Source organism: Streptomyces sp. NPDC013187 (genome assembly GCF_042899705.1).
Classification (GTDB): domain Bacteria; phylum Actinomycetota; class Actinomycetes; order Streptomycetales; family Streptomycetaceae; genus Streptomyces; species Streptomyces hawaiiensis_A.
Window position 1 is genome coordinate 411495 of sequence record NZ_JBIBAF010000007.1, and the last position, 54958, is coordinate 466452.

56 protein-coding genes (1 of these 56 running past the window's edge) are annotated in these 54958 nt (G+C 71.3%); 31 read left to right on the forward strand and 25 right to left on the reverse strand.

Annotation, left to right across the window (positions count from 1 at the left end):
- Both ACFY5B_RS17485 and ACFY5B_RS17490 read left to right on the forward strand, forming a co-directional pair.
- Nucleotides 1-866, forward strand: partial view of an alpha/beta hydrolase family protein gene (locus ACFY5B_RS17485; RefSeq protein WP_389969833.1) — the 3' portion only. Its footprint begins 262 nt before the window's first position; only the last 866 of its 1128 coding nucleotides appear in the window; its start codon lies off the left edge, out of view; it ends in the stop codon at nucleotides 864-866.
- 256 nt (nucleotides 867-1122) lie between these two features.
- Complete coding sequence (locus ACFY5B_RS17490) at nucleotides 1123-2523, forward strand: hypothetical protein (protein WP_170320865.1); 1401 nt, start codon at nucleotides 1123-1125, stop codon at nucleotides 2521-2523.
- A gap of 110 nt (nucleotides 2524-2633) precedes the next feature.
- Here the strand turns inward: ACFY5B_RS17490 and ACFY5B_RS17495 are convergent, their stop codons facing one another.
- The gene (locus ACFY5B_RS17495; protein WP_389969835.1) at nucleotides 2634-3050 is read right to left on the reverse strand and encodes a VOC family protein; all 417 of its coding nucleotides are present in this window, start codon (nucleotides 3048-3050) and stop codon (nucleotides 2634-2636) included.
- 274 nt (nucleotides 3051-3324) lie between these two features.
- Between ACFY5B_RS17495 and ACFY5B_RS17500 the strand changes: the two genes are divergently transcribed.
- The 3 genes from ACFY5B_RS17500 to ACFY5B_RS17510 all read left to right on the forward strand — a co-directional run bounded on the left by ACFY5B_RS17500 (nucleotide 3325) and on the right by ACFY5B_RS17510 (nucleotide 6449).
- The gene (locus tag ACFY5B_RS17500) at nucleotides 3325-4923 is read left to right on the forward strand and encodes an ABC-F family ATP-binding cassette domain-containing protein (RefSeq protein WP_389969837.1); all 1599 of its coding nucleotides are present in this window, start codon (nucleotides 3325-3327) and stop codon (nucleotides 4921-4923) included.
- 356 nt (nucleotides 4924-5279) lie between these two features.
- A complete protein-coding gene (locus tag ACFY5B_RS17505) occupies nucleotides 5280-5498 on the forward strand; it encodes a helix-turn-helix domain-containing protein (protein WP_010037790.1) in 219 nt (72 codons plus the stop codon).
- A 147-nt stretch (nucleotides 5499-5645) separates the two neighbouring features.
- Complete coding sequence (locus ACFY5B_RS17510) at nucleotides 5646-6449, forward strand: enoyl-CoA hydratase/isomerase family protein (protein ID WP_344459430.1); 804 nt, start codon at nucleotides 5646-5648, stop codon at nucleotides 6447-6449.
- A gap of 124 nt (nucleotides 6450-6573) precedes the next feature.
- Here ACFY5B_RS17510 and ACFY5B_RS17515 read toward each other — a convergent pair whose 3' ends face one another.
- Entirely contained in the window at nucleotides 6574-7296 is a 723-nt protein-coding gene (locus ACFY5B_RS17515) for a nucleopolyhedrovirus P10 family protein (RefSeq protein WP_389969840.1), read from the reverse strand.
- A gap of 83 nt (nucleotides 7297-7379) precedes the next feature.
- On the opposite strand from ACFY5B_RS17515, the gene ACFY5B_RS17520 reads away from it, so the two are divergent.
- The 5 genes from ACFY5B_RS17520 to amaP are packed head-to-tail and all read left to right on the forward strand — an operon-like array spanning nucleotide 7380 to nucleotide 9747.
- Nucleotides 7380-7853: an Asp23/Gls24 family envelope stress response protein gene (locus ACFY5B_RS17520; RefSeq protein WP_389969842.1), complete on the forward strand. Its 474-nt coding sequence runs from the start codon at nucleotides 7380-7382 to the stop codon at nucleotides 7851-7853.
- A 49-nt stretch (nucleotides 7854-7902) separates the two neighbouring features.
- Nucleotides 7903-8091, forward strand: coding sequence for a hypothetical protein (locus tag ACFY5B_RS17525; RefSeq protein WP_362242930.1), 189 nt, complete (start codon nucleotides 7903-7905; stop codon nucleotides 8089-8091).
- Nucleotides 8088-8471 carry a hypothetical protein gene (locus ACFY5B_RS17530; protein WP_389969844.1) on the forward strand — a complete coding sequence of 128 codons (384 nt, stop codon included), beginning with the start codon at nucleotides 8088-8090 and terminating at the stop codon, nucleotides 8469-8471. Before ACFY5B_RS17525 ends, ACFY5B_RS17530 begins: the two co-directional genes overlap by 4 nt.
- Entirely contained in the window at nucleotides 8468-9163 is a 696-nt protein-coding gene (locus ACFY5B_RS17535; protein ID WP_389969846.1) for a DUF6286 domain-containing protein, read from the forward strand. Before ACFY5B_RS17530 ends, ACFY5B_RS17535 begins: the two co-directional genes overlap by 4 nt.
- Entirely contained in the window at nucleotides 9160-9747 is a 588-nt protein-coding gene (gene amaP, locus ACFY5B_RS17540) for an alkaline shock response membrane anchor protein AmaP (protein WP_389969848.1), read from the forward strand. Before ACFY5B_RS17535 ends, amaP begins: the two co-directional genes overlap by 4 nt.
- Before the next feature lie 25 nt (nucleotides 9748-9772).
- On the opposite strand, the gene ACFY5B_RS17545 is transcribed toward amaP, so the two are convergent.
- The 5 genes from ACFY5B_RS17545 to ACFY5B_RS17565 all read right to left on the reverse strand — a co-directional run bounded on the left by ACFY5B_RS17545 (nucleotide 9773) and on the right by ACFY5B_RS17565 (nucleotide 14724).
- Nucleotides 9773-10528: an SDR family oxidoreductase gene (locus ACFY5B_RS17545; RefSeq protein WP_389969850.1), complete on the reverse strand. Its 756-nt coding sequence runs from the start codon at nucleotides 10526-10528 to the stop codon at nucleotides 9773-9775.
- A gap of 5 nt (nucleotides 10529-10533) precedes the next feature.
- A complete protein-coding gene (locus ACFY5B_RS17550; RefSeq protein ID WP_389969852.1) occupies nucleotides 10534-12315 on the reverse strand; it encodes a glycoside hydrolase family 15 protein in 1782 nt (593 codons plus the stop codon).
- Nucleotides 12316-12488: 173 nt separating this feature from the next.
- Nucleotides 12489-13286: an SURF1 family protein gene (locus ACFY5B_RS17555; protein ID WP_389969854.1), complete on the reverse strand. Its 798-nt coding sequence runs from the start codon at nucleotides 13284-13286 to the stop codon at nucleotides 12489-12491.
- Between the two features lie 49 nt (nucleotides 13287-13335).
- Nucleotides 13336-13569, reverse strand: a complete 234-nt coding sequence (locus ACFY5B_RS17560) for a hypothetical protein (RefSeq protein ID WP_078615365.1) — start codon at nucleotides 13567-13569, stop codon at nucleotides 13336-13338.
- A 153-nt stretch (nucleotides 13570-13722) separates the two neighbouring features.
- The gene (locus ACFY5B_RS17565; protein ID WP_362038796.1) at nucleotides 13723-14724 is read right to left on the reverse strand and encodes a DEDDh family exonuclease; all 1002 of its coding nucleotides are present in this window, start codon (nucleotides 14722-14724) and stop codon (nucleotides 13723-13725) included.
- Nucleotides 14725-15002: 278 nt separating this feature from the next.
- Here ACFY5B_RS17565 and ACFY5B_RS17570 point away from each other — a divergent pair, with 278 nt between their 5' ends.
- The gene (locus ACFY5B_RS17570) at nucleotides 15003-16010 is read left to right on the forward strand and encodes a sterol desaturase family protein (protein WP_389969857.1); all 1008 of its coding nucleotides are present in this window, start codon (nucleotides 15003-15005) and stop codon (nucleotides 16008-16010) included.
- The gene (locus ACFY5B_RS17575; RefSeq protein ID WP_389969859.1) at nucleotides 16007-16687 is read left to right on the forward strand and encodes a lysoplasmalogenase; all 681 of its coding nucleotides are present in this window, start codon (nucleotides 16007-16009) and stop codon (nucleotides 16685-16687) included. Before ACFY5B_RS17570 ends, ACFY5B_RS17575 begins: the two co-directional genes overlap by 4 nt.
- A gap of 150 nt (nucleotides 16688-16837) precedes the next feature.
- Here ACFY5B_RS17575 and ACFY5B_RS17580 read toward each other — a convergent pair whose 3' ends face one another.
- The 3 genes from ACFY5B_RS17580 to ACFY5B_RS17590 all read right to left on the reverse strand — a co-directional run bounded on the left by ACFY5B_RS17580 (nucleotide 16838) and on the right by ACFY5B_RS17590 (nucleotide 21438).
- Nucleotides 16838-17863, reverse strand: coding sequence for a CopD family protein (locus tag ACFY5B_RS17580; protein WP_389969861.1), 1026 nt, complete (start codon nucleotides 17861-17863; stop codon nucleotides 16838-16840).
- A gap of 466 nt (nucleotides 17864-18329) precedes the next feature.
- Nucleotides 18330-19850: a S8 family serine peptidase gene (locus ACFY5B_RS17585; RefSeq protein WP_389969863.1), complete on the reverse strand. Its 1521-nt coding sequence runs from the start codon at nucleotides 19848-19850 to the stop codon at nucleotides 18330-18332.
- 58 nt (nucleotides 19851-19908) lie between these two features.
- Entirely contained in the window at nucleotides 19909-21438 is a 1530-nt protein-coding gene (locus ACFY5B_RS17590; protein WP_389969865.1) for a S8 family serine peptidase, read from the reverse strand.
- Between the two features lie 252 nt (nucleotides 21439-21690).
- On the opposite strand from ACFY5B_RS17590, the gene ACFY5B_RS17595 reads away from it, so the two are divergent.
- From ACFY5B_RS17595 to moaA, 3 genes are all read left to right on the forward strand, one after another.
- Nucleotides 21691-22047, forward strand: coding sequence for a DUF485 domain-containing protein (locus tag ACFY5B_RS17595; protein WP_344459400.1), 357 nt, complete (start codon nucleotides 21691-21693; stop codon nucleotides 22045-22047).
- The gene (locus ACFY5B_RS17600; protein ID WP_389969868.1) at nucleotides 22044-23669 is read left to right on the forward strand and encodes a cation acetate symporter; all 1626 of its coding nucleotides are present in this window, start codon (nucleotides 22044-22046) and stop codon (nucleotides 23667-23669) included. Before ACFY5B_RS17595 ends, ACFY5B_RS17600 begins: the two co-directional genes overlap by 4 nt.
- Nucleotides 23670-23840: 171 nt before the next feature.
- Nucleotides 23841-24830, forward strand: coding sequence for a GTP 3',8-cyclase MoaA (moaA, locus tag ACFY5B_RS17605; RefSeq protein ID WP_389969870.1), 990 nt, complete (start codon nucleotides 23841-23843; stop codon nucleotides 24828-24830).
- Between the two features lie 86 nt (nucleotides 24831-24916).
- On the opposite strand, the gene ACFY5B_RS17610 is transcribed toward moaA, so the two are convergent.
- Nucleotides 24917-25132, reverse strand: coding sequence for a hypothetical protein (locus ACFY5B_RS17610; RefSeq protein WP_389969872.1), 216 nt, complete (start codon nucleotides 25130-25132; stop codon nucleotides 24917-24919).
- A 229-nt stretch (nucleotides 25133-25361) separates the two neighbouring features.
- Nucleotides 25362-25757, reverse strand: a complete 396-nt coding sequence (locus tag ACFY5B_RS17615; protein ID WP_389969874.1) for a DUF3099 domain-containing protein — start codon at nucleotides 25755-25757, stop codon at nucleotides 25362-25364.
- Between the two features lie 243 nt (nucleotides 25758-26000).
- On the opposite strand from ACFY5B_RS17615, the gene ACFY5B_RS17620 reads away from it, so the two are divergent.
- Complete coding sequence (locus tag ACFY5B_RS17620; protein ID WP_355832078.1) at nucleotides 26001-26276, forward strand: GlsB/YeaQ/YmgE family stress response membrane protein; 276 nt, start codon at nucleotides 26001-26003, stop codon at nucleotides 26274-26276.
- A gap of 60 nt (nucleotides 26277-26336) precedes the next feature.
- Here the strand turns inward: ACFY5B_RS17620 and tyrS are convergent, their stop codons facing one another.
- The 3 genes from tyrS to ACFY5B_RS17635 are packed head-to-tail and all read right to left on the reverse strand — an operon-like array spanning nucleotide 26337 to nucleotide 30609.
- A complete protein-coding gene (gene tyrS, locus ACFY5B_RS17625; protein ID WP_389969876.1) occupies nucleotides 26337-27605 on the reverse strand; it encodes a tyrosine--tRNA ligase in 1269 nt (422 codons plus the stop codon).
- A 56-nt stretch (nucleotides 27606-27661) separates the two neighbouring features.
- Nucleotides 27662-29056, reverse strand: coding sequence for a metallopeptidase TldD-related protein (locus ACFY5B_RS17630; protein ID WP_389969878.1), 1395 nt, complete (start codon nucleotides 29054-29056; stop codon nucleotides 27662-27664).
- A complete protein-coding gene (locus ACFY5B_RS17635; protein WP_389969880.1) occupies nucleotides 29053-30609 on the reverse strand; it encodes a TldD/PmbA family protein in 1557 nt (518 codons plus the stop codon). Before ACFY5B_RS17635 ends, ACFY5B_RS17630 begins: the two co-directional genes overlap by 4 nt.
- Nucleotides 30610-30881: 272 nt before the next feature.
- Between ACFY5B_RS17635 and fabG the strand changes: the two genes are divergently transcribed.
- The 3 genes from fabG (at nucleotide 30882) to ACFY5B_RS17650 (ending at nucleotide 32884) form a co-directional block, all read left to right on the forward strand.
- Nucleotides 30882-31601 (forward strand): 3-oxoacyl-[acyl-carrier-protein] reductase, encoded by a 720-nt coding sequence (gene fabG / locus ACFY5B_RS17640; RefSeq protein ID WP_097215826.1) that lies wholly within the window; start codon nucleotides 30882-30884, stop codon nucleotides 31599-31601.
- Nucleotides 31602-31606: 5 nt separating this feature from the next.
- Nucleotides 31607-32374, forward strand: a complete 768-nt coding sequence (gene fabI / locus ACFY5B_RS17645) for an enoyl-ACP reductase FabI (protein ID WP_389969882.1) — start codon at nucleotides 31607-31609, stop codon at nucleotides 32372-32374.
- Between the two features lie 162 nt (nucleotides 32375-32536).
- Nucleotides 32537-32884 (forward strand): hypothetical protein, encoded by a 348-nt coding sequence (locus ACFY5B_RS17650; protein ID WP_389969884.1) that lies wholly within the window; start codon nucleotides 32537-32539, stop codon nucleotides 32882-32884.
- A gap of 154 nt (nucleotides 32885-33038) precedes the next feature.
- Here ACFY5B_RS17650 and ACFY5B_RS17655 read toward each other — a convergent pair whose 3' ends face one another.
- Nucleotides 33039-33731, reverse strand: coding sequence for a FadR/GntR family transcriptional regulator (locus ACFY5B_RS17655; RefSeq protein WP_389969886.1), 693 nt, complete (start codon nucleotides 33729-33731; stop codon nucleotides 33039-33041).
- Between the two features lie 70 nt (nucleotides 33732-33801).
- On the opposite strand from ACFY5B_RS17655, the gene ACFY5B_RS17660 reads away from it, so the two are divergent.
- The 4 genes from ACFY5B_RS17660 to ACFY5B_RS17675 all read left to right on the forward strand — a co-directional run bounded on the left by ACFY5B_RS17660 (nucleotide 33802) and on the right by ACFY5B_RS17675 (nucleotide 36289).
- Nucleotides 33802-35148, forward strand: coding sequence for a CynX/NimT family MFS transporter (locus tag ACFY5B_RS17660; RefSeq protein ID WP_389969887.1), 1347 nt, complete (start codon nucleotides 33802-33804; stop codon nucleotides 35146-35148).
- A gap of 67 nt (nucleotides 35149-35215) precedes the next feature.
- Nucleotides 35216-35332, forward strand: a complete 117-nt coding sequence (locus ACFY5B_RS17665) for an SGM_5486 family transporter-associated protein (protein WP_104779641.1) — start codon at nucleotides 35216-35218, stop codon at nucleotides 35330-35332.
- A 166-nt stretch (nucleotides 35333-35498) separates the two neighbouring features.
- Nucleotides 35499-35705 carry a hypothetical protein gene (locus ACFY5B_RS17670; RefSeq protein WP_389969889.1) on the forward strand — a complete coding sequence of 69 codons (207 nt, stop codon included), beginning with the start codon at nucleotides 35499-35501 and terminating at the stop codon, nucleotides 35703-35705.
- Between the two features lie 65 nt (nucleotides 35706-35770).
- On the forward strand, nucleotides 35771-36289 hold the full coding sequence (locus tag ACFY5B_RS17675) for a SixA phosphatase family protein (protein WP_389969891.1): 519 nt from the start codon (nucleotides 35771-35773) through the stop codon (nucleotides 36287-36289).
- A 97-nt stretch (nucleotides 36290-36386) separates the two neighbouring features.
- On the opposite strand, the gene serB is transcribed toward ACFY5B_RS17675, so the two are convergent.
- Together serB and ACFY5B_RS17685 are read right to left on the reverse strand one after the other, a co-directional pair.
- Nucleotides 36387-37613: a phosphoserine phosphatase SerB gene (gene serB, locus ACFY5B_RS17680; protein WP_344459364.1), complete on the reverse strand. Its 1227-nt coding sequence runs from the start codon at nucleotides 37611-37613 to the stop codon at nucleotides 36387-36389.
- A 129-nt stretch (nucleotides 37614-37742) separates the two neighbouring features.
- Entirely contained in the window at nucleotides 37743-39773 is a 2031-nt protein-coding gene (locus ACFY5B_RS17685) for a streptophobe family protein (protein ID WP_389969893.1), read from the reverse strand.
- A gap of 241 nt (nucleotides 39774-40014) precedes the next feature.
- Here ACFY5B_RS17685 and ACFY5B_RS17690 point away from each other — a divergent pair, with 241 nt between their 5' ends.
- On the forward strand, nucleotides 40015-42537 hold the full coding sequence (locus tag ACFY5B_RS17690; RefSeq protein ID WP_389969895.1) for an FHA domain-containing protein: 2523 nt from the start codon (nucleotides 40015-40017) through the stop codon (nucleotides 42535-42537).
- A 94-nt stretch (nucleotides 42538-42631) separates the two neighbouring features.
- Here the strand turns inward: ACFY5B_RS17690 and ACFY5B_RS17695 are convergent, their stop codons facing one another.
- The 3 genes from ACFY5B_RS17695 to ACFY5B_RS17705 all read right to left on the reverse strand — a co-directional run bounded on the left by ACFY5B_RS17695 (nucleotide 42632) and on the right by ACFY5B_RS17705 (nucleotide 45456).
- Nucleotides 42632-43360 (reverse strand): transglycosylase SLT domain-containing protein, encoded by a 729-nt coding sequence (locus tag ACFY5B_RS17695; RefSeq protein WP_389969897.1) that lies wholly within the window; start codon nucleotides 43358-43360, stop codon nucleotides 42632-42634.
- A 342-nt stretch (nucleotides 43361-43702) separates the two neighbouring features.
- A complete protein-coding gene (locus ACFY5B_RS17700; protein ID WP_389969899.1) occupies nucleotides 43703-44761 on the reverse strand; it encodes an S-adenosylmethionine:tRNA ribosyltransferase-isomerase in 1059 nt (352 codons plus the stop codon).
- Entirely contained in the window at nucleotides 44758-45456 is a 699-nt protein-coding gene (locus tag ACFY5B_RS17705; RefSeq protein WP_389969901.1) for an SDR family NAD(P)-dependent oxidoreductase, read from the reverse strand. Before ACFY5B_RS17705 ends, ACFY5B_RS17700 begins: the two co-directional genes overlap by 4 nt.
- 235 nt (nucleotides 45457-45691) lie before the next feature.
- Here ACFY5B_RS17705 and ACFY5B_RS17710 point away from each other — a divergent pair, with 235 nt between their 5' ends.
- The 3 genes from ACFY5B_RS17710 to ACFY5B_RS17720 all read left to right on the forward strand — a co-directional run bounded on the left by ACFY5B_RS17710 (nucleotide 45692) and on the right by ACFY5B_RS17720 (nucleotide 47869).
- Nucleotides 45692-46837 carry a GAF domain-containing sensor histidine kinase gene (locus ACFY5B_RS17710; protein ID WP_389969903.1) on the forward strand — a complete coding sequence of 382 codons (1146 nt, stop codon included), beginning with the start codon at nucleotides 45692-45694 and terminating at the stop codon, nucleotides 46835-46837.
- A complete protein-coding gene (locus ACFY5B_RS17715) occupies nucleotides 46830-47471 on the forward strand; it encodes a response regulator (protein WP_389969905.1) in 642 nt (213 codons plus the stop codon). Before ACFY5B_RS17710 ends, ACFY5B_RS17715 begins: the two co-directional genes overlap by 8 nt.
- A gap of 155 nt (nucleotides 47472-47626) precedes the next feature.
- Nucleotides 47627-47869, forward strand: a complete 243-nt coding sequence (locus tag ACFY5B_RS17720; protein WP_030852293.1) for a chaplin — start codon at nucleotides 47627-47629, stop codon at nucleotides 47867-47869.
- 352 nt (nucleotides 47870-48221) lie between these two features.
- On the opposite strand, the gene ACFY5B_RS17725 is transcribed toward ACFY5B_RS17720, so the two are convergent.
- The gene (locus ACFY5B_RS17725) at nucleotides 48222-49007 is read right to left on the reverse strand and encodes a hypothetical protein (protein ID WP_389969907.1); all 786 of its coding nucleotides are present in this window, start codon (nucleotides 49005-49007) and stop codon (nucleotides 48222-48224) included.
- Nucleotides 49008-49168: 161 nt separating this feature from the next.
- On the opposite strand from ACFY5B_RS17725, the gene ACFY5B_RS17730 reads away from it, so the two are divergent.
- The 3 genes from ACFY5B_RS17730 (at nucleotide 49169) to ACFY5B_RS17740 (ending at nucleotide 51577) form a co-directional block, all read left to right on the forward strand.
- Nucleotides 49169-49966: an ABC transporter ATP-binding protein gene (locus tag ACFY5B_RS17730; RefSeq protein WP_389969909.1), complete on the forward strand. Its 798-nt coding sequence runs from the start codon at nucleotides 49169-49171 to the stop codon at nucleotides 49964-49966.
- 95 nt (nucleotides 49967-50061) lie between these two features.
- Nucleotides 50062-50493, forward strand: a complete 432-nt coding sequence (locus ACFY5B_RS17735; RefSeq protein ID WP_389969911.1) for an NfeD family protein — start codon at nucleotides 50062-50064, stop codon at nucleotides 50491-50493.
- A 133-nt stretch (nucleotides 50494-50626) separates the two neighbouring features.
- Entirely contained in the window at nucleotides 50627-51577 is a 951-nt protein-coding gene (locus tag ACFY5B_RS17740; protein WP_389969913.1) for an SPFH domain-containing protein, read from the forward strand.
- Between the two features lie 116 nt (nucleotides 51578-51693).
- Here ACFY5B_RS17740 and ACFY5B_RS17745 read toward each other — a convergent pair whose 3' ends face one another.
- The 3 genes from ACFY5B_RS17745 to ACFY5B_RS17755 form a co-directional block, all read right to left on the reverse strand.
- Complete coding sequence (locus ACFY5B_RS17745; RefSeq protein ID WP_351626267.1) at nucleotides 51694-52200, reverse strand: HNH endonuclease; 507 nt, start codon at nucleotides 52198-52200, stop codon at nucleotides 51694-51696.
- Nucleotides 52201-52407: 207 nt separating this feature from the next.
- Nucleotides 52408-52947 (reverse strand): YbhB/YbcL family Raf kinase inhibitor-like protein, encoded by a 540-nt coding sequence (locus ACFY5B_RS17750; RefSeq protein WP_389969915.1) that lies wholly within the window; start codon nucleotides 52945-52947, stop codon nucleotides 52408-52410.
- Nucleotides 52948-52987: 40 nt separating this feature from the next.
- Nucleotides 52988-53770: a sporulation protein gene (locus tag ACFY5B_RS17755; protein ID WP_389969917.1), complete on the reverse strand. Its 783-nt coding sequence runs from the start codon at nucleotides 53768-53770 to the stop codon at nucleotides 52988-52990.
- A 144-nt stretch (nucleotides 53771-53914) separates the two neighbouring features.
- On the opposite strand from ACFY5B_RS17755, the gene ACFY5B_RS17760 reads away from it, so the two are divergent.
- On the forward strand, nucleotides 53915-54556 hold the full coding sequence (locus ACFY5B_RS17760; protein WP_389969919.1) for a DNA-3-methyladenine glycosylase: 642 nt from the start codon (nucleotides 53915-53917) through the stop codon (nucleotides 54554-54556).
- Nucleotides 54557-54958: the final 402 nt, after the last annotated feature.

Sequence of the window (54958 nt, forward strand, 5' to 3'; positions counted from 1 at the left end):
GTGCCCAGCACCCCGCCGACGCCGTCGTGCGCCGCTTGGAGAGTGTCACGCACGGCACGCTGAGGTCCGGGGACAAGGTCTGGCTCACGCCGAACGTGTACGTCGGCAACCCCGGCTCGGCCCTCGGACTCGAACACGCCGACGTCGACGTCCCCGGCGAACTCGGTCCCCTGCCCGCGTGGTTCGTGCCGGGCAAGCGGGCCACCTGGGTGATCGCCGTGCACGGCCTGGGCACCACCCGGGAACTCGCCATGAACGTCATGGGGTTCCTGCACCGCGGCCACTTCCCGGTGCTCGCCCTCGCCTACCGCGGCGACCTGGGCGCACCGCGTCCCCCCGACGGCCTGAACCACCTCGGCGAGACCGAGTGGCGCGACCTCGACGCGGCCATCCGCTACGCCGTGCGCCACGGGGCCCGGCAGGTCGTCCTGCACGGCTGGTCCACCGGCGCCACCATGGCCCTGCACGCCGCCGCGCGCTCGGGGCTGCGCGACCGCGTCTCCGGGCTCGTCCTGGACTCCCCGGTGCTCAGCTGGGAGACCACCCTGCGCGCCCTCGCCTCGGCCCGCCGCACCCCCGGCGCGCTGCTGCCCCTCGCGGTCCGCGCCGCCCAGGGCCGCACCGGTCTGACCGGCGACCGCGTCGCGGGCACGGTCGCGTCCGACGGGCTGCGCGTCCCGGCGCTCGTGCTCCACGGACCGGACGACACCGTCGCCCCCTGGGGGCTGTCGCGCCGGCTCGCAGACGCCCGCCCCGACCTGGTCGCCCTCCGCACCGTCGCCGACGCCCCCCACGGCGCCATGTGGAACGCCGACCCGGAAGGCTACGAGGAGGCGCTCCGGCGCTTTCTGACGCCCCTCGGCTGACTCCTGTCCGGGCCACCTGCCGCCGCGCCTCTCCCGGCGGTCTCTCTCACACCCCCCGTTCACGCCTCCTTCGCCCTGCCGCAACCACGTCTCCTTCCGCTCCCCGAGGACCGGTCGCCGCGATTCCGTTTAGCGTCGTACCACTGGCCGGTTCCCGGCCCTCGAGCACTCCCGTGAGCCGGTGCGTTGGCCATCCCCGTCGCCCGCCGTGACATTCCGTTTGGGTTTTCGGACCGTCAACCGGAAGACTGCCCCCGTGACGTCCCGTATCCCGCGCGACTCCAGGCTTCGACTCGTCCGCCCGCGACCCCTGGCCGCCGCCCCCCCAGCGATGAACCAGCGGCGCTCGCGCCGCCCCGCGCCGCGCCCCCCGGAGGGCACCCCGGCACCGGCGGAGCTGGCGAGAATGGCTCGCTCAGGTCTTGCCGACGCGGCCCGCGTCGCCCGCTGGGCGGACGCCGCGCTCGGCCCCGGCCGGGACAGCGCCACCGACGACGGCAAGGCCACCCTCTCCGACGCGACCGCCGAACGGGCCGCCCGCGATCTGGGCCTGACCCCGGCTCAGGTCAGAGCCGACTGGGACACCGCCCGACTCGCCGGCCTCGTCGAGGTGCACGGCGACAGCGCCCGGCCCGGGTGGCGGCTGCGCGCCTGGGACCGCGACGACAGTGCCGTGCTGCGCGGCTGGGTGGCGCTCTTCGACGCCTGGTCCCTCGCCCACCCGGAGCCCGCGGAGCACGAGCCGGCCGCCGTCGCCGAGGTCGTCTCGGCCATGCCGCAGGCGCTCTCCTTCCTCCAGCTGTCCGCCGGGCCCGTCCCCGTGGAGCAGCTCCTCGACCTCCTGGAGCAGCGGGTCACCGAGCTGCGGACCGCCCGCTGCGAAATCCCCTACGGCCCCCAGCCCGAGCCGTCGGCCGAACCGGAGCCCACCGACGCCCCGCTCGCTCCGCTGCTCGACTGGGCCCTGCGCGCCCTCGCCTCCGTCGGCGCCCTCACCTACGGAGACGGCCAGGCCACCCTCACCCCCCTCGGCAGCTGGGCCGTCTGGGTCAAGCTGGAGCAGATCTGCGTCGCCGCGCAGAGCCCCGCCGGGAACATCGAGCAGGCCGCCGACGACATGCTCCGCGGCTGCGCCCAGCTGCGCCCGAACGCGGCCCGCGCCGAGTACCGCGCCTGGCTCGCGGCCCGCCCGGTCGGGAGCGCCGTGACCGAACTCCTCGGCGCCGCCCGCGGCGAGGACGCCCTGCTGCGCGGCCTCGCCTTCGAGGCGCTGCGCGTGGTCGGAGCCCCCGCCGAGCCGGACGTCCGCGGCGTGCTGGACGAGCCCACGCTGAGGCCGTACGCGCTGCTGTGGCTGGCCGAGCACGACGGCGCCGACCCCGAGGACGCCCACGAGGTCCTCACCCGCGAGGAGGCGACCTGGCTGTGGGTGGACACCGCCGCCGCCGTCGCCGACCACGGTGAGGCGCCGCTGCTGGTGCGCCACCTGGAGTCGGCGGTGCAGCCGACCATCCCGAGGCTGCTGGACGAGGTACGCGCGGTGGGGCACCCGCGCACCGTGCAGGTGCTGGTCGCCCTCGCCGCCGCACACCCCGACCCGGCGCTGGCCAAGGCGGTCCGCAGGGCCGCCTTCCAGGTGCACACCGGCGGAAGCTAGGGCCTGTCGTTCGGATCGGGTCGCAGGGAACCGGCGGTGCCTCTCGACGCCGCTGACCCCGCGTCTGCGACCTGATCCGAACGGCAGGCCCCAGGGCCAGGGGGCGTCAGTCAGCCCGTCGTGATCTCCGGCGCGTACGTCCCGAAGCTCCACACATTGCCCTCGAGGTCCCGGGCCATGTAGTCCCGCGAGCCGTAGTCCTGGTCCGTCGGGGGCATCAGCACCTCCACTCCGTGCTCCACGGCGTGACGGTGGTGCCCGTCCACGTCGTCCACCACCACGTACACCCCCGTGGTGCCCGCGTTCTTCATGGCCGTGTCGAACAGGCCGCCCCGGCCCCTGCTGCCGACCATCACGGCGCCGTTGCCCTGCGCCAGCTCGGCGTGCAGCACCGAGCCGTCCTCGCCCTCGTACACCGACAGCTCCGTGAAGCCGAAGGCCTCCGTGAGCTGCCGGATCGCCGCCTTGGCGTCCGCGTACAACAGCGTCGGGTAGATGCTCGGACGCCCGCCGGACGTGCCTGCCATGGCGATCACTTCCTCGTGTCTCGCGGGGCTGTCCCCCTCAGTGTTCCATCGGCCACCGACAACGGCCCCGCGTCCGGCCACCGGTGATCGAACTCCCGCACACAGAAAAAGTGGTTGCACGTCCCCGTTAGACTGTCCCCCATGGCCATTCTCCTCGCGCATTAGACGGCGGGAACGCCCGCCCGTCGCCCGCCACCGCCCTTCTGACGGCGCGCTACGCGCGGCACCCTCTGATTCGTCCATCCCGCCCCCGTATCCGCCCTGGAGTCTGTCCGTGATCTCCGCCTCCGGTATCGAGCTGCGCGCCGGTGCCCGCGTCCTCATCGAAAACGCCTCGTTCCGCATCGCCAAGGGCGACCGCATCGGCCTGGTCGGCCGCAACGGCGCGGGGAAGACCACCCTCACCAAGTGCCTGGCGGGCGAGGGCATGCCCGCCGGCGGCACCATCACCCGCTCCGGCGAGGTCGGCTACCTCCCGCAGGACCCCCGCACCGGCGACCTCGACATCCTCGCCCGCGACCGCATCCTGTCCGCGCGCGGCCTGGACGTGCTGCTCCGCAAGATGCGCGACAACGAACAGCGCATCGCCAACGGCCAGGGCGCAACCCGCGAGAAGGCGCTCAAGCAGTACGAGCGCCAGGAGACCGAGTTCCTCACCAAGGGCGGGTACGCCGCCGAGGCCGAGGCCGCCACCATCGCCGCCGCCCTCAACCTGCCCGACCGCGTGCTCGGCCAGCCCCTGCACACCCTCTCCGGCGGTCAGCGCCGCCGTATCGAACTGGCGCGCATCCTCTTCTCCGACGCGGACACCCTGCTGCTCGACGAGCCCACGAACCACCTCGACGCCGACTCGATCGTCTGGCTGCGGGACTACCTGAAGACCTACCGCGGCGGCTTCATCGTGATCTCCCACGACGTCGACCTTGTCGAGACGGTCGTGAACAAGGTGTTCTACCTGGACGCCAACCGCGCCCAGATCGACATCTACAACATGGGCTGGAAGCTCTACCAGCAGCAGCGCGAGGCCGACGAGAAGCGCCGCAAGCGCGAGCGGCAGAACGCCGAGAAGAAGGCCTCCGCGCTGCACTCGCAGGCCGACAAGATGCGGGCCAAGGCCACCAAGACCGTCGCCGCGCAGAACATGGCCCGCCGGGCGGACAAGCTGCTGGCCGGCCTGGAGGCCGAGCGGAAGTCCGACAAGGTCGCCAAGCTGCGCTTCCCCGAGCCCTCCCCGTGCGGCAAGACCCCCCTCATGGCCGAGGGCCTGTCGAAGTCCTACGGATCGCTGGAGATCTTCACCGACGTCGACCTGGCCATCGACAAGGGCTCGCGCGTCGTCATCCTCGGCCTCAACGGCGCCGGCAAGACGACCCTGCTCCGCCTCCTCGGCGGGGCGGAACAGCCCGACACCGGCAAGGTCATCGAGGGCCACGGCCTCAAGCTCGGCTACTACGCCCAGGAGCACGAGACCCTCGACCCGGAGCGCACGGTCCTGGAGAACATGCGCTCCGCCGCACCCGACCTGGACCTGGTGGAGGTCCGCAAGACGCTCGGCTCGTTCCTGTTCTCCGGCGACGACGTCGACAAGCCGGCCGGGGTCCTCTCCGGCGGCGAGAAGACCCGCCTCGCCCTCGCCACCCTCGTGGTGTCCTCGGCCAACGTGCTGCTCCTCGACGAGCCGACCAACAACCTCGACCCCGCCAGCCGCGAGGAGATCCTCGGCGCCCTGCGCACCTACAAGGGCGCGGTCGTCCTCGTCACGCACGACGAGGGCGCGGTCGAGGCGCTCCAGCCGGAGCGGATCATCCTCCTGCCGGACGGCGTCGAGGACCTGTGGGGCGCCGACTACGCGGATCTCGTCGCCCTCGCCTGATCGCCTGTCGCCCTCGCTTGATCGAATGCGTGATCAACGGCGTATGGATCATTCGGCCCAGCGGTGATCCATCATCTGTGTGAGATCTCCTCGTACCGAGGTGTGTCCTACATCGATTTCGCGGCCGAGCCCCCGATTCTTCCGGGCTCGGCCGCGCCGCCTTTCTGACCTGGCGTTTTCCTCCACCATCCGTTCGGCCGTACGGACACCGCTCTTCGGAATTCCACATTCCGCATGTGGGGATGTGCTCCCGTCGTCACAACCTTGTCTCACGGACCTTGCCGAATGGGTGGCCAGGAACGCCCGGAGGGGTGATCATGAGGAGACCAGAGCGCACTTCCCATGAGGAGGCACGGGTGGCCGAGACTCTGAAGAAGGGCAGCCGGGTGACCGGCGCCGCGCGCGACAAGCTCGCGGCAGACCTGAAGAAGAAGTACGACGCCGGTGCGAGCATCCGGGCGTTGGCCGAGGAGACCGGCCGCTCGTATGGCTTTGTGCACCGCATGCTCAGTGAGTCGGGCGTCACGCTGCGAGGGCGTGGCGGGGCTACCCGGGGCAAAAAGGCCACGGCCTGACCCCGGGTGGCCCCTCGGCTCCGATGGTGGCCACCCGGTCGGTCGACTGATCGGCCGGGTGGTTACTGTGCAGTCACTTAAGCGTGGCCTGCTGCGGCGGTGAAGCCGTCGCGGGGCACGTAAGACCGCACACATCGGAGGCGTCCCATGGCTTCGCCCGACAAGGACCTCGTTCCCGTACTCGACAAGGACGGCGTACGGCTCACCGTCGACGACGCGATCGCCACGGTGACGCTGACCAACCCGGACAAGCGCAACGCGCAGAGCCCCGCTCTGTGGCGGGCGCTGACCGAGGCCGGGCGGCAGCTGCCGGGCTCCGTCCGCGTCGTGGTGCTGCGGGCCGAGGGCAAGTCCTTCTCGGCCGGGCTCGACCGACAGGCGTTCACGCCGGAGGGCTTCGACGGCGAACCGTCGTTCATCGACCTCGCGCGCGGCGCCGACGCCGAGTTGGACGCGACCATCGCCGAATACCAGGAGGCGTTCACCTGGTGGCGGCGCAGCGACATCGTCTCCGTCGCCGCTGTCCAGGGGCATGCCATCGGGGCGGGCTTCCAGCTCGCCCTCGCCTGCGACCTGCGCGTCGTCGCCGACGACGTGCAGTTCGCCATGCGTGAGACCAGCCTCGGACTCGTGCCCGACCTGACGGGCACACACCCGCTGGTGGGACTCGTCGGCTACGCCCGCGCGCTGGAGATCTGCGTGACCGGGCGCTTCGTCACGGCCGAGGAGGCCGTGAACACCGGTCTCGCGAACCTCGCCGTGCCCGCCGGCCAGCTCGACGACACCGTGCGCGACCTCGCCTCGGCCGTGCTCGCCGCGCCCCGCGACGCGGTCATCGAGACCAAGGCCCTGCTGCGCGGCGCCCAGGACCGCACGTACGAGGAGCAGCGCGCGGCCGAGCGCCAGTCCCAGGCCCGCAGGCTGCGGGACCTCGCGGGCATCGAGGACTGAGCCGCGCCGGGGCGGGAGCCGCGCCGGGCACGTTCCGGCCGCCGCCTCGGGCCGAGCGGTACCGCCGGGCCGGGGCCAGTCGGCCCGAGGGCGGCGGCCGCACCGAGCGACCCGGACCGCGCGGTCAGCCGATCGCGCTCACCACGACCGCCACCGTCGGGTGATCCGGCAGGGTCCGCCTGACCGCCGTCCGGACCTCGCGGGCCACGTCCCGGGCCCGCCGGTCCGAGCCCACCGCCAGCTCCAGCCGGACATGGCGGTGGGGCAGCGCGGCGCCCTCGGGGAACAGCAGCTCGATGTGCACGGGGTGACCCAGCGTGCCGGTCAGATGGAGGGCACCCGGGACGCCGAGCGCGGCGGCGGCCACCCGGGCCTCGTCGGAGCCCTCGGCCCGCGCGGCACCCGGCGGCTCGGGAAGGCCCGCGGCCGTGCGTTCCGCACGCCCTTCCTCCTCGTCCAGCAGCCCCGTCACCCGCAGGTCCACCTCCGTCACTGTCAGGCCCAGCCGCTGTTCCGCCGCGGTCGCCAGCGTCTCCCGCAGCAGGGTCGCCGTCGCCGGCAGGGGCTGCGAGGCCGTCGCGGCGAACTCCGCCGTCACCCGCAGCGGCCCGGGCGGCAGCGCACTCGGAGGAGCCGGTACGGCCGGCTCGGCGGTGTCCGCGGTGTCGGCGACCGCGACCCGGAGCGCGCCGAGGCGCACACCCGGCGCGTCCCACGCCGCACTTCGCAGCACCTCCTCCGCGGCCCGCTCCGCGATCCACGCGCCGTCCCGCGCGTCACCCAGCGGCAGAAGCCTGCCGATTCCCAGCTGATGTCTCACTGCCTGCGTCCATCGATCGGCCGTCATTCCTCCAGCCTGCCGCATCAGAGGCGCGCTTCCACGCAACCGTGCTTACGGTGGTCCAAGGACGACGAAAAGGACGTACGGCGATGACTGACATGACCGAGAAGCGGGGCGGGGAGAGCGAGACCGCGGCGGTACGCAGGAGCCCGTTGGCCAAGCACAGCGGCGGAGACGCCGGTTCGCGCGGGCGGACGACCATCGCGGACGGCGTCGTGGAGAAGATCGCCGGCCTCGCCGCGCGCGACGTCGACGGCGTGCACGCCATGGGCAGCGGCGTGTCCCGCACGTTCGGAGCAGTGCGCGACCGCGTGCCCGGCAGCACCAAGTCGGTGTCGCGCGGCGTGAAGGCCGAGGTCGGCGAAGTGCAGGCGGCCCTCGACCTGGAAATCGTGGTCGAGTACGGCGTGTCGATCGCCGATGTGGCCCGTGACGTGCGGGAGAACGTCATCACCGCCGTGGAGCGGATGACCGGCCTGGAGGTCGTCGAGGTCAACATCGCGGTGAGCGACGTGAAGCTGCCGGACGAGGAGGAAGAGGAACCGGAGCGCCGGATCCAGTGAGGCACGGACCATCGGACAACGACACAGCGGCTGAGGAGCTGAGGAGCGCATGAGCATGGCCGTGGTCGGCATGATCGCCGGCATGGCGCTGGCCTTCGCCGGATATTTCGGCGGATTCGGTGCCTTCGTGCTGGTGGCGGCGCTGGGCGCCGTCGGCTTCGTCGTCGGCCGGTTCCTGGACGGGGACCTGGAGTTCGGCGACTTCTTCCGCCCTCGCGAACGTGAACGGCGGCGGTGACGCCCGTGAGCACGGGGGCCGGTGAACTCGACAGACCCCTGGCGGTCGTTCCGCCCGGCGAGCGCGGCGCGACCCGGATCGCCGACCGGGTCGTCGCGAAGATCGCCTCGCAGGCGGCCCGCGAGGCCGTCGGCACACTGCCGCCCGGCGCCGACCGGCCCTCCGCGTCCGTCGTCGTCCACCACGAGGTCGCCCGTGTCCGGGTCCAGCTCGAACTGGGCTACCCCTGCGACATCGGCGACCGCTGCCGCACGGTGCGCCACCAAGTCGTCGAGCGGGTGAGCACCTTGGCGGGCATGCAGGTTCCGGAGGTCGTCGTCCAGGTGGAGCGGCTGCACCTGGACGCGGCACTCGGCGCGGCACAGGGGAGGACGCGATGAGCGAACCCCAGGGCGCTCAGCCCCCCGAGGACAGCACGCAGCGCCTGCCCGTCCTCGACAAGGGGGAGACGGAGAACGGCGACGGACCGGACCGGTCCGAGTCGTCGGCCGCCTCCGGGCCACCGCCCGAACCCGAGGGCAAGGGCGGCCGCGAGGGCCGCTTCTGGTCGGCGCGCCGCGTCCCCGCCGGGGGCGTCGCCCTCCTGCTCCTGGGCCTCACCGGGCTGTTCCTCTACGACATCGTCTCCGTGCGCGCCGGCCGGCCCGGCATGTACTGGCGGCGGGAACTGGCCCGGCAACTCTCCGAACGGCCCCTCGACGACACCTGGGTGCTCGTCGGCGCCGGGGTCGCCGCCGTCCTCGGCCTCTGGCTGCTGATCCTGGCCGCCACACCCGGCCTTCGGGCCGTGCTCCCCATGCGGCGCACCCACACCGAGGTCCGAGCCGGGCTGCACCGGGACGCCGCCGCCACCGCGCTGCGGGACCGGGCCATGGAGGTGGCCGGCGTGCAGGCGGCACGGGTGCGGGTGCGCCGGAGGCGGGCGAACGTCCGTGCCGTGTCGCACTTCCGTGAACTGAACGACGTACGTACCGAGCTGGACGACGTGCTCGCCGACGCGGTCCGCGGGCTGGGGCTGTCCCGACCGCCCTCGCTGTCGGTGCGGGTCCGGCGGCCCGGCCGGAAGGGGTGAGAGCGATGCTCAGGACCGTCAACCGCGTGTTCCTCGGCCTGGTGGGCCTGATCCTGCTGGTGCTGGGCGGCTCCGTCCTCGCCGTCGGCCTCAGCGTCTCGGCGCCCTCGTGGTGGATTCACGACAGCAAGCACGACGTGCTGCTGAGCTACGCCGAGCGCACCCGCTGGCGCGACGCCGGCTGGTGGTGGCCGGTCGTCATCGCCGTCCTCGCGGTCCTGCTGCTGCTCGCCCTGTGGTGGCTCGTCGCGGTGCTGCGCAGGCGGCGCCTGGCCGAGGTCCTCGTCGACACCGGCGACGGCGAGGGCGCGCTCCTGCGAGGCCGGGCCCTGGAGAACGTCCTCACCCAGGAGGCGGCCCACATCGACGGCGTGGGCGGAGCACACGCGCAGCTGAAGGGCCGCCGCGGCGCCCCCGAGGCCCACGTACGCCTCGCGCTGGAGCCACACGTGGACCCGGGGACGGCACTGACCGACTTCACGACGGGCGCCCTCACTCACGCCAAGACGTCGGCGGGCCTCGCCTCACTTCCGGCGGAGGTGAGGCTCAAGGGCGTCAAGCACGGTGCCGAACGGGTGAGTTGAGGGCGCGCGGGCCGGTTGCGGCCCGTCAGAACCCGTGCCGCGCCCCACCGTCGACCGGGACCATGACCCCGGTCAGATAGGAAGCCGCCGGCGACATCAGGAATGCCGCCACCCGCCCGAACTCCTCCGGAGCCCCGTACCGTCGCAGCGGAATCCGTGACTCCGACGCGGCCCGGGTCGCCTCGGGATCAGCCGACAGCGCGTCCAGCTGCCGCACCCGGTCGGTGTCGATCCGCCCGGGCAGGACGCCGACCACCCGGATGCCCCGTGGCCCCAGCTCGTCGGAGAGCGACTTGGCGAATCCCGCGAGCCCCGGCCGCAGCCCGTTCGAGATGGTCAGCCCCGGGATCGGCTCGTACACCGACCCGGACAGCACGAACCCGATGACGCCCCCGGCCTCCATCTCGGCGGCCGCGGCGCGGGCCAGCCGCACCGCACCGAGGAACACCGACTCGAACGCCGTCTGCCACTGCTCGTCCGTGTTGTCCGCGACGAACCCGGCCGGCGGCCCGCCCACGCTGACGAGCACTCCGTTGAAACGGCCGAAGTGCTCCCGGGCGGCCCCGATCAGCCGGGCCGCCGCCTCCGGGTCGGCGTTGTCGACGGCCACCCCGACCGCGTTCGGTCCCAGCTCGGCGGCCGCCTCGGCGACACTCTTCTCGTCACGCCCCGAGACGACCACCTTCGCCCCGTCCGCGACGAGCTCACGCGCGGTGGCGTTGCCGAGGCCGCGCGTGGCCCCGGTGACGACGTACACCCGGTCCTTCAGTCCAAGATCCATGGTCCCTATCCTGCCCCGTCCCCACCGAACAGGGCGAGGGCGGTGTTCACCAGCCCGATGTGGCTGAACGCCTGCGGGAAGTTGCCGAGATGCCGTCCGGTCACCGGGTCGAACTCCTCGGACAGCAGCCCGACGTCGTTGGCGAGTCCCGCCAGCCGCTCGAACAGCTCCCGGGCCTCCTTCGTGCGGCCGGTCATGTACAGGGCGTCCGCGAGCCAGAACGAGCACACCAGGAAGGCGCCCTCGCCGCCGGGCAGCCCGTCGACCTCCGCGTGGTCCGTGCTGTAGCGGCGCAGGAAGCCGTTGTGGGCGAGCTCCTCGCGGACCGCGTCGATCGTGCCGATCACCCGCGCATCGTCCGGCGGCAGGAACCCGACGCGCGGGATGAGCAGCAGGGCCGCGTCCAGTTCGCGTGAACCGTAGGACTGAGTGAAGGTGTTGCGCTCGGCGTCGTAGCCCTTCTCGCACACCTCCTCGTGCACCTCGTCGCGCAGCGCCCGCCAGCCGTCCAGATCGCCGTCCAGCTCCGGATGGTGCTCCAGGGTGCGTACGGCACGGTCGGCGGCCACCCACACCATCACCTTCGAGTGCACGAACTGGCGCCGGCCGCCGCGCACCTCCCACAGCCCCTCGTCGGGCTGCTGCCAGTGGGTGCGCAGGAAGTCCAGCAGGGCCGTCTGCAGCGCCCACACGTCCGGCTGCGGGGACAGGCCCGACTCGCGGGCGAGCGACAGGGAGTCCATGACCTCGCCGTAGACGTCCAGCTGGAGCTGGTTCACGGCGTCGTTGCCGACGCGTACCGGGGCGGACTCGGCGAAGCCGGAGAGCCACGGCAGCTCGAACTCGGGCAGCCGCCGCTCGCCCGCCACGCCGTACATGATCTGCAGGTCGGCCGGGTCGCCCGCGACCGCGCGCAGCAGCCAGTTCCGCCAGGCTTCCGCCTCCTCCTGGTAGCCCGCGGCGAGCAGCGCGTTCAGGGTGAGGGTGGAGTCGCGCAGCCAGCAGTAGCGGTAGTCCCAGTTGCGCACCCCGCCCGGTTCCTCGGGCAGCGAGGTGGTGGGGGCGGCGACGATGCCGCCCGTGGGGGCGTAGGTGAGCGCCTTGAGGGTGATCAGGGAGCGGACGACGGCGTCCCGGTACGGGCCGTCGTAGCGGCAGCGCGACACCCAGGCCCGCCAGTCCTCCACGCTGTGGCGCAGCGCGTCGTACGGGTCGACGAGCGGCGGGCGCGGTTCGTGGGAGGGGTGCCAGGTCAGGACGAAGGCGACCTTTTCCCCCTTCTTCACGGTGAACTCGGCGTGCGTGCCGAAGTCCTCGCCCCAGCTGGTCACCTCCGGCTCGCTGCGCAGCCAGGTCGAGTCGGGTCCGGCCACCGCGACGCGGTGGCCGTCGGCCTTGCGCACCCAGGGGACGATCGAGCCGTAGTCGAAGCGCAGCTTGAGGACGCTGTGCAGCGTCACCTCGCCGTCGAGGCCCTCGACGACACGGACCAGGTCGGGGGCGCGGTCGCGTTGGGGCATCAGGTCGGTGACCCGTACCGCTCCCTGCTCGGTCTCCCACTCGGTGTCCAGGACGAGGGTGTCGGGGCGGTAGGCGCGCCGGGTGCAGCGGTCCGCCCCCACGGGGGCGATGCGCCAGAAGCCGTTGTCCTCGTCGCCGAGCAGTCTGGCGAAGCAGGCGGCCGAGTCGAAGCGGGGCAGGCACAACCAGTCGACGGATCCGTCCGTACCGACCAGGGCCGCGGTCTGTTCGTCGCCGATGAGCGCGTAGTCCTCGATGCTGGGCACCCAGTGCGGGTTCCCGGCAAGTCGGCGCGGCAATCAGGGCGGGGCCGGGGGAGTGACGTGTCCTGGCCGGCAGGCGCCGCGGTGCCGGGCCGGGGCGGCCGATGGGCACGCGGCCGTCGTCCGCGGCGGCGCGCGGGGCGTCGGGTCCCGCCTCGCGGCGTCGGCAGCGGTGTCTACACGGCCGCCGGCTCGGTCTCCGTCGTGTCGGATTCCTCGGCCGCCTTCTGGGCCCGCTCGCGGGCCTCCCGGCGGGCCAGGACCACCCAGCCGACCGGGACGGCCGCCGAGAACAGCCACCACTGGACGGCGTACGCGTAGTTCAGCGCCGCGTCCTCCTTGCCGGGGTTGCCCAGCAGCTCGGGGACGTCGCCCTGGGGCTCGGGGGCGGTCTGGGCGATGTAGCCGCCGAGCACGCGGGCGTCCAGACGCCGGGCCTGCTGCTCGCTGTTGATCAGCATGATCTGCCGGTCCGGCAGGCCCTGGAGGTTCTTGATGCCGCTCGCCGCGGTCGTCTCGTCGGGCATCAGCCGCCCCTCGACGGTGACCTCGCCGCCGGGCGGCGCGGGAACCTTCGGGAACGTCGTCTGGCTCGGGCCCGCGGAGGGGATCCAGCCCCGGTTGACCAGCAGCACCTTGCCGTCGTCGAGGACGAACGGGGTGAGCACGTGGTAGCCGACCTCGTCGTCGGAGTTGGTGCGGCGCCGGACGACGACCTCGTCCTCCGTGTCGAAACGGCCCTTCGCCGTCACGGTGCGGTACCGCTCGGCGCTGGTCACGGTGTGCCCGGGCGCTGTCAGCTTCTCCACGGGCACCGGATCGGCCGACAGCGCGTCGGTGACCAGCTGGTTCCGGGCGGTGCGCTCCTCGTAGCGATGCATCTGCCATATGCCCAGCCTGATCATCGTGGGGATGAGGAGCAGGGCGATCAACGTGAGGATCACCCACTGCCGGGACATCAGGAAGCGGTACACCCCACGACCGTACAACTCGGTCGTGGGGTGCATTCAGTCGGGTACGGGTTCAGACCTTGTCGACAATTCCTGCCTTTCCCTCCGCGCGGGCGCAGTGGGCGCCGCAGTACCAGTGGCCCTCGACCTCGACGCCCTGGCCGATGATCTGCACCCGGCAGTGCTCGCAGATGGGGGCCATGCGGTGGATCGCGCAGGAGAAGCAGTCGAAGACGTGCACCGCGCCCTGCGCGTGCACCTCGAAGGTCATTCCGTACTGATTGCCACATACCTCACAGGTCGCCATGCGCCACAGGGTGAGCCGTCGTCCCCGTGCGAGCGAGCGGGCGCCGGGCGAGTCGCCCGGCAATCACCCGTCCGTACGGTCACCCCGCGACACGGGTCACCTCTCTGTGACGCGGATCACCCCCCCCTGCGAAGTGGATCGCCCCCCCGCGACTCACCCTTCCGAGGCCGGCTCCACATCGGCGAGGAGCTGCCCGAAGGCCGCCTCGTCCACGACCGGTGTGCCGAACTGCCGGGCCTTGACGACCTTGGAGGTGCCCGAGTCCGGGTCGTTCGTGACGAGCAGGCTGGTCAGGCGGGACAGGCTCGTGGCCACGTGCAGCCCCGCCTCGGTCGCGCGGTCCTCCAGCAGGTCCCGCTCGGTGGAGGTGTCACCGGAGAAGGCGACCCGCATGCCCTGCTTGAGCCGCCCGCCCGCCTCGTAGCGCCCGGGGTTGGGGTAGGGGCAGGCGGGGCGCTTGCGGGACGGGCGCCAACTGCTCGGCCGGTAACCGCCGTAGCCTCCGGGGCCCGCCTGCTGCCCGATGCGGGGTGTGGCGGGACGGTCCGTCCACTCGGTCAGCGGCCGGCACTCGTGCAGTGGCAGCCGTACGTTGTTCGCCGCCGCGGCCCGCAGGCTCGGCCGGAACGCCTCCGCCAGCACGCGCGCGTCGTCCAGGGCGTGGTGCGCCCGCTGCTGGACGACGCCGAAGTGCGCCGCGAGGGACTCCAGCTTGTGGTTGGGCAACGGCAGCCCCAGTTCCTTGGAGAGGGCGATGGTGCACAGCCGCTGCCGCACGGGAGCCTCGCGCTCGGCGCGCGCGTACTCCCGGGCGATCATCTGCCAGTCGAAGACGGCGTTGTGTGCCACGAGCACGCGTCCCGCCAGCCGGGCCGTGAACTCCTCGGCGATGTCCGGGAAGAGGGGCGCCCCTTCGAGCGCCTCGCTCGTCAGTCCGTGGATCCACACGGGGCCCGGGTCGCGCTCGGGGTTGACCGTCGTGTACCAGTGGTCCTCGACCTCGCCGCGCTCGTCCAGCCGGTAGACCGCCGCGGAGATGATGCGGTCGTCCCGGGCCAGGCCCGTGGTCTCCACGTCAACGACCGCGTACCCCTTGGGGTACGCGGCCGGCCACGGTGTGGCCGAGAACACTGCGGTCGTCAGGTCTTCCAGCATGGTCACCGAGGATACGGGCCGAGACTGACACCGCCGTCCGTCAGGTGCGCCGGGCGGGCTCTTCCGACACCCCCTCAGGCGTGTTGTCCGGTCTGTCCGTTCGAGGGGTGTACGTCTGATCGGTCCTCAGTCGATCAGCCGGGCACCTCCTCCTACGACGTCTGAATTCGCCCCGTACCGGATTGGCGGAGATCGCCAAGAAGCAAGCGCGTACCGTCGGTAATACTTGTGGGTAACAACGTCTGGTGGGGGCGGGACTCCGGTCCTACGGTGCTTGCATGCCGAACCTGCCCGATGTCGTGCTGTGGTCCGTCCCCGCCTTTGTGCTGCTCACCGTGGTCGAAATGGTGAGTTACCGCCTCCATCCCGACGAGGACGCGGAGGGCTACGAGGCGAAGGACGCCGCGACGAGCGTGGGTATGGGGCTCGGCAGTCTCGCCTTCGACTTCATATGGAAGATCCCGATTCTGGCGATCTACACGGCCCTCTACGAACTCACGCCGCTGCGCGTACCCGTGCTCTGGTGGACCGTCCCGCTGATGCTGCTCGGGCAGGACTTCTTCTACTACTGGTCCCACCGCGGCCACCACGTCATCCGGATCCTGTGGGCCTGCCACGTCGTCCACCACTCCAGCCGGAAGTTCAACCTCACCACCGCGCTGCGCCAGCCCTGGACGTCCCTGACCGTGTGGCCGTTCTACGTCCCCCTCATCGTCGTCGGCGTGCACCCCGCCGCGCTCGCGTTCTGCTCCTCGGCGAACCTCGTCTACCAGTTCTGGATCCACACCGAGCGCATCGACAAGATGCCCCGCTGGTTCGAGTTCGTCTTCAACACCCCCTCCCACCACCGCGTCCACCACGCCTCCCAGGGCGGCTATCTGGACCGCAACTTCGGCGGCATCCTCATCGTCTGGGACCGGCTGTTCGGCTCGTTCGTCGCGGAGACCGAGCGGCCCCGGTACGGGCTGACCAAGAACATCACCACGTACAACCTGTTCAAGGTGGCCACGCACGAGTACGTGGCCATCGCCAAGGACCTGCGGGCGGCGAGCAGTTGGCGCGAGCGCGCGGGACGCGTGTTCCGCGGACCGGGCTGGGGGCCGGGACCGGCGGCCCCAGCGCCGGTGCCGGCTCCGTCCCCGGCCCCAGCGCCGGCTCCGTCCCCGTCCCCCGCGCCGGCTCCGTCCCCGGCCTCCGAGACCCTGTCCCTCGCCGAGGCCGTGCCGATCGCCGACGCCGCCCCCGGTGCCGGGAGCGCCCCGGCCGGGAAGAGCACGCCGGCGTGAACCCCGCGCGTCTCCTCCTGGCCGCCTTCGGCCCAGCCGTCGCCGTCGACCTCGTCTGCCTCGCGACCGGTGCCGACGCGGGGCACACCGTCGCCAAGCCCCTGCTGATGCCGCTCCTGGCCCTGTGGGCCGCCCTCCGCAAGGCGCCCCGACCGCTCCTGGCCGCCCTGCTGTTCGGCTGGGGCGGGGACGTCCTGCTGCTGTCGGACGCCGAGCCCGCCTTCCTCGCGGGCATGGCCTCCTTCGCGGCGGGCCACGTCTGCTACCTCGTGCTCTTCACGACGTACGGCAGCCGGAACGCCGTCCCACGCGCGCGTGCGGGCTTCCTGGCCCTCGGCTACGCCGCCGCCCTCGTGACGACCGTCGCGCTGCTCTGGCCGGACCTGCCCGCGGACCTGCGCGTGCCGGTCGCCGGCTACAGCCTCCTGCTGACCGCCATGGCGTACCGGTCCGCCATCCGGCTCGGTCTCTTCGCAGGGCTCGGCGGGGCGCTGTTCCTGCTGTCCGACACGCTCATCGCGACCGGTGTGGCCGAGTGGCCGCAGCTGCCCGCGCCGGACTTCTGGATCATGCTCACGTACATCGCCGCGCAGACCCTGCTGACGGTCGGCACGCTCGGGGCGCTCGACGCGCGCAGGGCACCGGCCGCCACCTACGGCGAGATGCGCGCCGTCTGAGATCTGCCGGCGCTCGCCGGAACGCGGGGCTGCGACCCCGGCAAGGAAGATGTCGACTCCGACGGGGAACTGTTCGCGGTCGTCGTGCTCGCCCGGTCGCGTCGCCACCGCTCCGGCTCCGGCCGGGTCGGCTCCCCGGACACACCGGCGTCACCAGCGGATCGGCACCGGAAGCGCCGTCAGGACCCCGGACACCGCGACCGCCAGGCCCAGGGCGACGACCTCCGCCCGGGCCGGAGTACACGCGGTCAGCGGATCCGCAGCCCGGCGCAGCCGTCGCCGGGCCCACACCGCGAGGGCGGTGACGACCGCCACGAGCAGCACCTTGGCGAGCAGCGCACGCCCGTACGCCGTCCCGGTCAGCTGCTCGAGGATCGTCTCCGGCGGCATCCGGCGCAGTGAACTGCACACACCCGTCGCGGTGATGGCGGCGAGCAGGACGACCGCCACGCGCGCGTAGAGACCCAGCAGGGCCGCGCCCGCCGCCGCGTCCGGCCGGCCGTGCCACAGCCGCAGGACGCGCAGCGCGTGCAACAGGCCGCCCGCCCACAGCGCCGCGCAGGTCAGATGGACGAGCGTCAGTCCTGCGCCGGTCAGCGGAGTGTGCTCGGTCGTGGGGTGTGCGCGCAGCGCCTCGGCGACGACCACGGCGGCCAGCGGCCACACTTGCGTGACCGGCCGGCGCGACGCGGCGCACAGCCCCGCCACCACAAACGCGTTGACCTCCAGCAGGGCGAGCTTGCCGTCCCGGGAGGCGTGAAGCCCCCCGACGTCGATGTCCGCTCCATCGCCCGGCACGAGATTGCCGGCGGCCACGATCGCGGCGAGCCCGAGGGCGGACAGGAAACCGGCGCCGGCCGCGAGCGGGGACCAACTGCGGGGCAGAAGCCGGGGAGCGGCATCCGCGCCGGGCAGTGATCGCGCCAGGCGGTTCACGAACAGTTCGCCGACGCATATGCACAGCGCCGCGAACAGCACAGTGCGGAGCAGGGCTGTGCCGCCCGCGCCGGGCGCTTCGGCCTCCCCGGTGCCGTGCAGCGCGGCGGACGGGCCGAGCAACGCTGTCAGCGCGGCCACGGCCACCAGCACCAGGACGGCGACGGCCCGGCCCGCACCGGTGCGCCGCACGGGCCCGTGCCGATCGGCCGGCCCGGGCGGGGGTTGTGTCAGGGTCACCCCAGGATCTTCACCAACCTTCACACGGCCGGGCAAGTCGGCACAGGGACCTCAAGCCACCTTCGGTGCGGCCGACCACCACAGCCGCACCCCCTTGTACTCGTCCGTCGGCCGCAGTTCCCACCCCCGTGCGAGGGCGACCTCGGCGACGTACCAGCTGTCGACCCCCCCGGTACGTTCGCACGGGTGTCGCGCACTCCACGGGCGGCTTCGGCCTCTTCGGCACGACAGGTGCCGAGGCCCGGGCGGTCCACTTCGCCACGGTCCTGTCCACCCGCGCCTTGTCATATGCGACGTCGCCCTTATGAGGCAGCCCGGTCCCGGGCCGGCTGCCACTGCGGCCGCACGGGCCGGGGCGTCCAGGTCGCCGGACTCTCGTACACGCCCATGGCAAGGAATCCTGCCGCAGACGCGGAGCGGGCCGGACGGATGCCCCCGCCCGGCCCGGATCACCGTCACACGAGCTCTACTTGGTCACCGCGTCCAGCGCGTCCGCGACGCCCCAGCCGTAGAAACCGTTGCGGTTCTTCGAGCCCTCGCACACCGCGTCGATCTTGCCGTCGGCGTCGATGTCGTACGGGTCCGTGCACGCCTTGGCGTCGGCCTCCGCGTACAGCAGGGCCTTCACCAGGGCAGGAGAGGCGTGCGGGTGCGTCGACTTGATGAGCGCGGCGACGCCCGCGACGTGCGGGGACGCCATCGACGTACCGGCCATGTAGCCCCACTTGCCGCCCGGCAGCGTGCCCAGGATGAGGCCGCTCGTGGCCGGCGCCTCCGGCTTCTGGTAGGCGGTCGAGTCACCGCCCGGGGCGGCTATGTCGATGGTGCCCAGACCGTAGTTGGAGAAGGACGACTTGATGCCCTTGGCGCCCGTCGAGGCGACCGTGACGACACCCGGCAGCTGGGTCGGTATGTCGAGGCACTTCGAGGGGTCGACGACCCGGTCGCCCGGCGTGCTGTCGTTCGGGGACGACGGGTCGGTGATCTCGTCGGAGGCGAGGTCGTAGTTCTCGTTGCCGCCCGCGGCGACGTTGACCGCGCCCTTCTTCTCCGCGTACCGCGAGGCCCGGGTGACGGCGTCCACGAGCGCCCTCTGGTCCGGGTCGTTCTTGCAGTTGAAGTACCAGGGGTCCGTGTAATAGCTGTTGTTCGTCACGTCGACCCCGTGCTCGGCCGCCCACACGAAGCCGCAGACCACGGCCTCCGTGTAGAAGAAGCCGTCCGGGTTGGACACCTTGATGCCGGAGACCTTCACCCCGGGCGCCACACCGGTCATGCCGACGCCGTTCTTGGCGGCGGCGATCTCACCGGCGACATGGGTGCCGTGCGGGCTCTCCGCGGCGCCCGGCCGCCAGGCCCCGTCGGCCGTGTCCGGCTTGCCCGACACGCAGTTGGCCGACGCCTCGCGGTCGAAGTTGGGCGCGATGTCGGGGTGGGTGTCGTCCACACCGGTGTCGATCACGGCGACCGTGACCTTCTTGCTGCCCAGCGTCTTCTCGTGCGCCTTGTCCGCCTTGATGGCGGGCAGGTCCCACTGCTGGGGCTGCAGCGGGTCCTGCCCGGCCGGGGCGTCGGCCGCTGCGACCTCGGCCGCGCTCAGCACCCTCGGCGCGCCCAGGTCACCCGTCGACGCCGAGGGCAGCGGCGCGGTACGGGTGGCCCCCGCCGACTGCACGCCGCGCACCTTGCGGATCGCCTTGGCGAAGTCGGCGTTCGAGGAGTGGACGACGATGACGCCGATCTGGTCGTACGACGTCACGATCGTGCCGCCCGCCTTGGCGACGGCCTTCTTCACATGCGCCGAAGTGCCGTGCCCCGGCTTGACGTTGACGACGTAGCTGAGGGGGGTCGCCTCGGCCGCGGTGGGGGCCGGGGCGCCCTCGGTGGCGGAGGCCACGGTGTTCGGCAGGAACGCGAGGGCCGTTGCCACGGCCATCCCGGCCGGGATCGCGACGGCGCGACGGTAGCGCGCGTACGGCGCAGTCATGCTGTCTCCAGTTCGTTCACGGTACGAGCTGATCTTGCGAAGGGGGTGGCGGGCCGCGTCACTTGACCGCGCGCAGCGCGTTGACGATGCCGTGGCCGTAGAAGCCGTTGAGGTGCTTGCCGCCCTTGCAGACCGCGTCCTGCGTGCCGTCGCCGTCCTGGTCGTAGGAGGCGGGGCAGGCGGTCTCGTCGGCCTGCGCCTTCAGCAGCGCCTGCAGCTGGGCCGGAGACGCCCAGGGGTACTTGGACTTCAGCAGCGCGGCGACGCCCGAGGCGTGCGGCGAGGCCATCGAGGTGCCCTGCAGGAACCCCCATGTGCCGTTCGGCAGGGTGGAGAGGATGCGGCCGTCCTTCGACGGCGTGTCCGGGATCTGGTAGCGGCGGTCACCGCCAGGCGCGGCGACGTCCACGACGCCCTTGCCGTACGTCGAGAAGTACGACTTGACGTTGTCGACGCCCGTCGAGCTCACCGTGACGACACCCGGCAGCTGGTTCGGCACGTCGAAGCACTCGTGCGGGTCGATCGTGCGCTCGACCGGGGTGGAGTCGTCCGGGCTGGAGTCGTCGACGATCGCGTCCGAGTCCAGATCGTGGTTGGAGTTGCCCGCCGCGGCGACGTTCAGCGTGCCCTTCTTCTGGGCGTACAGCTGCGCCCGGTTGACCGCGTCGACGATGGCCCGCTGGTCCGGGTCGTCCATGCAGTTGTACAGCCACGGGTCGACGTAGTAGCTGTTGTTGGTGATCTCGACGCCGTGGTCGGCGGCGAACACGAACGCGCACACGACGCTCTCCGGGTAGAAGAGGCCGTTCGCCCGGTCGGTCACGTTGATGCTGGACACCTTCACGCCGGGAGCGACGCCCGATACGCCGACGCCGTTGCGGGCGGCGGCTATCTCACCCGCGACGTGCGTGCCGTGGTAGTCCTCGGCGGTGTACGGCCGCCAGGCGCCCTCACTGGTGTCGGGCTTGCCGCCGGCGCAGTTGGCGGACTGGGACGCGGAGAAGTTCGGGGCGATGTCCGGGTGGGTGTCGTCCACGCCGGTGTCGATCACGGCGACGGTCACCTTGCGGCTGCCCGGGTTGATCCGCGCGGCCTTGTCGGCGCCGATCGCGCGCAGGTCCCACTGGTCCGCTTCGAGGGGCTCGCTCTCGGGCGTCGTCGCCGAGACGGCCTCGGTGCGCTTCGCCTGGGCGGCCGTCAGATACTCGACCGCGCCCTCCTCCTTCGTCCCCGCGACGGTCAGCGGCGTCGTCCGTGTCGCGCCGGCGGACTGAACCCCGCGGGCCTTGCGGATCGTCTTGGCGAAGTCGGCGTTCGAGGAGTGGACGACGAGCACGCCGATCCGCTCGTAAGTGGCCACGACCGAGCCGTCGGCCTTCCCGATCGCCTTCTTCACCGAGGCGATCGTGCGGCGGTCCACCTTGGTGTTGACGACGTACGCCAGCTTCGGCGCGTCCGCAGTCCGGACGGCCGACTCCGCCTGCGGGGCCGCCGACGCGGCGGCGGGCAGGAAGCCCAGCGAGGCAGTCAGGGACAGCACGACCGGCACGGCGAGAGCGAGCCGGCGTCTGGAACGCAAGTGAGACATGGGGTCTCCACATCCTCCGGAAACGAAACCGGCCCGAGACACAGGTGGCGCCCGGGCAGGTACATGACGTGGTGCAGGGTGAAGCTATCCCGGCTTCTCGCTGGCCAGCAACGCTTTGTCGAAACGACTTCGGAAACAACGCCGGGCGTTTGAACCGGTTCTCACGCGGCGCCGTGACGTTGAACAAGGAGCGCGAGGACACGCGCCTCCGCCCATGTTCACAACCGCTGCCGTCCTTGCGAGGAGACTTTCGTGGCCACCGACGCACCGCCCCCCTCGAAAGAGCAACACAAGCTCCCCTCACCCGAGGAGTTCGCCGAGGTTCACGAGAGCGCGGAGTTCGGTGAACTGCGCCGCTCCTACCGTTCCTTCGCCTTCCCGCTGACCGTCGGCTTCATCGCCTGGTACCTGCTGTACGTCCTGCTCTCGAACTACGCGGGCGGCTTCATGGGCACCAAGCTGTTCGGCAACATCAACGTCGCCTTCGTCCTCGGCGTCGCCCAGTTCGTCACCACGTTCCTCATCGCCTGGTGGTACTCGCGGCACGCCGCCGCGAAGCTCGACCCCAAGGCCGAGGCCATCAAGACCCGGATGGAGAGCGGCGCATGAGCCCCGTACAGCAGACCTTCCTCGCCGCGAACGAGGCCAGCGAGCACCGCCCGCTGATCATCACCCTGTTCGCGCTGTTCGTCCTCGCGACCCTCGGCATCACCATCTGGGCGGGCCGCCAGACCAAGGACGCCGCCGACTTCTACGCCGGCGGCCGCCAGTTCAGCGCCTTCCAGAACGGCCTCGCCGTCTCCGGCGACTACATGTCCGCCGCCTCGTTCCTCGGCATCGCGGGCGCGATCGCCATCTTCGGCTACGACGGCTTCCTGTACTCCATCGGCTTCCTGGTCGCCTGGCTGGTCGCCCTGCTGCTGGTCGCCGAGCCGCTCAGGAACTCCGGCCGCTACACCATGGGCGACGTCCTCGCCTACCGCATGCGCCAGCGCCCGGTGCGCACCGCCGCCGGCACCTCCACGATCGTCGTGTCGATCTTCTACCTGCTCGCGCAGATGGCCGGCGCGGGCGTCCTCGTCTCGCTGCTGCTCGGCATCACCTCCGACGCCGGCAAGATCCTCATCGTCGCCCTCGTCGGCATCCTGATGATCGTCTACGTCTCCATCGGCGGCATGAAGGGCACCACCTGGGTCCAGATGGTCAAGGCCGTACTGCTCATCGGCGGCACCATCCTGATCACCTTCCTGGTGCTGCTGAAGTTCGACTTCAACATCTCCGACCTGCTCGGCACCGCCGCCGAGAACAGCGGCAAGGGCGCCGCCTTCCTGGAGCCCGGTCTGCAGTACGGCGCGACCGGCACCTCCAAGCTGGACTTCATCTCCCTGGGCATCGCCCTGGTGCTGGGCACCGCCGGCCTGCCGCACATCCTGATCCGCTTCTACACGGTGCCCGACGCCAAGGCCGCCCGTAAGTCCGTGAACTGGGCGATCGGCATCATCGGCGGCTTCTACCTGATGACGATCGCGCTCGGCTTCGGCGCCGCCGCGCTCATCTCGCAGGAGGAGATCCTCGCCTCCAACCCGTCCGGCAACACGGCGGCACCCCTGCTCGCCCTGCACCTGGGCGGCGTCGACTCGACGTGGGGCGCGATCCTGCTCGCCACGATCTCGGCGGTCGCCTTCGCGACCATCCTCGCCGTCGTCGCCGGCCTCACCCTGGCCTCGTCGTCGTCCTTCGCGCACGACATCTACGCCAACGTCATCCGCAAGGGGAAGGCCTCCGGCGCCGAGGAGGTGCGCGCGGCCCGCTGGGCGACCGTCTTCATCGGCGTCGTCTCCATCGGCCTGGGCGCCCTGGCCCGCGACCTGAACGTGGCCGGCCTGGTCGCCCTCGCCTTCGCGGTCGCGGCCTCCGCCAACCTGCCGACGATCCTCTACAGCCTGTTCTGGAAGCGCTTCACCACCCAGGGCGCCCTGTGGTCGATCTACGGCGGCCTGATCGTCGCCGTCGGCCTGGTGCTGTTCTCACCCGTGGTCTCCGGCGACCCCAAGGCGATGTTCCCCGAGGTCGACTTCGCCTGGTTCCCGCTGAAGAACCCGGGCATCATCTCCATCCCGTTCGGCTTCCTCATGGGCTGGCTCGGCACGATCCTGTCCAAGGAGGAGCCCGACGCCAAGAAGTACGCGGAGCTGGAGGTCCGGTCCCTGACCGGCACCGGAGCCCACTGAGCACGACCCCTCCCGCGCGGCCGGGTCGTAGGAACCTCCAGGTCCCTGCGGCCCGGCCGCGCCGCGCGTCGTGGGATCGGGTCTGTGGCGTTGACGGTGGGGTCACGTAGGCTCGCAGGTGTCGGAGAAGCAGTGCCGCACGCATGATCCGCGACGAGGGAGGGGGCCCACGTGCTCATCGACACCTACGGCCGGGTGGCCACCGACCTGAGGGTCTCACTGACCGACAGGTGCAACCTGCGCTGTACGTACTGCATGCCCGAGGAGGGCCTGCAGTGGCTGGCCAAGCCGGATCTGCTCACCGACGACGAGATCGTCCGGCTGATCGACATCGCGGTCACGTCCCTCGGGATCGAGGAGGTCCGCTTCACCGGCGGCGAGCCCCTGCTGCGCCCGGGCCTGGTCGGCATCGTCGAGCGCGTCGCGGCCCTGGAATCGCGCCCCCAGATGTCGCTGACGACCAACGGCATCGGCCTCAAGCGCACGGCCACCGCCCTGAAGGAGGCGGGCCTGGACCGGGTCAACGTCTCCCTCGACACGCTCCGCCCGGACGTCTTCAAGACCCTCACCCGCCGGGACCGCCACAAGGACGTCATCGAGGGCCTGTACGCCGCCCGTGACGCGGGCCTGACCCCGGTCAAGGTCAACTCGGTCCTGATGCCGGGGCTCAACGACGACGAGGCCCCCGACCTGCTGGCCTGGGCCGTGGAGCACGACTACGAGCTGCGCTTCATCGAGCAGATGCCGCTCGACGCCCAGCACGGCTGGAAGCGCGACGGCATGATCACGGCCGGCGACATCCTCACCTCCCTGCGCACCCGCTTCGAGCTGACCGCCGAGGGCGAGGAGAAGCGCGGTTCGGCCCCGGCGGAGCGCTGGATCGTCGACGGCGGCCCCCATGTCGTCGGCGTCATCGCCTCCGTCACGCGCCCCTTCTGCTCGGCCTGCGACCGCACCCGCCTCACGGCCGACGGGCAGGTCCGCACCTGCCTGTTCGCCCAGGAGGAGACAGACCTGCGCGCCGCGCTGCGCTCCGGCGCCCCGGACGAGGAGATCGCCCGCATCTGGCGCCTGGCGATGTGGGGCAAGAAGGCGGGAGCCGGCCTGGACGACCCGACGTTCGTACAGCCCGACCGGCCGATGTCGGCCATCGGGGGTTAGTGCGCCGCCCTCAGGGGCGCGGGGCTGTGTCGAAGTGCGGCTCCGCCGCGTGCGCCCGAACAGCCCCCACCGGCGCGCAGCCGGCGTCAGGCGTCCTTGGCTTCCCACTCCTCGAAGGGCACCACGTCCTTCAAGAACCCCCGCACCCCGAGGAACTGCGACAGATGCTCGCGATGCTCCTCACAGGCGAGCCACGTCTTGCGCCGCTCCGGCGTATGGATCTTCGGGTTGTTCCACGCCAGCACCCACATGGCGTCGACACGGCAGCCCTTCGCGGAACAGATGGGCGTCTCGTCACTCACGGCTTTCGTCTCACAGAAAAGGCGACGCCGAGCAGCCACGGGGGGAGCTGCCCGGCGTCGGTCCGTCGCTCCGACGGGGGATGCGGAGCGCGTACGAAGTATGTCACGGGTAACCCCGGCCCCGGCACTGGAACAACATGATTGATCTGAGCTTTTCTTGAGCTTGGCGGGAAGCTGACCTCCCGTCCCGCTCTCCCGCGATCTGCCGCGGAATCGCGCAGGGGCGCGCCTACCGCTCGTGCGATTCGCTCCGCGCACCCGCCCCCGGCCCGGGCACGGCATCTTCCGCAACCGATTCCCCCGACCCGTCACCCGCACCCGGCGGGCCGATCATCGGACGCGACTGCGACACCACGAACGTCGACGGCAGAGACGGCGCATTCTCACGCCCGGCGTTGGCGATCACCACCGCGATGTACGGCAGCACCAGCCCGAGCACCAACGCCACGATGGCGACGTGCCGTTCGACGTTCCACAGGGTGGCCGCCAGGATCACGGAGATCGTGCGGACCGTCATCGAGATCACGTACCGGCGCTGCCGCCCGCGTACGTCCTCCTGCAGCCCCGTCCGGGCGCCGGTGATCCGGAAAACCTGGACGTTGCCGCCGCCATGCTGCTTCCGCATCGCATTCCACCATCCGCCCGTATCGGACTCTCACCCGCCCCGTAGCCGTCCCCGGCCGGCCGGGGACCTGACCAGGACAGCTCTTACGTTACGCCGCGGCTGCGCCGGCCACGAGACCGGGTTGCGCGCGGCCGGGCGAACGGCCTGCGCCGTCCCGCGTACGGCCCTCGTCGGCATGCGGCGTACGGCACCTGGGCCGACACTGGCCGTAGTGCTCACGTCGAGCCGCACGAGGAGGCAGTGATGGGCTGGTTGTGGGCGATCATCGTAGGACTGGTACTAGGTCTGCTCGCCAAGGCGATCATTCCGGGCAAACAGCATATTCCGCTGTGGTTGACCGTCATCCTGGGCATGATCGGCGGTATCGCCGGCAATGCCATCGCCCGGGCTGCCGGTGTCGACGCCACATCGGGGATCGACTGGTGGCGGCACGTCTTCCAACTGGTGGCCGCGCTCATCCTCGTCGGTCTCGGCGACCGGGCCTGGACGGCGGCCAGGGGAGACAGACGCAGGGCATAACGGGGCGCACGGCGAAGGGGGCGGCCTCCGGCACCGGAGACCGCCCCCTTCCCCGCGCTCTCAGCCGCCCGTGACCTCGACCGCGGCCAGGTTCTTCTTGCCCCGGCGCAGCACCAGCCAGCGGCCGTGCAGCAGGTCCTCCTTGGCGGGGACGGCGTCCTCGCCGGCGACCTTGACGTTGTTCACGTAGGCGCCGCCCTCCTTGACCGTGCGGCGCGCGGCCGACTTGCTGGCCACCAGACCGACCTCGGCGAAGAGGTCGACGGCCGGGCCGAGCTCGGCGACCTGGATGTGCGGCACCTCGGAGAGGGCCGCGGCCAGCGTCCTCTCGTCGAGCTCCGCCAGCTCGCCCTGCCCGAAGAGGGCCTTCGACGCGGCGATCACGGCGGCCGTCTGGTCGGCGCCGTGCACCAGGGTCGTCAGCTCCTCGGCCAGTGCGCGCTGCGCGGCCCGGGCCTGCGGACGCTCCTCGGTCTGCCGCTCCAGCTCCTCAAGCTCCTCGCGGGAGCGGAAGGACAGGATGCGCATGTACTTCGAGACGTCCCGGTCGTCCACGTTCAGCCAGAACTGGTAGAACGCGTACGGCGTCGTCATCTCGGGGTCGAGCCAGACGGCGCCGCCCTCGGTCTTGCCGAACTTGGTGCCGTCCGCCTTGGTCATCAGCGGCGTCGCCATCGCGTGCGCGGTCGCGTCGGGCTCCAGGCGGTGGATCAGGTCCAGGCCCGCCGTGAGGTTGCCCCACTGGTCGCTGCCGCCCTGCTGCAGGGTGCAGCCGTAGCGCCGGTACAGCTGGAGGAAGTCCATGCCCTGCAGGAGCTGGTAGCTGAACTCCGTGTAGCTGATGCCCTCGGAGGACTCCAGGCGGCGGGCCACGGAGTCCTTCGTCAGCATCTTGTTGACGCGGAAGTGCTTGCCGATGTCGCGGAGGAATTCGATCGCGGAGAGGTTCTCCGTCCAGTCGAGGTTGTTGACCATGACGGCCGCGTTCTCGCCCTCGAAGTCCAGGAACGGCTCGATCTGGGCGCGCAGCTTGGCGACCCAGCCGGTGACCGTCTCCGGGTCGTTCAGCGTGCGCTCCGCGGTCGGGCGCGGGTCGCCGATCAGGCCCGTGGCACCGCCGACCAGCGCCAGCGGCCGGTGACCGGCCTGCTGGAGCCGGCGCACGGTGAGCACCTGTACCAGGTGCCCCACGTGCAGCGACGGTGCCGTCGGGTCGAAGCCGCAATAGAACGTGACGGGACCGTCCGCGAGCGCCTTGCGCAAAGCGTCCTCGTCAGTGGACAGGGCGAACAGCCCGCGCCACTTCAGCTCGTCGACGATGTCCGTCACGGTTCTCGTGTCTCCTCGATGATCTTCGGGCAGTCGGGTGACAGCCGACTACGAGGTTATACGCCCTGACTGACAGAGCTCATATTGAAATCCGGGACCCGCAGCGCGGGCATGGCCGCCCTGGTGAACCAGTCGCTCCACTCCCGGGGCAGCGTCTTTTCCGTCCGCCCGGCCTCCGTGGCCCGGCCCAGCACCCCGACCGGCGACTCGTTGAACCGGAAGTTGTTCACCTCGCCCGTCACCTCGCCGTTCTCGACGAGGTACACGCCGTCCCGGGTCAGGCCCGTCAGCAGCAGCGTCGCCGGGTCGACCTCGCGGATGTACCACAGGCAGGTCAGCAGCAGCCCGCGCCCGGTGTTCGCGACCATCTCCTCCAGGGAACGGTCCTCGCCCCCGTCCAGGACGATGTTGTCGATGCCCGGCGCCACCGGCAGGCCGGTCAGGCCCGCGCTGTGCCGGCTGGTCGTCAGGTGCCGCAGCTCGCCCTCGCGCATCCACTCGGTGGGAGCGAGCGGCAGCCCGTTGTCGAACACCGACTGGTCGCCGCCGGAGGAGTGCGCGATCACGAAGGGCGCCGATTCGAGGCCCGGCTCGTTCGGGTCGCTGCGCAGGGTCAGCGGCAGGTCGGTCAGCCTCTCGCCGACCCGCGTGCCCCCGCCCGGCTTGGAGAACACCGTGCGGCCCTCGACCGCGTCCCGGCCCGACGCCGACCACATCTGGTAGATCAGCAGGTCCGCCACGGCCGTCGGCGGCAGCAGCGTCTCGTAGCGCCCGGCGGGCAGCTCCACGCGCCGCTCGGCCCAGCCCAGCCGCACGGCCAGCTCGGCGTCCAGCGCCGCCGGGTCGACGTCCTTGAAGTCCCGCGTGGAGCGCCCGGCCCACGCCGACCGGGTCCGGTCCGGCGACTTGGCGTTCAGCTCCAGCGTCCCGTTCGGCTGGTCGTGCCGCAGCCGCAGTCCGGTGGACGTGCCGACGTACGACGACACCAGTTCGTGGTTGGCGAAGCCGTACAGCTCGCGGCCGCCCGCACGCGCGCGTGCGAAGGCTTCGCCGAGCGCCGGGGCGAAGTCGGCGAACACGGCCGAGGAGGTCTCGGCGGGGGCCTCCGTGAACTCCGGCGACCGCTCCACGCCCGTGACCAGCGGCTGCGCGTCCTCGGCGGGTCCGGCGCCCCGCGCCGCGGCCTCGGCCGCCCGCACCAAGGGCTCCAGCTCGTCGGGAGTCACGGCGGACCGTGACACGACCCCGGAGGCGGTGCCCTCCTTGCCGTCGACGGTGGCGACGACGGTGAGTGTGCGCCCGCGCGTGACGCCGTTCGTGGTCAGCGCGTTGCCCGCCCAGCGCAGGTTGGCGGTGGACTGCTCGTCGGCGATGACGACACAGCCGTCCGCCCGGGACAGTTCGAGGGCCCGCTCGACCACTTCGTGCGGCTTGCTGGTGAGAGGGCTCATCGACCGGCCTCCTGGGTCGTGTTCAGAATGTTGACGCCCTTGAAGAGGGCCGAGGGGCAGCCGTGCGAGACGGCGGCGACCTGGCCCGGCTGGGCCTTGCCGCAGTTGAAGGCACCGCCGAGCACATAGGTCTGCGGCCCGCCCACCGCGGACATCGACCCCCAGAAGTCGGTGGTCGTCGCCTGGTAGGCGACATCGCGCAGCTGCCCGGCGAGCCGCCCGTTCTCGATGCGGTAGAAGCGCTGCCCGGTGAACTGGAAGTTGTACCGCTGCATGTCGATGGACCAGGACCGGTCGCCGACGACATAGATGCCGCGCTCCACACCACCGATCAGGTCCTCGGTCGACATCCCGGCCGGGTCCGGCCGCAGCGACACGTTGGCCATGCGCTGCACCGGCACGTGCCCGGGGGAGTCGGCGTAGGCGCAGCCGTTGGACCGTTCGAAGCCGGTCAGCTTCGCGATCCGCCGGTCCAGCTGGTAGCCCACGAGTGTGCCGTCCTTGACCAGGTCCCAGGACTGGCCCGCGACGCCCTCGTCGTCGTACCCGATGGTGGCCAGGCCGTGCTCGGCGGTGCGGTCGCCGGTGACGTTCATCAGCTCGGAGCCGTAGCGCAGCTTGCCCAGCTGGTCGAACGTGGCGAAGGAGGTGCCGGCGTAGGCGGCCTCGTAGCCGAGCGCCCGGTCGAGCTCGGTGGCGTGCCCGATCGACTCGTGGATGGTCAGCCACAGGTTGGACGGGTCGACGACCAGGTCGTACAGACCGGGGCGCACGCTCGGAGCGCGCATCTTCTCGGCGAGCAGCTCCGGGATCTGTTCCAGCTCGCCCTCCCAGTCCCAGCCGGTGCCCGTCAGGTACTCCCAGCCGCGTCCCACCGGCGGCGCGAGGGTGCGCATGGAGTCGAACTCGCCGCTCGACTCGTCCACCGACACCGCGTTGAACACCGGGTGCAGCCGCACCCGCTGCTGGGTGGTCACGGTCCCGGCGGTGTCGGCATAGAACTTGTTCTCGTGGACCGTCAGCAGCGAGGAGTCCACGTGGTCGACCCCGTCGGCCGCCAGCAGCCGCGCGCTCCACTCCGCGATCAGCCCGGCCTTCTCCTCGTCGGGCACGGAAAAGGGGTCGATCTCGTACGACGAGATCCACGTCTTGTCCGCGTGCACCGGCTCGGCGGCCAGCTCCACCCTCCCCCACTGCCCGAAAGGCGTGGGAGGTGCCCCCACGTCCGAACCGGCCGCCTTGATCACCTGGGCGGACAGCCTGGCCATCGCCACCGCCTGCCCGGCGACCCTGGCGGCGGCGTCCAGGGTGAGGTCGACGCCGGACGCGAAGCCCCACGTACCGCCGTGCACCACCCGCACCGCGTAGCCGAGGTCGGTGGTGTCCGACGACCCGGCGGGTTTGGCGTCCCGGAACCGCCAGGAGGCGCCCCGCACCCGCTCGAACCGGAAGTCCGCGTGCTCGGCGCCCAGCGCACGCGCGCGTGCGAGGGCCGCGTCGGCCAGGGGGCGTAGGGGGAGGGCCGTGAAGGCCTCGTCGATGGTATGAGGCACCGCCGTCTCTTTCTGTCGAGGTGAGCGTGGTTGCCATGCGTGGTGACTGCTCCGATCATGTCGCCCATCCACCGCGCGGGCCACGAGTTTCCCGAGCCGGGTTCGCGGCTTTCTGTAGAGACCCGACAGGTAGTCCCCTACGCCACTGTCGGTGCCCGATTGTCCGCGGGCCTGCCGGGACCGATAGGTTTTCGAGGAAGCCGCCTGTCCTCACCGCCTGTCGTCCAGGCGCCCGGGCGGGGTATCCAGACCGCTATCGAAAGGGTGATCCGTTGAGCCGCTCGGTTCTCGTCACCGGAGGCAACCGGGGCATCGGCCTCGCCATCGCCCGCGCTTTCGCCGATGCCGGCGACAAGGTCGCCATCACGTACCGCTCGGGTGAGCCGCCGGCCGCCCTGACGGAACTGGGCTGCCTGGCCGTCAAGTGCGACATCACCGACGCCGAGCAGGTGGAGCAGGCCTACAAGGAGATCGAGGAGGCGCACGGCCCCGTCGAGGTCCTCATCGCCAACGCCGGCATCACCAAGGACCAGCTCCTGATGCGCATGTCCGAGGAGGACTTCACCTCGGTCATCGACACCAACCTCACCGGCACCTTCCGCGTCGTCAAGCGCGCCAACCGCGGCATGCTGCGCGCCAAGAAGGGCCGTGTGGTCCTCATCTCGTCGGTCGTCGGTCTGTACGGCGGCCCCGGCCAGTCGAACTACGCAGCCTCCAAGGCCGCCCTGGTCGGCTTCGCGCGTTCCCTCGCCCGTGAGCTGGGCTCGCGCAACCTCACCTTCAACGTCGTCGCGCCCGGCTTCGTCGACACCGACATGACCAAGGCGCTCACCGACGAGCAGCGCGAGAACATCGTGAAGCAGGTCCCGCTCGGCCGGTACGCGCAGCCGGAGGAGATCGCCGCGACGGTGCGGTTCCTCGCCTCGGACGACGCCTCGTACATCACTGGAGCCGTCATCCCCGTTGACGGCGGACTGGGAATGGGTCACTGATCACCATGAGCGGAATTCTCGAGGGCAAGCGCGTCCTGATCACCGGTGTGCTGACGGAGGCCTCCATCGCCTTCCACGCCGCGAAGCTGGCCCAGGAGCAGGGCGCCGAGGTCATCCTCACCGCGTTCCCGCGGCCCACGCTGACCGAGCGCATCGCCAGGAAGCTCCCGAAGCCCACCAAGGTCATCGAGCTCGACGTGACGAACGACGAGCACCTCGGGCGGCTCGCCGACCTCGTCGGCGAGGAGCTGGGCGGCCTCGACGGCGTCGTGCACTCCATCGGCTTCGCCCCGCAGGACGCCCTCGGCGGCAACTTCCTCAACGCGCCGTTCGAGTCCGTCGCCACCGCCATGCATGTCTCGGCGTACTCCCTGAAGTCGCTGACCATGGCCTGCCTGCCGCTGATGCAGAACGGCGGTTCCGTCGTCGGCCTCACCTTCGACGCGCAGTTCGCCTGGCCGCAGTACGACTGGATGGGCCCGGCCAAGGCCGCGCTGGAGGCCACCAGCCGCTACATGGCCCGTGACCTGGGCAAGCAGAACATCCGCTGCAACCTCGTCTCGGCGGGCCCGATCGGTTCCATGGCCGCCAAGTCCATCCCGGGCTTCAGCGAGCTGGCCTCGGTGTGGGACAGCCGCTCCCCGCTGGAGTGGGACCTGAAGGACCCCGAGCCTGCCGGTCGCGGCATCGTCGCCCTGCTGAGCGACTGGTTCCCGAAGACCACCGGCGAGATCGTCCACGTGGACGGCGGTCTGCACGCCATCGGGGCCTGATCTTCCGCACGTCCTCGACGCCCCGTTCCCCGCAGCGCGCGGGGAGCGGGGCGTCACCCGTTCGGCTCAGCCGGCCGGGCGGGGGAGGCCCTCAACCGGGCACTGTTGAGTACGCGTTCACCACGCGAGCCCCTCCCCAGCACGGCCGAGGAGGTCCCCCTTGTGCGCTTGTCCCGCCGAACGGCCTCAGTGTCCCTCGCCGTCGCGCTCGTGCTGACCCTGGCCTACGAGGCGGTGCCCCACGCGCGCGTGCCCGGCGGCGAGCGAGAGTCGGCGGATCCCTTCGGCGCCGCGTGCCGGATCCGCGTGACCGGCTCCAAAGTGACCGCGTACTGCCACAACCCCTACCCGGAGACCGACCGGGTGAGCCTGCACGTGGAGTGCGCCCGCTGGTGGGACATCGACACCGACAGCTCACCGATCGAGGCAGGTCCCGCGCAGACCGTGCGGCTGACGGGACGGTGCTGGAAGGAAGTCGCCGACGTGTGGGTCAGTCACGGGCGGGGTTGATCGCGCGTATCAGTCACGGGCCGGGGAGCTGACCTGCCCGGCGGTAGCAGTCACGGGCCGGGGAGCTGACAGCCGGCGGTCGCAGTCACAGGCCGGGGAGCTGACAGCCGGCGGTCGCAGTCACAGGCCGGGGAGCTGACCCTGCCCGGCGGCATCAGTCCCCGGCGGGAGAGCCGAGCCCGCCCAGACGGCACAGGAACGGGTAGCGGGCCGCCTCCGCGGCGGCCCTGTCCGCCTCGCCCGCGCGGATCGCCTCCAGCAGCCGCCCGTGGTCCATGTACGTCTCCGGCGTCAGCTTCTCGCCGACGTCCTCGCGCAGCCAGTCCCGCAGCACCTCGCCCAGGTCCGCGTACATGGCCGTCATGACGTCGTTGTGGGAGGCCGACACGACGGCCAGGTGAAAGGTCGCGTCCGCGGTCACGAACGCCTCCTTGTCACCCGATTCCCAGGCCTCCTCGCGCCGCAGCAGCAGTGCGTCGAGCTGCTTGAGGTCCTTCTCCGTACGCCGCTCGGCGGCCAGCCGGGCGGCGGCCGACTCCAGCGTGGAGCGCAGCTCGGCGATGTGCCGGGGGTCGGCCTCGGCGAACCGCCGCTGCATCACACCCGCCAGTTCGCTCGTCGCCACGACGTACGTGCCCGAACCCTGGCGGATGTCCAGCAGCCCGTTGTGTGACAGGGCGCGGACGGCCTCACGGACCGTGTTGCGGGCGACACCGAGCTGCTCGACCAGTTCCGGCTCGGTCGGGATCCGGGAGCCGACCGGCCACTCGCCCGAGGTGATCTGGGCCCGCAGTGCGGCGATGACCTGCTCGGACAAGGCCGAGCGACGGGGATGGCTCAGGGGCATGGCTCACCTTCGCACGGCCGGGGCGCCCGGGGGCAGCCGGGGAGTGGACAGTCAATCATCCTATGATTCTATGATGGGCCTCATGCCTCGTGAGGAAACCCGGACGACGACACCCCCGACCGTACGCAGCTCGGCCGCGCACGAGCCCGGGACACCGGGCGGCGCCTCTCCGCGCGCGTGGACGATGCGACTGCTCGTCCTCGGCATCGTGCTGTCCGCGCTGAACCTCCGTCCCGCCATCACCAGCCTCGGCGCCCTCCTGGAAGAGGTCCGCGACGGGCTCGGCATGAGCGGCAGCGTGGCCGGGCTGCTCACCTCGGTGCCGCCGCTGTGCTTCGCCGTCTTCGGAGTCATGGCCCCACGGCTCGCCCGCCGTTTCGGCCCCGGCGCGGTGGTGTGCGCCGGTATGGCCGCCATCGCCGCCGGCCTGCTGATCCGCCCGTTCGCGGGCGGCACGCCCGGCTTCCTGGCCGGGAGCGCCCTGGCCCTCATGGGCATCGCGGTCAGCAACGTCCTGATGCCGGTCATCGTCAAGCGCTGGTTCCCCGACCGCGTGGGTTCCATGACCGGCCTGTACTCGATGGCACTCGCCCTCGGCACGGCCCTCGCGGCCGCGGTCACGGTGCCCCTGACCGACGCCCTCGGCGGCAGCTGGCAGACCGGCCTGGCTCTGTGGGCGGGGCTCGCCGTGGCGGCCGTCCTGCCGTGGCTGCCCTTCGTCCGGGGGCACGTCGCGCCGCCCGGGGCGGGGGACAAGGCCGCAGAGACGGTGACGCCGGCGCAGGGCCCGGCTCCCGCCGCGACGGAGCACGCGCGCGTGGAGGCGCCTCGGCTGCGCATGGCCCGGAGCCGGACCGCCTGGGCCCTGGCCGTCTTCTTCGGGCTCCAGGCCACCGCCGCCTACATCACCATGGGCTGGATGGCGCAGATCTTCCGGGACGCCGGTGTGCCCGCCGGCACCGCGGGGCTGCTGCTGGCGGTCACCATGGTGATGGGCGTGCCCCTCGCCTTCGTCATCCCCCGCCTGGCCACCCGGCTGCCCCACCAGGGCCCCATCGTGCTCGCCCTGGGCCTGTGCGGTCTCGCCGGTTATGCCGGGCTGTACCTCGCACCCGCAGCCGGCGCCTGGGCCTGGGCCCTGCTGCTCGGTGTCGCCAACTGCGCCTTCCCGCTCGCCCTGACCATGGTCGGCATGCGGGCCAGGACCGGCCCGGGCGTGGTCCAGCTGTCGGCGTTCGCGCAGAGCACCGGCTACCTGATCTCCATTCCCGGACCGCTTCTGGTGGGCGTCCTCTACCAGCACAGCGGCGGCTGGGGCCTGCCGATCGCGCTGATGAGCGCCCTGATGATCCCGCAGATGGCCGTCGGTTTCCTGGCCGGCCGCGACCGCACGGTGGAGGACGAGGCGGCCCGCTGAGCCACGTCCCCGGGGGAGGGCGGACCCCGGAGCACCCGGCCTGCACGGGGAGTGGGACACTTTCCCCATGCCAGTGCTCGACCCGAATCCCCAGCACGGTCAGAAGAAGATGCTGCTCGTGTTCGGCGCCTTCTTCGCGATCTTCATCGTCATCGCCGTCATCGCGACCCTCGCCTCGCCATGACCGTCCGCCCGCGCGGCCCGTGGTGGGGGTAGCCCCCCTGTCCCCTAGGGGGTGAGGGTCAGGGTCAAGTGGGTGGATCACCGGATGGGTTGGCAGCCGCGGATTCCGTAACTTCAAGGGTGTGACCGCGAGACGGTCACCGACCACTCGAAGAGCGGAGGCACCCATGTCGGCCCCTACGCACACCCGGCCCCACCCGGCGACCCGGGCCGGTGCCGCCGGCCGGCTGCCCTGGTGGGCTCTCGCCCTGCCCGTGCTCGCCTTCTCCGCACTGCTCGCCCTGATCCTGAACCCGTCCGACGCGCACGCGGCCACCGGTGAGCCGGTGATCACCCACCTCTTCGAGCGGATCCAGCAGCTGACAGCCCGCTGATCACGGCAAAGGCCGGTGGTCAACTCCCTGCGCCAGGTGGCGTGTTTCATGCGAAGCTGGATCTCATGAGCGTCGCAGAATCCCGCAGGATTGTCCTCTTCCGCCATGCGAAAGCCGACTGGCCACAGGTCACCGATCACGAGCGTCCCCTCGCCGACCGGGGCCGAATGGACGCGGCGGAGGCCGGGCGCAGGCTGACCGACACCGGTATCGCCTTCGACCTGGCGCTGTGCTCCACCGCGGTCCGGACCCGGGAGACCTGGAAGCTCGCCGTCCAGGAGTTCCCGCAGCGGCCGAAAACCGTCTACGAGGAGCGGATCTACGAGGCCTCGCCCGGCGAACTGATCGCCCTGCTCAACGAGACCCCCGACGACGCGCAGAACGTCCTCATGATCGGGCACAACCCGGGCATCCAGGGACTCGCCGACATCCTGGCGGGCTCGGGCGAGGACGAAGCCAGGGAGCGCATGACCCGCCGCGGGTTCCCGGCCGCCGCCTTCGCCGTGCTGTCGTTCGGCGGCCCGTGGAAGAGCCTGGAGCCGGGGGTGGCCACGCTGCAGGACTACTGGGCACCGGCCGAGTGACGGCCTCCACGTGATCGCGTGACCGCGTGACAGAGGGGCCCGGCACCGGTGCGGCGCCGGGCCCCTCCTGGTCGATCGACGATGCGAAGCGGGCGGATCAGACGATGTCGAGCGTGTCCGCCGCCTCGACCTCCTCACGCGTGACACCCAGCAGGTACAGGACCGTGTCCAGGAAGGGGAAGTTCACCGCGGCGTGCGCGGCCTCGCGCACCACCGGCTTGGCGTTGAAGGCGACACCGAGACCCGCCGCGTTCAGCATGTCCAGATCGTTGGCGCCGTCACCGATCGCCACCGTCTGCGACAGCGGCACGCCCGCCTCCGCCGCGAACCGGCGCAGCAGCCGGGCCTTGCCCGCGCGGTCGACGATCTCGCCGGTGACCTTGCCCGTCAGCCTGCCGTCGACGATCTCCAAGGTGTTGGCGTGCGCGAAGTCCAGCCCGAGCCGCTCCTTCAGATCGTCCGTGACCTGGGTGAATCCACCGGACACGACGCCGACTTGGTAGCCGAGTCGCTTCAGCGTACGGATCAGGGTGCGGGCGCCCGGGGTCAGCCGCACCTCGCTGCGCACCTTGTCCACGACCGAGGCGTCCAGCCCCTCCAGCAGCGCCACGCGCGCGTGCAGGGACTGCTCGAAGTCCAGTTCCCCGCGCATCGCGGCCGCCGTCACCTCGGCGACCTTGTCCTCGCAGCCGGCGTGCGCGGCGAACAGCTCGATGACCTCGTCCTGGATGAGCGTCGAGTCGACGTCCATGACGACCAGGCGCTGCGCGCGCCGGTACAGACCGGCGGCGACGACCGCCACGTCGATACCGAGCCGTGCGGCATCGGTCACCAGGGCGGTGCGCAGCGGCTCGGTCTCCACGCCGGAGACGGCGAACTCGACGGCGGTCACGGGGTACTTGGCGAGCCGGAAGATGCGGTCGATGTTGCCGCCGGTCTTTGTGATCCGGGCGGCGATCGCGGCCGTCGCCTCGGCGGTGAGCGGGTGCCCGAGGACGGTGACCAGGGAGCGGCCCAGGCCGCGCGGCCGGTTGTCGCCGAGGCCGGAGATGATCTCCGCCTGCATCTTCATCGACTCGGCCCAGCTGTGGACGGTCGCCCGCAGATCTCCCTCGATGCCCGGGGGCGGCTCGGTCACGAGCGCGCACAGCACCATCCGGCCACGGGTGACGACCTGCTCGATGTCGACGACGTCGACGGAGTAGGCGGCGAGGGTGTCGAAGAGGCCTGCGGTGATGCCAGGCCTGTCCTTGCCGAAGATCTTCACAAGGAGGGTGGGGACGTCGGCAGGGACGTCGGAAGACGAGGTCTGTGAAGCGCTCATGGTGGTTCCACCGTATCCGGCGTGCGGCGCCTGTCGCCCCCGAGGTCCGTCTGGCGGACAGCGAACACCGCATGGCGCGTGGATGAAGTGGATCTTGCGTACCGGTACGGTGCCCGGCGCCTTCACCGGTCACCTCCCGCCCCGCGGCTTCCGCGGCGGTGGCGGTGGTGGCGGGGGAGGCGGGGGGCCGTCGTCCGGACGCGCGGGCGGCCCGTTCCCGTTCCGCGGCCCGGGCGACTGCCGCGGGCCACGCGGGGGCGGCCCGACCGGCCGTACGACGGTGGGGGCGCTGTAGACGTCGCCCGGGGCGGGGGGCTCGTCGTCCCGGGCTGCGCCGTACTCGGGCCCGGGCGCAGCGCCGGAGGGCCGCTCCGCGCCGGAGGGCCGCTCCGCGCCGGACGGGTGCTCCGCGCCCTGGGGTCGTTCCTCCCCGAAGGCTCGTTCCTCCCGGGGCCGCTCCGTCCCGCGGGGCCGCTCCGCCCCGGAGGGCCGTTCCTCCCCGGGCCGCTCCGCCCCGGAGGGCCGTTCCTCCCCGGGCCGCTCCGTCCCGAAGGGCCTTTCCGTCCCGGGAGGCCGTGCGTCCTGCGGCTCGCGCAGCTCCTCCGGCACCCGGAGGTAGGGGTTGGTGCCCGGATCGGGCGGCCGGTACGGCGTACCCGGTGCGTACGGCCCGGCCTCCTCACCCCATGGCACCCACTCGCCTCGCTCCCCGGGCTGCCCGGGCCCGGCCCCCATGGTGCTCAGCGATCCCGTCGCCCCACCGGCCCCGGTCACCCCCTCCCCCCGAGCCGACGTCGTAGCCCTGCGCCCCGCTGCCCCGCACCCCCACGCGAGCAACGCCCCCGACGCCCCGGCCCCCGCGCCCCACACCCCGCCCAGCAGCAGGGCCGTGCCGAGGTGGCCGTGCAGTTCGATGCCCGCGCCGAAGGCGTCGAAGCCGAACACGGACAGGGACGCGGTCACGGAGACGTCCGTGAGCCAGGCCAGCAGCGGCAGGGCGAGGGCGGTCGCGGCCCCCAGCCACAGCGCACACCGCCCCGCGAAACGAAGGGCACCGTCCGCCGCCCCGACCGGCGTCCGCACCCCTGCCAGCACCCCTGCCAGCAGCACCGTCAACGCGGCAGCCACCCCCAGCAGCCACACCGGTCCGTCCAGTTCGGCCAGCCGGCCCAGCGTCACCGACCGGTCGGCCCCGGCGCCGAGCACATCGTCCAGGGGGTCGGGCAGGAAGCGGGTCAGTTCACCCGTCGCGCGACCGTCCCACGGCACGAACAGGCCGAGCGGCACACCCAGCCACACCCCGTTCGGCGCCCCGAGCAGCGCCGCACCGGCGACGCGCCGGGGATGGTCGTCGCCGGCCGCCGCGTACGCCGCCGCCGCCCATCCCGCCACCACCGCCACCAGCAGCACGGTCACCAGCGCGGACACGGCCGGCCGCACGACCCGGTGCACGGCCTCCCAGCCCCGCGGCAACGGTGTGCGGCGCGAGGCCAGCAGGGCGATGAGGAGGATCCCGGCCGACCAGCCGAAGCCGCCGAGCAGCGTCGGGGCGGTGTCGACCGTGAACCCGACCGCGGCCCGCGCGTCGACCAGGTCGCCGAGCCGGTCGGGCAGCAGCCCCCCGATGTCCCCGAGCCCCGGGACCTCCACGCTGCCGCTCCCGCCGGTGACGTCGTCCAGCCCCAGCGACCCCCCGTCGATCGTGATGACGTCGTGTCCCGCCCACGCCAGCCCGCCCAGCATCGCCACGAACAGCACCACCACCGACCCCGCCCGCGCGAACAGTTCGGACGGTGCGATCACAACTCCCGCCCCCCGCAGGGATCGCAGGAAGAACCACGACAGCAGCACCGCCCCGACCAGGCTCACCCCCAGTGGCGTGATCTCGATGGCCGTGTCCGCCTCGGCGCCCGACAGGCCGAACACCGACACATCACCGGACGGAGTGACCGAACCACCCGCCCCGAGGGCCACCACCGCCGCGGTCATCGGCCCCAACGACCCCGCGGTGTCCGCCTGAAGCAGCCGCAACCCCAGCGCCGCCGTCCCCGCCATCCCGATCAACGCCCAGCTCACGGCGGCCACGGCGGACATCAGCACATCCCCCCACGGGACGCGCGTGTGCCCCTTCGCCGTCTCGACCCCTGCGGCAGCACTCATGGCAGACCCCCCGATCCGCTGCACGACGGGAACACCGCGCATGTCCCCCTCGCGTCGAAATACCACTCTCCGGCCCGGTTTCAACCCCGTCAACGGAATCGGCCGATGCGTCCGAACGCGGTCTTCACAAGGCCCGACTTTCGGTCAGGGGGCCGCTACTGAAATAGTTCCCCCCGATGTTCGACATCCCTAGACTCCCCATGTCGGGGGTAACTCGGGGGACAACTCAGTGGGGCATGGAGTGCCGGAACTCGTACTGGAATCAAACGGACGTACCTGGACGCTCGATCCGTCCAGGGCATACACCCTCGGACGTGATCCGCAGGGGGACGTCGTCTTCGACGACGCCAGGGTCTCCTGGCGTCACGCCACGGTCAGCTTCAACGGCCGCAGTTGGGTCATCGAGGACCACGGCAGCACCAACGGCACATTCGTGCAGGGCCAGCGCATCCATCAGATGGAGCTCGGCGCCGGTTCGGCCGTCAACCTGGGCAACGCGACCGACGGCCCGCGCCTGAACCTCTCCGGCGCCGCGGCCTCCGTCGCCACGCCGCAGGCCCAGCCCCAGCAGCAGCCGTACGCGGCGCAGGGCGCGAACCCCGGCTGGGGCCAGCAGGCTCCGGCCCAGCAGCCGCCGCAGCAGGCTCCGCAGGCGGGCTGGCAGCAGCCGCAGCAGGCCGCGGCGCACATTCCGCAGCAGCAGGGTTCCGGCGGTGCCGCGGGGGCGCCGCCGGTCCACGGGGACCGCAGCCCGACCACGTTCCACCAGTTCTCCCTCGGCCGTGTGATGCGCATCGGCCGTGCCCTGGAGAACGAGCTGGTCGTCTCCGACCTGCAGGTCTCCCGGCATCACGCCGAGTTCCACGCGACGCCCGACGGGCGCATGGAGATCCGCGACCTCGGCTCCCACAACGGCACGTACGTCAACGGCCAGCCGATCGCCAAGGGCGGCTCGCAACTGCTCGGCCCGGCCGACGTCGTCGGCGTCGGCCACTCGACGTTCCGCATCGTCGGCGACCGGCTCGAGGAGTTCGTCGACACCGGTGAGGTGTCCTTCTCCGCCCGCCACCTGACCGTCACGGTCGACGGCGGCAAGCAGATCCTCAAGGACGTCTCCTTCGGCGTCCCGGAGAAGTCGCTGATCGCGGTCATCGGCCCGTCCGGCTCCGGCAAGTCGACCCTGCTCAAGGCGCTCACCGGCTACCGCCCCGCCAACCAGGGCGAGGTGCTGTACGACAACCGGAACCTCTACAAGCAGTTCGCCGAGCTGCGTCAGCGCATCGGTCTGGTCCCGCAGGACGACATCCTGCACAAGGAGCTGACCGTCAAGAAGGCCCTCAAGTACGCGGCCAAGCTGCGCTTCCCGGCGGACACCACCGCCGCCGAGCGCGAGGCCCGCATCGACGAGGTGCTGCGCGAGCTCAAGCTCGACATCCACAAGGACAAGAAGGTCACGTCACTGTCCGGCGGCCAGCGCAAGCGCGTCTCGGTCGCCCTGGAACTGCTCACCAAGCCGTCGCTGATCTTCCTGGACGAGCCGACCTCCGGCCTCGACCCGGGCATGGACCGCGACGTCATGCAGCTGCTGCGCGGCCTGGCCGACGACGGCCGCACGGTCCTGGTCGTCACCCACTCGGTGGCCGAGCTGGCGATCTGCGACAAGTTGCTGGTGATGGCGCCGGGCGGCTCGGTCGCCTACTTCGGCCCGCCCGACGAGGCGCTGAACTTCTTCGGCTACGACACCTGGGCCGACGTCTTCTCCGCCTTCGAGAACTACCGCGACTACGACTGGGCGGGCCGCTGGAAGGGCTCGCAGCACTACCAGATGTACGCCGCGGACATCGACGCCGTCGCGCCGCAGTCCGTACAGGTTCCGCCGATGCAGGCGATGAAGCCGCCGAAGCCGCAGGGCTGGATGTCCCAGTTCGTGACGCTTGTCCGTCGCTACGTCTCGGTGATCGCCTCCGACAAGGGCTTCCTGGCCTTGATGGTGATCCTGCCGGCCGTGCTCGGCGCGGTCAGTCTGCTCATCGACGCCGACCGGGGCCTGCTGCCGAACCCGGCCAACCCGCAGACCGGCAGGATCATCCCGAACGGCACGGCGACCACGGTCCTGCTGATCCTCGCGGTCGGCGCCTGCTTCGCCGGTGCGGCGAACTCGGTCCGAGAGCTGATCAAGGAACGGGTCATCTACGAGCGGGAGCGCGCGACCGGCCTCTCGCGCTCGGCGTACCTGATGTCCAAGGTGTTCGTGCTCGGCATGATCACCGTGCTCCAGGGCCTGCTGGTCGGCGTCATCGGCTTCTCCAGCCGCGAGATCCCCGAAGAGGGCCTGGTCCTCGGCAGCGCGACCCTCGTCGAGCTCTCCATTCCGATCATGGCGCTGGGCTTCACGTCGATGATGTTCGGCCTGATCATCTCCTCGCTGGTGAAGACCGCGGAGAAGACGATGCCGCTGCTGGTGATGTTCGCCATCATCCAGGTCGTCTTCACCGGCTGCCTGTTCGCGCTGCACGGCTCGATCGGCGTCAACCAGTTCTCGTTCCTGATGCCGTCGCGCTGGGCGGTCGCCGCCGCCGGCGCCACGCTGGACTTCAACAAGATCAGCCCGCCCGAGACGGCCGGCGACAACGACCCGCTGTGGGAGCACACGGTCGGGGCCTGGGCCATGGACATGGGCGCCCTGCTCGTCCTCGGCGTGATCTGCGGCTTCTTCGTGGCCCGCTTCCTGCGTCGCCACGAGCCGGAGGTCATGCGCAAGTAGTCCCCGCTCCGCGATGCCCGAAGGGCGGCACCCCGTCAGGTGGGTGCCGCCCTTCGGCGTTCCGTTCAGCGAAGCAGAGAGGTCCGCGCAGGCCTCAGTACGCGCTGTCGACGTTGTCCATCGAGCCGTACTTGTCGGCCGCGTAGTTGCAGGCGGCGGTGATGTTGGCTACCGGGTCGTAGATGTCCCAGGAGGTGCCGGGGACGTGCCAGTGCTTGAAGGTCGGCGGGATGACCTGCAGCAGGCCCTTCGACGGGATGCCGTTGATGGCGTTGATGTCCCAGTTGTTGATCGCCTTGGGGTTACCCGAGGACTCGCGGATGATGTTGCGCTTGATGCCGTCGTAGGAACCCGGGATCCCGTGCTTCTTCATGACGTCGAGCGACTCGCGGATCCAGCCGTCGAGGTTGTTCGGGTAGGACTTGACGGCGGCCTTCTTGGCCTCGGCGCGCTTGGCGGCGCGGCTCGCGGCCTCCTTGGCCTTGCGCTCGGCCTCGGCCTTCTTCTTCGCGGCCTCGGCGGCGGCCTTCTTCTTGGCGGCGGCCGCGGCGTCGGCCTTCTTCTTCGCCGCGATCTGCTCGGCCTTCAGGGTGGCGCCGGCCATCTGGTCCGTGACGCTCGCCTTGACGTCCTTGATCTGCTGGGTGCTGTACGCCACCGCAGCCGGCTGAGCGGCCTCGGTCGTGGTCTTGGTCGAGGCGCCGCTCGGCACCGCGGAGAACCCGATGGCGGCGGCGCCGAGGGTGGCGATACCGGCCATGGCGATCTTGTGGTGACGGGTCAGGCTACGACTCTGAACACGGCTGAAGATGTTCTTGGGCATGCTGCGTGGACCTCTTCGAATAGCGCGGGAGTCGCTCGGCGTCCGGCGTTGGACTCGGTGTGTTTCCGACACGAACGCCGCGGAGGTGAACCCACGGCGCTGAGCGACGTCAGCAATTCTTAGCGGCCGCAAAATGGCGTGGCAAAGGTGTGACGTACGAAAGGAGATAGTGGATCAGGGAGGGTCAAATCGGGGCAGATTGGACTGTCTGCGCCGCTCAAAAGGTGGGGCTTTGTCTCCTACGCACTTTCGTACGTGACGTGGGTCCTATGCGAGGGCTCACATCGCCCCTAGATCAGCCTCACGACCCGTTGCACAAGCGATGCTCTCTGTGAGCCCTTCTCAGGGCAGCACGAGGTGCACGTCCCCGAACTCGTGCCACAGATAGCGGCCTTGCAGCGCGGCCTCGTATCCCCGCTCGATCGCCACCCGCCCCGCGACCGCCTCCAGCATCAGAAGATGTGAGGCCTCCGGCTCGTGCAGCCCGGTCAGCAGCCCGTCCACCACCCGCACCCCGCGCTCCGGCGTGACGACGAGATCCGTCCACCCCGCACGCGCGCGTACGGCCCCGTCGGTGCCCGACGCCGACTCCACCGCGCGCACCGCGGTCGTCCCCACCGCCACCACCCGGCCCCCACCGGCCCTCGCGGCATTGATCAGGCGCGCGGACGCCTCGGGCACCGCGAACCGCTCCGGGTAGGGCGGCTCGTGCGCCTCCGCTGAGGCGACCCCCGTGTGCAGGGTGACCGGCGCGAACTGCACCCCCCGGCTCACCAGCTCCGCCACCATCCGCGCCGTGAAGGGCCGCGCCGCGCTCGGCATCTCCGCACTGCCCGTCCCGTCCGCCGACGGCAGCGCGAACACCGTCTGGTAGACGGAAAGCGGCTGGTCACGCTCCGTATAGGCGTAGCGAACGGGCCGCCCGTACTCCCGCAGCAGCCCCGGCACCCCGGCCCCGGACACCCCGGCTCCGGACACCCGCGCCCACCACAGCCGCTCGCTCCGCCCGCTCAGCGGCTCCTCCAGAACCAGCCGTACGCCCCCCGGCAGGCACACCTCCCTCCCCGCGGGCCCGCCCGCACGCGCGCGTGTGGTGCCCCGCCCGTCGGGCTCCCGCAGTTCCATCGCCCAGCGGCCGTCGTCCCCCCGGGTGGAGAAATGCACCACCACGCGCGTGTGCCCGGTCCGTCCGTCCACGGCCGCCGCCAGCGTGGCCGAGGTGTTGACCACGAGCAGGTCCCCGGCCCGCAGCAGCCGCGGAAGCTCCGCGAACGTGTGATGCGCCACCTCGGCACCCCGCGACACCAGCATCCGTACGGCGTCCCGCTCCAGCCCCGGGCCCCGCTGCTCGACCGGCACCCGTGCCGACAACTCCTCCGGTACCCGCACCCTCAGTGTCATCGGGCTCCGTCCAGCAGCGCGGGAGCCCCGTAGCGCCCGCTCGCCGGACGCTCGTCCAGCAGCCGCAGGAACGCCGGCACCACCGCCGCCGGCTCGGGCCGCGGCTCCCGGTCGTCCGGTACGGCCGCCGCGTACAGGTCGGTGGCCATGTCCCCGGGATCCACCGCCCAGACCCGCAGCCCCGGCTCCTCCACGGCGAGCACGGCCATCAGATGGTCCAGGGCCGCCTTGGACGCCCCGTATCCGCCCCAGGTCTCGTACGCCTCGGCGGCCGCGTCCGAGCTGACCGCGATGACGGCGCCGTCCCTCGCGGCCCGCAGCAGCGGCAGCGCCTCCTGAACCAGGCCCAGCCCCGCGACCAGGTTCACCTCCAGCGCCCGGCGCAGCCCCTCCACGGGCAGCTCCGCCAGCCTGACCAGCGGCTCGGCACCCAGCGCGCTCGCGTTGTGCACCAGCAGGTCGACGCCGCCCAGCCGCCGGGCCGCCGCCACCAGCTCGGCCCGGTGAGCGGCGTCCGTGACGTCCCCGGGCAGGGCGGTCACCCGCGTGCCGTGCCCGGAGACGGCTCCGGCGGTGTCCGCCAGCGCCTCGGCACCCCTGGCGTCGAGCACCAGGTCCCAGCCCCGCCCGGCCAGGCCCCCGGCCAGGGCACGGCCCAGGCCCTTCGAGGCCCCGGTGATGATCGCAACCGGCATGATCAGCTCCCTCGTCGTGATCGCGTGCCCTCAACCTAGGAACGGGCCCGCCCCGACCGCCTCGGACGCGGGCCGCACTCCACCGGGTCCCTTCGCCCTACGCCACGGGCCCGGCGCCCAGGGACCTAGACCTCGGCGTCCGGCCTCTCGGCCCCGCGACCTAGGCCCACCGACCGGGCGCTCCGCCGCCACCGGTCCGATCCGCACTGTCACAGCCCGCCGGTACCGTGAGGTCATGAGTCACGCCCCCCGGTCCGGCCTCGCCGCGGTGAGTTCCGCGTTGCTGGCCATGAGCAGGCACCTCGAGGTGCGCGACGTCCTCAAGACGATCGTCGCCTCGGCCCGCGAGCTGCTCGACGCGCAGTACGCCGCACTGGGCGTCCCGGACGACCACGGCGGTTTCGCCCAGTTCGTGGTCGACGGCGTCAGCGAGGAGCAGTGGAAGGCCATCGGCCCCCTCCCGCGCCAGCACGGCATCCTCGCCGCGATGCTGCACGAGGCCAGGGCCGAGCGCCTCGCGGACGTCCGCAAGGACCCCCGCTTCGAGGGCTGGCCGAAGGCCCACCCCGACCTGGTCGACTTCCTGGGCCTGCCGATCCGCGACGGCGACGAGGTCATCGGAGCGCTGTTCCTGGCCAACAAGAACTGCGAGAGGCCCGAAGGCGGCTGCGGCTTCACCGAGGACGACGAGGAACTGCTCGGCATTCTCGCCCAGCACGCCGCGATCGCCCTCACCAACGCCCGCCTCTACGAACGCAGCCGCGAACTCACCATCGCCGAGGAGCGCTCCCGCCTCGCCCACGAACTGCACGACGCGGTCAGCCAGAAGCTGTTCTCCCTGCGCCTGACCGCCCAGGCCGCGGCCCGCCTGGTGGACCGCGACCCCTCCCGCGCCAAAGGCGAACTCCAGCAGGTGGCCGCCCTGGCCGCCGAAGCCGCAGACGAACTGCGCGCGGCGGTCGTCGAGTTGCGCCCCGCCGCACTCGACGAGGACGGCCTCGTCGCGACGCTGCGCACGCAGATCCAGGTCCTCGACCGGGCCCACAGCGCCCGCGTCACCTTCGCCGGTCACGGGGTGAAGGCCCTGCCCGCCTCCCAGGAGGAAGCCCTCCTGCGCGTGGCCCAGGAAGCCCTGCACAACGCCCTTCGCCACTCCGGCGCCGGCCACGTCGACGTGACCCTGGACCGCCGCGGCGGCGGCGCCGTCCTGCGGATCACGGACGACGGCAGCGGCTTCGACCCGAGCGCGGTCCGCCGCGCGGGACGCCACCTCGGCCTGGTGTCGATGCGGGACCGGGCGAGCGGTGCCGGCGGCACGTTGACCGTGGAATCGGCGCCCGGCAAGGGCACCGTGATCGAGATGGAGGTCCCCGGTGGCTGACGCAATCAGGGTGCTGCTCGTCGACGACCACCAGGTCGTCCGCCGGGGCCTGCGCACCTTCCTCGAAGTGCAGGACGACATCGAGGTCGTCGGAGAGGCGGCGGACGGCGCCGAAGGAGTGGACCGCGCCGAGGAGTTGCGGCCCGACGTCATCCTCATGGACGTCAAGATGCCGGGCATGGACGGCGTCGACGCCCTGCGCAGACTCCGCGAGCTGGACAACCCCGCACGCGTGCTGGTCGTCACCAGCTTCACCGAACAGCGCACGGTGGTCCCCGCCCTGCGCGCGGGCGCCGCCGGATACGTGTACAAGGACATCGACCCCGACGCCCTCGCCGGAGCCATCCGCTCGGTCCACGCCGGGCACATCCTCCTCCAGCCGGAGGTCGCCGGCGCGCTGCTGGCGCAGGAGGAGACCAACGCGGGCACCACGAGGGCCGGTTCGCTCACCGAGCGGGAGCGTGAGGTCCTCGGCCTCATAGCGGACGGCCGCTCCAACCGGGAGATCGCCCGTGCGCTGGTCCTTTCCGAGAAGACGGTCAAGACCCATGTGTCGAACATCCTGATGAAACTGGACCTGTCCGACCGAACGCAGGCGGCTCTGTGGGCCGTTCGCCACGGCGTGACCGGCTGACACGCTCACCCCAGGCAACCCGGAAGGTTGCGCTCCGGACCGAGATTCATACTGTCGTGGGAACGTCCCCCGGATGGCGCAACCTCGGTGGATCTCCGCCGTTCTCCAGTGCGTGCTGCGGCGCCTGCCGCGGCAATCGCTAGGAGGGCTCAGAAGTGAAGAACCTGAAGAAGGCAGCGGCCGTGACGATGGTGACGGGTGGCCTGCTGGCCGCCGGCGCGGGCATGGCCTCCGCCACCAGCGCCCACGCCGACGGCCAGGCCGTGGGCTCCCCGGGTGTCGGCTCGGGCAACGTCGTCCAGGCCCCGGTGCACGTCCCGGTCAACGTCTCCGGCAACAGCGTGAACGTCGTGGGCATCCTGAACCCGGCCTTCGGCAACCTCGCCGTCAACCACTGACGCCCCACCTCCGTCTCCGAGCCGGAGGTGACACCGGCCTCCCGGCCCCCACCGGGAGGCCCTTCGGCATCCCTGCGGGCACGCTCAGCCGCCTAGCTGTAGACATGCGTGCCGCCCCCGTTGCGGGCAGCCGTGCCGCTCGCCCTAGCTGCGGGCATGCGTGCCGCTGGGGGCGGCACGGGTGGGCGTGGGGGTCCCCCCTGCTCGAGCGAAGCCGAGAGCTTGGGGGAGGCACCCCGCCACGCCGGGTTGCGGACCCACCCGGCCCCAGCACCAACGCCAGCGCCCCGCTACTCCGGGCTGCGAACCCACCCAGGCTCAGCCCCCACGCGGGGCACCGCACAAAGAACCGTCACCGCACTCCCCGCTCCCGCTCCTCCACAACGGAGTTGTACGCCGCGACCTGCGCGCGCCGAGCCGTCCGCTCCACCGGCCGCAAAGCCTCCCGCCGCGCGGAGATCTCGGACGAACTCACCGCACCGCCGTGCCCACTCTCCGTCGCCACGGCGATCAGCGTCCCCACCCGCTGCGCCAGCTCCAGCACCCGGACCGCCCGCGGCGGATACCCCGGCGCCAGCACCTCCCGCCCCCGCTCGGCCCGCGCCCGGTACGCATCGATCGCCGCCTCCGCCACCGGCCCCGACCCGGCCACATCCAGCCGGGTCAACACCTCGGTGGCCTCTCGCAGGGCCTCCGCCAGTTCCCGCTCCGCCTCACTCAGCGACGGCACATCCGCGGGCGGCGCCTCCCGTACGGGCAGCACATGCCACACCACCTCGACCTGCACCCCCTCCGGCCCGGCCTCATACACGTCCGGCACCAAACCGAGCGCGGCCCCGTGACACACCACCGCCTCCTCGGCCTCCAGCGCCCGCGCGTTGAACTCCGGCGGCCCGCTCAGCCCCAGCGGATGCCCCGGCGCGGGCAACGCCACCCGCAGCCCGCCCACCCCGAGCGTCCGCAGCCGCCCGAGCGCGAGTGTCAGCCCGACCTGCCCCGGCTCACCCGGCAGCCCCTCCACCCGGTGCACCGCGTCACCGCCGACGACGGCCAGCACGGCGTCATCAGGCGAGACAAGTCCGGCCAAAAGGGCATTTCCCCAAGCTGCGAGACGTCCAGCACGTGGTTCCGAGAGCATGCCTCCACCCTAGAACCCTCCAAGGACCGGACCGAGGGAACGCCCGCTACGACCGGTGGCGTAGATTTCATGGAGGGCTGCGCCCACCGGCGCGGCGGACCGAGCCACAGGCTTACGCGACAGCCGAGACCGGCCACACTGCAAGGGGAGACAACGCGCTCATGAGCGATGTTCTGGAGCTTCAGGACGTATCCGTGGTCCGTGAGGGCCGGGCTCTGGTGGACCAGGTCTCCTGGTCGGTCAAGGAGGGCGAGCGCTGGGTCATCCTCGGCCCGAACGGCGCCGGCAAGACCACCCTCCTCAACCTCGCTTCCACCTACCTCTTCCCCAGCGCGGGCACCGCCGCCATCCTCGGCGAGACCCTCGGCCGGCCCGGCACCGACGTCTTCGAGCTGCGCCCCCGCATCGGCATGGCCGGCATCGCCATGACCGAGAAGCTCCCCAAGCGCCAGACGGTCCTGGAGACGGTCCTGACCGCCGCGTACGGCATGACCGCCACCTGGCACGAGGACTACGAGGACATCGACGAACAGCGCGCCCGCGCCTTCCTCGACCGCCTCGGCATGAGCGAGTACCTCGACCGCAGGTTCGGCACGCTCTCCGAGGGCGAGCGCAAGCGCACCCTGATCGCCCGCGCCCTGATGACCGACCCCGAGCTGCTCCTGCTCGACGAGCCCGCCGCCGGCCTCGACCTCGGCGGCCGCGAGGACCTCGTCCGCCGCCTCGGCCGCCTCGCCCTCGACCCGATCGCTCCCTCGATGCTCATGGTCACCCACCACGTCGAGGAGATCCCCCCGGGCTTCACCCACGTCCTCATGATCCGCCAGGGCAAGGTCCTCGCCGCCGGCCCGCTGGAGCTCGAACTCACCTCCCGCAACCTCTCCCTCTGCTTCGGCCTCCCGCTCGTCGTCGAACAGTCGGGCGAGCGCTGGACCGCCCAGGGCCTCCCGCTCTCCTGACCCGGCCCACCAACCCGCAATTGCCGGGGTAAGAACGGGATTTCACACCACGGGCGCCCTGTCGTCGACAGGGCCCCCGGACCTACCATGACCATGTGGACATCGACGCATGGCTGTGGTGGCTGATCGGCGCGGCAGCGCTCGGCATCGCGCTCGTGGTGACCGCCATGCCCGAACTGGGCATGCTGGCGGTGGGCGCCATCGCCGCGGCGGTGGTCACCGGCGTCTTCGGCGGCGGAGCCGTCGCCCAGGTCGTGGTCTTCGCCGTCATCTCGACAGCGGGCATCGCCGTCGTACGGCCCATCGCGAACCGGCACCGCGCCCAGCAACCCCGACTCGCCACCGGCGTGGACGCGTTAAAGGGCAGACAAGCCGTCGTCCTGGAACGCGTCGACGGCTCCGGCGGCCGGATCAAACTCGCCGGCGAGGTCTGGTCGGCCCGTGCTCTCGACACCGGCCACGCTTACGAAGTCGGCCAGGCAGTGGATGTCGTGGACATCGAAGGAGCCACCGCGATCGTCATGTGACCTCGCAGGACGTAACTGGAGCGGAACTCCTCGCCAGCCACGCGACGGTCTGTCAGACTCGACCAGCAAGATCTTCGACAACCATAAGATCTGCCGAAGACGCCGAAGCGGAGAAGGGACACGGGGAACGACGATGGAACCGGTCATCATCGTCCTGATCATTCTGGTGGTGTTGGTCTTCATCGCCCTGATCAAGACGATCCAAGTCATCCCACAGGCCAGCGCGGCCATCGTCGAGCGCTTCGGGCGCTACACGCGGACACTCAACGCGGGCCTCAACATCGTCGTCCCGTTCATCGACACCATCCGCAACCGCATCGACCTGCGTGAACAGGTCGTCCCCTTCCCGCCGCAGCCGGTGATCACCCAGGACAACCTGGTCGTGAACATCGACACCGTCATCTACTACCAGGTCACCGACGCCCGGGCCGCCACCTACGAAGTCGCCAGCTACATCCAGGCGATCGAGCAGCTCACCGTCACCACGCTGCGCAACATCATCGGCGGCATGGACCTGGAGCGGACCCTGACCTCCCGCGAGGAGATCAACGCGGCCCTGCGCGGCGTCCTCGACGAGGCCACCGGCAAGTGGGGCATCCGCGTCAACCGCGTCGAGCTCAAGGCGATCGAACCGCCCACCTCCATCCAGGACTCGATGGAGAAGCAGATGCGCGCCGACCGCGACAAGCGCGCCGCGATCCTCCAGGCCGAAGGTGTCCGGCAGTCCGAGATCCTGCGCGCCGAGGGTGAGAAGCAGTCCCAGATCCTGCGCGCCGAGGGCGAGGCCAAGGCCGCCGCCCTGCGCGCAGAGGGCGAGGCCCAAGCCGTCCGCACGGTCTTCGAGGCCATCCACGCCGGCGACCCGGACCAGAAGCTCCTGTCGTACCAGTACCTCCAGATGCTCCCCAAGATCGCCGAGGGCGACGCCAACAAGCTCTGGATCGTCCCCAGCGAGATCGGCGACGCCCTCAAGGGCCTCTCCGGCGCCATGGGCAACTTCGGCGGCATCGGCGGCGGTTCCGGCGGCAACGGCGGAGCGGGTGTCCCGGCCCAGGAACGCCGCGAAAAGCCGTCGATCGACTGACAGCACCCAGGACGCAACGTTCCCCGCACCCCCCTTCCTTCAGGGGCGCGGGGAACTGCGCGAACAACCCCACTCGACCCGCAGCCGATGAACCGGCAAGGCCCCAGGGCGCCTGGTCACGCCGCGTCCAGTGCCAGCCAATCCGGCAGCGCGGCGAAGTCGTCCTGTGTCAGAGCCAAGAGCATCGCATCAGCCGGCGTCGGCTCGAACGGCTCCCGGAGCAGCGGCATACCCGCCTCGACAGGAGTCCGATTCGCTTTCCGGTGATTGTCCTCCGCACACGAGGCCACCGTGTTCAGCCACGTGTCCTGACCCCCCTGCGACCGCGGCACCACGTGGTCCACGGTCGTCGCCCGCCTCCCGCAGTACGCGCACCGGTGCCGGTCCCTGACCAGCACACCCCGCCTCGACCACGGCGCTCGTCTTCGGAACGGCACCCGTACGTACTGGCAGAGCCTGATCACCCGGGGCGCCGGTATGTCGACCGCGGCTCCCCGCATCCGCAGTTCGGGGTGGGCCTGCTCGACGACGGCCTTGTCCTGAAGCACCAGAACGACGGCTCGGTTCAACGTCACCGTCGACAGCGGCTCGAAGCTCGCGTTCAGTACCAGCGTGTCCCGCATACCAGCCCACCTCCCGTGCACCGGCCCACCCCCTGGCGGGCTGGGATCAACTCTGGCCGGGCACGCCGAGATGGACAACGCAATATCTGCTGCTCTCACGGGGGGTGACCCCCGCGACCCCCGGCAACAAAAATGCCCGCTCCTGATCAATTCCAAGACCAGGAGCGGGCAAACGTTCCGTGAACGCCGGGATTCCGGGCGACTTGCTCAGCCCTCGGCGGGCACCTCGTACTCGCCGATCAGCTGGGCCCGCCCGATGGTGTGGAACCGCAGGTTGAAGCCGACCACGGCGGGCGACGCGTCCGAGTCCGGCCCGAGCTTCTCCTCATCCACGGCGTACACCGTGAAGACGTAGCGGTGCGGCCCGTCCCCGGGAGGCGGCGCGGCCCCGCCGAACTCCTTGCCGCCGTAGTCGTTGCGCGCGTGCACAGCGCCCTCCGGCAGACCCTCGAACTTGCCACTGCCCGCGCCCACCGGCAGCTCGGTCACCGACGCCGGGATGTCGAACAGCACCCAGTGCCAGAAACCGCTGCCCGTGGGGGCATCGGGGTCGTAGCAGGTCACGGCGAAGCTCTTGGTCTCGGGCGGGAAACCCTCCCACCGCAACTGCGGCGAAGTGTTGCCGGCCGCTTGGACCTGAGCGTCCTTGAGCGTCGCGCCTTCCTCGATGTCCTCGCTCGTCACTGTGAACGACGCGACGGGCGGATGGAAGTCGTGGGGGAGCGGCCGCCGCTTGAGCTCGGTCACCTCGGTACCTCCTGATCGTTTCTTGCAGTCGCCCCCGAGCCTAGAACCAGTTGCGCTTGCTGCCGACCTCGGACAGCCACTGGTTGAGATACGCCGTCCAGTCGGTCCCCTGGTAGTCGTTGAGACCCACCTGGAAGGACCGGAAGGTGTCGCTGCCCTCGCTGAAGAGCCCGGGCTTCTTGTCCATCTCCAGCACCACGTCCATGGCGTTCTGGTCGGCCACGAAGCTCAGCTCGACCTGGTTCAGCCCGCGGTACTGCTGCGGCGGGAAGAACTCGATCTCCTGGTAGAACGGCAGCTTCTGCCGCGTACCCCGGATGACACCGCGCTCCATGTCCGCGTTCTTGAACCGGAAGCCCAGCTGGATGAAGGCGTCGAGGATCGCCTTCTGCGCCGGCAGCGGATGCACGTTGACCGGGTCCAGGTCACCGGAGTCCACCGCACGCGCGATCTCCAGCTCGGTCGACACCCCGATGTTCATGCCACGGAGCGCCTGCCCGTCGATCGTCGTGATCGGCGTCTCCCACGGGATCTCGAGCCCGAACTGCACGGCGTGCACCGCGCCCGCCTGCAGCTCGAACGCGCCGCCCAGCCGCGACTTCGTGAACTCGATGTCCTGCTTGTACTCCTGGTCGCCGCTCTCCACCTCGACCTTGGCCTGCAGCCCGACCGAGAGCCCCTCGATCTGCTGGTCGACGGAGCCGCCCTGGATCCGCACCTCACCCTGGACGACACCGCCCGGGACGACGTTGACCTCGTGCAGCACCGTCTCGACCGAAGCCCCGCCGGCCCCCAGGCTCGCGAGCAGCTTCTTGAACGCCATGTCTCTCCCTCTCGCCCACAACGGGTGGATCCTTGATCCATACAAACGCGATCCGGCCGTGGCCGGTTCCATGCCCCACCCTGGCAAGGCCGGTGCCCGACGGCCACCCCGCGGCACCACTCATCTCCAGTACCCTCGGACGGCATGATCGCGACCCCTGACCGTACGCCCCTGTCCAGGGAGTTCTTCGACCGGCCCGTCCTCGATGTCGCCCCCGACCTCCTCGGCCGCATCCTGGTACGCAGCACCCCGGACGGTCCGATCGCCCTCCGCCTCACCGAGGTCGAGGCCTACGACGGCGCCGACGATCCCGGATCCCACGCCTATCGCGGCCGTACGGCCCGCAACGACGTGATGTTCGGCCCGCCCGGGCACGTGTACGTCTACTTCACCTACGGCATGTGGTTCTGCATGAACCTGGTCTGCGGCCCCGAGGGAAAGGCGAGTGCGGTCCTGCTCCGCGCCGGCGAGATCATCGAGGGCGCCGAACTGGCCCGCACCCGTCGACTCTCGGCCCGCAACGACAAGGAACTCGCCAAAGGCCCGGCCCGTCTGGCCACCGCCCTGAACGTGGACCGCTCCATGGACGGCACGGACGCGTGCACCTGTGAAGACACCCCGCTCCGCATGCTGACCGGCACGCCCGTGCCCTCCGACCAGGTGCTCAACGGCCCCCGGACCGGCGTCGGAGGCGAGGGGGCCGTCCACCCGTGGCGCTTCTGGGTCGCCAACGACCCGACGGTGAGCCCGTATCGAGCCCATACGCCGAGGCGCCGCCGAAGTTGACGCGCCCTGCCGAGATGCGTAATGTAGCCCGAGCCGTTGAACCGGGTATGGCGATCGCCAGCAGCCGGAAGCGGCCAAACCAACTACCTAGCTACTCCCCTCAGCAGGGGCGAATTCGGCGTGCCCGCATGCCTGAATTCGGCGCCGGAAGACTCGATTATGAGTTGGACGGGGAATCGGCTAACGTAGTGAATGTCGAAAGGCCGACAGGCGAAAGTCCGGGCCGGACGACAAATCCCGCCGACAGGGAATCGGATCGAAAAGGGTCTGATAGAGTCGGAAACGCAAGACCGAAGGGAAGCGCCCGGAGGAAAGCCCGAGAGGGTGAGTACAAAGGAAGCGACCGTTCCTTGAGAACTCAACAGCGTGCCAAAAGTCAACGCCAGATATGTTGATACCCCG

Coding starts and splice junctions, on each gene's coding strand:
- ACFY5B_RS17495 (WP_389969835.1), bottom strand. CDS start 3,050: ATGGCAGGCACGTCCGGCGGGCGTCCGAGCATCTACCCGACGCTGTTG.
- ACFY5B_RS17510 (WP_344459430.1), top strand. CDS start 5,646: ATGGCTTCGCCCGACAAGGACCTCGTTCCCGTACTCGACAAGGACGGC.
- ACFY5B_RS17515 (WP_389969840.1), bottom strand. CDS start 7,296: ATGACGGCCGATCGATGGACGCAGGCAGTGAGACATCAGCTGGGAATC.
- ACFY5B_RS17520 (WP_389969842.1), top strand. CDS start 7,380: ATGACTGACATGACCGAGAAGCGGGGCGGGGAGAGCGAGACCGCGGCG.
- ACFY5B_RS17525 (WP_362242930.1), top strand. CDS start 7,903: ATGAGCATGGCCGTGGTCGGCATGATCGCCGGCATGGCGCTGGCCTTC.
- ACFY5B_RS17535 (WP_389969846.1), top strand. CDS start 8,468: ATGAGCGAACCCCAGGGCGCTCAGCCCCCCGAGGACAGCACGCAGCGC.
- ACFY5B_RS17545 (WP_389969850.1), bottom strand. CDS start 10,528: ATGGATCTTGGACTGAAGGACCGGGTGTACGTCGTCACCGGGGCCACG.
- ACFY5B_RS17560 (WP_078615365.1), bottom strand. CDS start 13,569: ATGGCGACCTGTGAGGTATGTGGCAATCAGTACGGAATGACCTTCGAG.
- ACFY5B_RS17565 (WP_362038796.1), bottom strand. CDS start 14,724: ATGCTGGAAGACCTGACGACCGCAGTGTTCTCGGCCACACCGTGGCCG.
- ACFY5B_RS17570 (WP_389969857.1), top strand. CDS start 15,003: ATGCCGAACCTGCCCGATGTCGTGCTGTGGTCCGTCCCCGCCTTTGTG.
- ACFY5B_RS17585 (WP_389969863.1), bottom strand. CDS start 19,850: ATGACTGCGCCGTACGCGCGCTACCGTCGCGCCGTCGCGATCCCGGCC.
- ACFY5B_RS17590 (WP_389969865.1), bottom strand. CDS start 21,438: ATGTCTCACTTGCGTTCCAGACGCCGGCTCGCTCTCGCCGTGCCGGTC.
- ACFY5B_RS17600 (WP_389969868.1), top strand. CDS start 22,044: ATGAGCCCCGTACAGCAGACCTTCCTCGCCGCGAACGAGGCCAGCGAG.
- ACFY5B_RS17615 (WP_389969874.1), bottom strand. CDS start 25,757: ATGCGGAAGCAGCATGGCGGCGGCAACGTCCAGGTTTTCCGGATCACC.
- ACFY5B_RS17620 (WP_355832078.1), top strand. CDS start 26,001: ATGGGCTGGTTGTGGGCGATCATCGTAGGACTGGTACTAGGTCTGCTC.
- ACFY5B_RS17630 (WP_389969878.1), bottom strand. CDS start 29,056: ATGAGCCCTCTCACCAGCAAGCCGCACGAAGTGGTCGAGCGGGCCCTC.
- fabI (WP_389969882.1), top strand. CDS start 31,607: ATGAGCGGAATTCTCGAGGGCAAGCGCGTCCTGATCACCGGTGTGCTG.
- ACFY5B_RS17655 (WP_389969886.1), bottom strand. CDS start 33,731: ATGCCCCTGAGCCATCCCCGTCGCTCGGCCTTGTCCGAGCAGGTCATC.
- ACFY5B_RS17660 (WP_389969887.1), top strand. CDS start 33,802: ATGATGGGCCTCATGCCTCGTGAGGAAACCCGGACGACGACACCCCCG.
- ACFY5B_RS17665 (WP_104779641.1), top strand. CDS start 35,216: ATGCCAGTGCTCGACCCGAATCCCCAGCACGGTCAGAAGAAGATGCTG.
- ACFY5B_RS17670 (WP_389969889.1), top strand. CDS start 35,499: ATGTCGGCCCCTACGCACACCCGGCCCCACCCGGCGACCCGGGCCGGT.
- ACFY5B_RS17675 (WP_389969891.1), top strand. CDS start 35,771: ATGAGCGTCGCAGAATCCCGCAGGATTGTCCTCTTCCGCCATGCGAAA.
- serB (WP_344459364.1), bottom strand. CDS start 37,613: ATGAGCGCTTCACAGACCTCGTCTTCCGACGTCCCTGCCGACGTCCCC.
- ACFY5B_RS17685 (WP_389969893.1), bottom strand. CDS start 39,773: ATGAGTGCTGCCGCAGGGGTCGAGACGGCGAAGGGGCACACGCGCGTC.
- ACFY5B_RS17695 (WP_389969897.1), bottom strand. CDS start 43,360: ATGCCCAAGAACATCTTCAGCCGTGTTCAGAGTCGTAGCCTGACCCGT.
- ACFY5B_RS17700 (WP_389969899.1), bottom strand. CDS start 44,761: ATGACACTGAGGGTGCGGGTACCGGAGGAGTTGTCGGCACGGGTGCCG.
- ACFY5B_RS17705 (WP_389969901.1), bottom strand. CDS start 45,456: ATGCCGGTTGCGATCATCACCGGGGCCTCGAAGGGCCTGGGCCGTGCC.
- ACFY5B_RS17710 (WP_389969903.1), top strand. CDS start 45,692: ATGAGTCACGCCCCCCGGTCCGGCCTCGCCGCGGTGAGTTCCGCGTTG.
- ACFY5B_RS17725 (WP_389969907.1), bottom strand. CDS start 49,007: ATGCTCTCGGAACCACGTGCTGGACGTCTCGCAGCTTGGGGAAATGCC.
- ACFY5B_RS17730 (WP_389969909.1), top strand. CDS start 49,169: ATGAGCGATGTTCTGGAGCTTCAGGACGTATCCGTGGTCCGTGAGGGC.
- ACFY5B_RS17740 (WP_389969913.1), top strand. CDS start 50,627: ATGGAACCGGTCATCATCGTCCTGATCATTCTGGTGGTGTTGGTCTTC.
- ACFY5B_RS17745 (WP_351626267.1), bottom strand. CDS start 52,200: ATGCGGGACACGCTGGTACTGAACGCGAGCTTCGAGCCGCTGTCGACG.
- ACFY5B_RS17755 (WP_389969917.1), bottom strand. CDS start 53,770: ATGGCGTTCAAGAAGCTGCTCGCGAGCCTGGGGGCCGGCGGGGCTTCG.
- ACFY5B_RS17760 (WP_389969919.1), top strand. CDS start 53,915: ATGATCGCGACCCCTGACCGTACGCCCCTGTCCAGGGAGTTCTTCGAC.